Source organism: Aromatoleum sp., from assembly GCF_032027225.1.
GTDB lineage: Bacteria > Pseudomonadota > Gammaproteobacteria > Burkholderiales > Rhodocyclaceae > Aromatoleum.
Genome location: NZ_JAVSMM010000007.1, coordinates 1 through 56035, shown reverse-complemented (window position 1 = coordinate 56035; position 56035 = coordinate 1). Strand labels below are relative to the sequence as shown.

At 63.5% G+C, this 56035-nt stretch carries 59 protein-coding genes and 4 pseudogenes; 45 read left to right on the top strand and 18 right to left on the bottom strand.

What is annotated here, in order from left to right; genetic code table 11:
- Positions 1 to 43: 43 nt before the first annotated feature.
- From ROZ37_RS09830 to merT, 8 genes are all read right to left on the bottom strand, one after another.
- Positions 44 to 3226 carry a CusA/CzcA family heavy metal efflux RND transporter gene (locus tag ROZ37_RS09830; RefSeq protein ID WP_312659154.1) on the bottom strand — a complete coding sequence of 1061 codons (3183 nt, stop codon included), beginning with the start codon at positions 3224 to 3226 and terminating at the stop codon, positions 44 to 46.
- A 10-nt stretch (positions 3227 to 3236) separates the two neighbouring features.
- Positions 3237 to 3578 (bottom strand): P-II family nitrogen regulator, encoded by a 342-nt coding sequence (locus ROZ37_RS09825; protein WP_312659153.1) that lies wholly within the window; start codon positions 3576 to 3578, stop codon positions 3237 to 3239.
- 15 nt (positions 3579 to 3593) lie between these two features.
- Positions 3594 to 5159 (bottom strand): efflux RND transporter periplasmic adaptor subunit, encoded by a 1566-nt coding sequence (locus tag ROZ37_RS09820; protein WP_312659152.1) that lies wholly within the window; start codon positions 5157 to 5159, stop codon positions 3594 to 3596.
- A 17-nt stretch (positions 5160 to 5176) separates the two neighbouring features.
- Positions 5177 to 6529, bottom strand: coding sequence for a TolC family protein (locus ROZ37_RS09815; RefSeq protein ID WP_312659151.1), 1353 nt, complete (start codon positions 6527 to 6529; stop codon positions 5177 to 5179).
- 137 nt (positions 6530 to 6666) lie between these two features.
- Complete coding sequence (locus tag ROZ37_RS09810; RefSeq protein WP_312659150.1) at positions 6667 to 7029, bottom strand: hypothetical protein; 363 nt, start codon at positions 7027 to 7029, stop codon at positions 6667 to 6669.
- 218 nt (positions 7030 to 7247) lie between these two features.
- Complete coding sequence (locus tag ROZ37_RS09805; RefSeq protein WP_312659149.1) at positions 7248 to 7472, bottom strand: GDCCVxC domain-containing (seleno)protein; 225 nt, start codon at positions 7470 to 7472, stop codon at positions 7248 to 7250.
- Positions 7469 to 7744 (bottom strand): mercury resistance system periplasmic binding protein MerP, encoded by a 276-nt coding sequence (gene merP, locus ROZ37_RS09800; RefSeq protein ID WP_409449951.1) that lies wholly within the window; start codon positions 7742 to 7744, stop codon positions 7469 to 7471. Before merP ends, ROZ37_RS09805 begins: the two co-directional genes overlap by 4 nt.
- A 26-nt stretch (positions 7745 to 7770) precedes the next feature.
- Entirely contained in the window at positions 7771 to 8154 is a 384-nt protein-coding gene (gene merT / locus ROZ37_RS09795; protein ID WP_312659147.1) for a mercuric ion transporter MerT, read from the bottom strand.
- Between the two features lie 42 nt (positions 8155 to 8196).
- On the opposite strand from merT, the gene merR reads away from it, so the two are divergent.
- Entirely contained in the window at positions 8197 to 8607 is a 411-nt protein-coding gene (merR, locus tag ROZ37_RS09790) for an Hg(II)-responsive transcriptional regulator (RefSeq protein WP_312659145.1), read from the top strand.
- 59 nt (positions 8608 to 8666) lie between these two features.
- Here merR and ROZ37_RS09785 read toward each other — a convergent pair.
- Positions 8667 to 8930: pseudogene (locus tag ROZ37_RS09785) on the bottom strand (cation-transporting P-type ATPase); the annotation flags it as partial.
- A 122-nt stretch (positions 8931 to 9052) separates the two neighbouring features.
- On the opposite strand from ROZ37_RS09785, the gene ROZ37_RS09780 reads away from it, so the two are divergent.
- The 4 genes from ROZ37_RS09780 to ROZ37_RS09765 all read left to right on the top strand — a co-directional run bounded on the left by ROZ37_RS09780 (position 9053) and on the right by ROZ37_RS09765 (position 12107).
- Positions 9053 to 9193 (top strand): hypothetical protein, encoded by a 141-nt coding sequence (locus ROZ37_RS09780; RefSeq protein ID WP_312659143.1) that lies wholly within the window; start codon positions 9053 to 9055, stop codon positions 9191 to 9193.
- A gap of 606 nt (positions 9194 to 9799) precedes the next feature.
- Positions 9800 to 10195 (top strand): CopK family periplasmic copper-binding protein, encoded by a 396-nt coding sequence (locus ROZ37_RS09775; protein ID WP_312659142.1) that lies wholly within the window; start codon positions 9800 to 9802, stop codon positions 10193 to 10195.
- A gap of 791 nt (positions 10196 to 10986) precedes the next feature.
- Positions 10987 to 11322 (top strand): four-helix bundle copper-binding protein, encoded by a 336-nt coding sequence (locus ROZ37_RS09770; RefSeq protein ID WP_312659141.1) that lies wholly within the window; start codon positions 10987 to 10989, stop codon positions 11320 to 11322.
- A 194-nt stretch (positions 11323 to 11516) separates the two neighbouring features.
- A complete protein-coding gene (locus tag ROZ37_RS09765; RefSeq protein ID WP_312659140.1) occupies positions 11517 to 12107 on the top strand; it encodes a DUF305 domain-containing protein in 591 nt (196 codons plus the stop codon).
- 175 nt (positions 12108 to 12282) lie between these two features.
- Here ROZ37_RS09765 and ROZ37_RS09760 read toward each other — a convergent pair whose 3' ends face one another.
- The 4 genes from ROZ37_RS09760 to ROZ37_RS09745 form a co-directional block, all read right to left on the bottom strand.
- Positions 12283 to 13536: a hypothetical protein gene (locus tag ROZ37_RS09760; RefSeq protein WP_312659139.1), complete on the bottom strand. Its 1254-nt coding sequence runs from the start codon at positions 13534 to 13536 to the stop codon at positions 12283 to 12285.
- Positions 13537 to 13701: 165 nt separating this feature from the next.
- A complete protein-coding gene (locus ROZ37_RS09755; protein WP_312659137.1) occupies positions 13702 to 14166 on the bottom strand; it encodes a DUF411 domain-containing protein in 465 nt (154 codons plus the stop codon).
- A gap of 31 nt (positions 14167 to 14197) precedes the next feature.
- Positions 14198 to 15613, bottom strand: a complete 1416-nt coding sequence (locus ROZ37_RS09750; protein WP_312659136.1) for a heavy metal sensor histidine kinase — start codon at positions 15611 to 15613, stop codon at positions 14198 to 14200.
- On the bottom strand, positions 15610 to 16290 hold the full coding sequence (locus ROZ37_RS09745) for a heavy metal response regulator transcription factor (RefSeq protein ID WP_312659135.1): 681 nt from the start codon (positions 16288 to 16290) through the stop codon (positions 15610 to 15612). Before ROZ37_RS09745 ends, ROZ37_RS09750 begins: the two co-directional genes overlap by 4 nt.
- Positions 16291 to 16463: 173 nt before the next feature.
- Between ROZ37_RS09745 and ROZ37_RS09740 the strand changes: the two genes are divergently transcribed.
- The 17 genes from ROZ37_RS09740 (at position 16464) to ROZ37_RS09660 (ending at position 35638) form a co-directional block, all read left to right on the top strand.
- Complete coding sequence (locus ROZ37_RS09740) at positions 16464 to 16886, top strand: hypothetical protein (RefSeq protein ID WP_312659134.1); 423 nt, start codon at positions 16464 to 16466, stop codon at positions 16884 to 16886.
- 90 nt (positions 16887 to 16976) lie between these two features.
- Positions 16977 to 17312 carry a hypothetical protein gene (locus ROZ37_RS09735; RefSeq protein WP_312659133.1) on the top strand — a complete coding sequence of 112 codons (336 nt, stop codon included), beginning with the start codon at positions 16977 to 16979 and terminating at the stop codon, positions 17310 to 17312.
- On the top strand, positions 17309 to 18721 hold the full coding sequence (locus ROZ37_RS09730; protein WP_312659132.1) for a TolC family protein: 1413 nt from the start codon (positions 17309 to 17311) through the stop codon (positions 18719 to 18721). Before ROZ37_RS09735 ends, ROZ37_RS09730 begins: the two co-directional genes overlap by 4 nt.
- Before the next feature lie 17 nt (positions 18722 to 18738).
- The gene (locus tag ROZ37_RS09725) at positions 18739 to 20139 is read left to right on the top strand and encodes a copper oxidase (RefSeq protein WP_312659131.1); all 1401 of its coding nucleotides are present in this window, start codon (positions 18739 to 18741) and stop codon (positions 20137 to 20139) included.
- Between the two features lie 168 nt (positions 20140 to 20307).
- The gene (locus ROZ37_RS09720; RefSeq protein ID WP_312659130.1) at positions 20308 to 20814 is read left to right on the top strand and encodes a cupredoxin family protein; all 507 of its coding nucleotides are present in this window, start codon (positions 20308 to 20310) and stop codon (positions 20812 to 20814) included.
- A 105-nt stretch (positions 20815 to 20919) separates the two neighbouring features.
- A complete protein-coding gene (locus ROZ37_RS09715; protein ID WP_312659129.1) occupies positions 20920 to 21267 on the top strand; it encodes a copper-binding protein in 348 nt (115 codons plus the stop codon).
- A 101-nt stretch (positions 21268 to 21368) separates the two neighbouring features.
- A complete protein-coding gene (locus ROZ37_RS09710; protein ID WP_312659128.1) occupies positions 21369 to 22682 on the top strand; it encodes a TolC family protein in 1314 nt (437 codons plus the stop codon).
- Positions 22679 to 24262, top strand: coding sequence for an efflux RND transporter periplasmic adaptor subunit (locus ROZ37_RS09705; protein ID WP_312659127.1), 1584 nt, complete (start codon positions 22679 to 22681; stop codon positions 24260 to 24262). The genes ROZ37_RS09710 and ROZ37_RS09705 overlap by 4 nt, the downstream gene beginning before the upstream one ends.
- A gap of 1 nt (position 24263) precedes the next feature.
- Complete coding sequence (locus tag ROZ37_RS09700) at positions 24264 to 27431, top strand: CusA/CzcA family heavy metal efflux RND transporter (protein WP_312659126.1); 3168 nt, start codon at positions 24264 to 24266, stop codon at positions 27429 to 27431.
- 218 nt (positions 27432 to 27649) lie between these two features.
- On the top strand, positions 27650 to 27904 hold the full coding sequence (locus ROZ37_RS09695) for a DUF2933 domain-containing protein (RefSeq protein ID WP_409449949.1): 255 nt from the start codon (positions 27650 to 27652) through the stop codon (positions 27902 to 27904).
- Between the two features lie 575 nt (positions 27905 to 28479).
- Complete coding sequence (locus ROZ37_RS09690) at positions 28480 to 28776, top strand: hypothetical protein (RefSeq protein WP_312659125.1); 297 nt, start codon at positions 28480 to 28482, stop codon at positions 28774 to 28776.
- 233 nt (positions 28777 to 29009) lie between these two features.
- Entirely contained in the window at positions 29010 to 29288 is a 279-nt protein-coding gene (gene copK / locus ROZ37_RS09685) for a periplasmic Cu(I)/Cu(II)-binding protein CopK (protein ID WP_312659124.1), read from the top strand.
- Positions 29289 to 29506: 218 nt separating this feature from the next.
- A complete protein-coding gene (locus tag ROZ37_RS09680; protein WP_312659123.1) occupies positions 29507 to 29881 on the top strand; it encodes a hypothetical protein in 375 nt (124 codons plus the stop codon).
- A gap of 417 nt (positions 29882 to 30298) precedes the next feature.
- Complete coding sequence (locus ROZ37_RS09675; RefSeq protein ID WP_312659122.1) at positions 30299 to 30556, top strand: hypothetical protein; 258 nt, start codon at positions 30299 to 30301, stop codon at positions 30554 to 30556.
- 22 nt (positions 30557 to 30578) lie between these two features.
- A complete protein-coding gene (locus ROZ37_RS09670; protein ID WP_312659121.1) occupies positions 30579 to 31430 on the top strand; it encodes a transposase in 852 nt (283 codons plus the stop codon).
- A 951-nt stretch (positions 31431 to 32381) separates the two neighbouring features.
- On the top strand, positions 32382 to 34757 hold the full coding sequence (locus ROZ37_RS09665) for a heavy metal translocating P-type ATPase (protein WP_409449948.1): 2376 nt from the start codon (positions 32382 to 32384) through the stop codon (positions 34755 to 34757).
- Between the two features lie 110 nt (positions 34758 to 34867).
- Entirely contained in the window at positions 34868 to 35638 is a 771-nt protein-coding gene (locus tag ROZ37_RS09660) for an HD-GYP domain-containing protein (protein ID WP_312659120.1), read from the top strand.
- A 151-nt stretch (positions 35639 to 35789) separates the two neighbouring features.
- On the opposite strand, the gene ROZ37_RS09655 is transcribed toward ROZ37_RS09660, so the two are convergent.
- The 3 genes and pseudogenes from ROZ37_RS09655 to ROZ37_RS09645 form a co-directional block, all read right to left on the bottom strand.
- Complete coding sequence (locus tag ROZ37_RS09655) at positions 35790 to 36227, bottom strand: hypothetical protein (protein ID WP_312659119.1); 438 nt, start codon at positions 36225 to 36227, stop codon at positions 35790 to 35792.
- Between the two features lie 61 nt (positions 36228 to 36288).
- A pseudogene (locus ROZ37_RS09650) lies at positions 36289 to 38409 on the bottom strand (heavy metal translocating P-type ATPase); the annotation flags it as partial.
- A gap of 74 nt (positions 38410 to 38483) precedes the next feature.
- Entirely contained in the window at positions 38484 to 38996 is a 513-nt protein-coding gene (locus ROZ37_RS09645; RefSeq protein WP_312659117.1) for a hypothetical protein, read from the bottom strand.
- A gap of 120 nt (positions 38997 to 39116) precedes the next feature.
- Here ROZ37_RS09645 and cadR point away from each other — a divergent pair, with 120 nt between their 5' ends.
- The 12 genes and pseudogenes from cadR (at position 39117) to ROZ37_RS09580 (ending at position 45792) form a co-directional block, all read left to right on the top strand.
- Entirely contained in the window at positions 39117 to 39587 is a 471-nt protein-coding gene (gene cadR / locus ROZ37_RS09640) for a Cd(II)/Pb(II)-responsive transcriptional regulator (protein WP_312659116.1), read from the top strand.
- Between the two features lie 95 nt (positions 39588 to 39682).
- Positions 39683 to 40620 (top strand): annotated as a pseudogene (locus ROZ37_RS22100) (class I SAM-dependent methyltransferase).
- 470 nt (positions 40621 to 41090) lie between these two features.
- Entirely contained in the window at positions 41091 to 41324 is a 234-nt protein-coding gene (locus tag ROZ37_RS09625; RefSeq protein ID WP_312659114.1) for a hypothetical protein, read from the top strand.
- A 197-nt stretch (positions 41325 to 41521) separates the two neighbouring features.
- On the top strand, positions 41522 to 41779 hold the full coding sequence (locus ROZ37_RS09620; protein ID WP_312659113.1) for a DUF5676 family membrane protein: 258 nt from the start codon (positions 41522 to 41524) through the stop codon (positions 41777 to 41779).
- A 428-nt stretch (positions 41780 to 42207) separates the two neighbouring features.
- The gene (locus ROZ37_RS09615; protein ID WP_312659112.1) at positions 42208 to 42651 is read left to right on the top strand and encodes a cation:proton antiporter; all 444 of its coding nucleotides are present in this window, start codon (positions 42208 to 42210) and stop codon (positions 42649 to 42651) included.
- A gap of 18 nt (positions 42652 to 42669) precedes the next feature.
- On the top strand, positions 42670 to 42801 hold the full coding sequence (locus ROZ37_RS09610) for a hypothetical protein (protein ID WP_312659111.1): 132 nt from the start codon (positions 42670 to 42672) through the stop codon (positions 42799 to 42801).
- Between the two features lie 84 nt (positions 42802 to 42885).
- Positions 42886 to 43179 (top strand): cation:proton antiporter, encoded by a 294-nt coding sequence (locus tag ROZ37_RS09605; protein ID WP_312659109.1) that lies wholly within the window; start codon positions 42886 to 42888, stop codon positions 43177 to 43179.
- Between the two features lie 481 nt (positions 43180 to 43660).
- Positions 43661 to 44149: a YHS domain-containing protein gene (locus ROZ37_RS09600; RefSeq protein ID WP_312659108.1), complete on the top strand. Its 489-nt coding sequence runs from the start codon at positions 43661 to 43663 to the stop codon at positions 44147 to 44149.
- 184 nt (positions 44150 to 44333) lie between these two features.
- Positions 44334 to 44477: a hypothetical protein gene (locus ROZ37_RS09595; protein ID WP_312659107.1), complete on the top strand. Its 144-nt coding sequence runs from the start codon at positions 44334 to 44336 to the stop codon at positions 44475 to 44477.
- A gap of 97 nt (positions 44478 to 44574) precedes the next feature.
- Positions 44575 to 44964: a CzcE family metal-binding protein gene (locus ROZ37_RS09590; RefSeq protein ID WP_312659106.1), complete on the top strand. Its 390-nt coding sequence runs from the start codon at positions 44575 to 44577 to the stop codon at positions 44962 to 44964.
- Positions 44965 to 45084: 120 nt separating this feature from the next.
- A complete protein-coding gene (gene copK / locus ROZ37_RS09585) occupies positions 45085 to 45366 on the top strand; it encodes a periplasmic Cu(I)/Cu(II)-binding protein CopK (RefSeq protein WP_312659104.1) in 282 nt (93 codons plus the stop codon).
- A gap of 234 nt (positions 45367 to 45600) precedes the next feature.
- The gene (locus ROZ37_RS09580; RefSeq protein WP_312659306.1) at positions 45601 to 45792 is read left to right on the top strand and encodes a hypothetical protein; all 192 of its coding nucleotides are present in this window, start codon (positions 45601 to 45603) and stop codon (positions 45790 to 45792) included.
- Here ROZ37_RS09580 and ROZ37_RS22095 read toward each other — a convergent pair.
- Positions 45719 to 45907, bottom strand: coding sequence for a hypothetical protein (locus tag ROZ37_RS22095; protein WP_409449947.1), 189 nt, complete (start codon positions 45905 to 45907; stop codon positions 45719 to 45721). The genes ROZ37_RS09580 and ROZ37_RS22095 overlap by 74 nt on opposite strands.
- A pseudogene (locus ROZ37_RS09575) lies at positions 45855 to 46193 on the bottom strand (IS4 family transposase); the annotation flags it as partial. The pseudogene ROZ37_RS09575 and the gene ROZ37_RS22095, both read right to left, overlap by 53 nt.
- A 630-nt stretch (positions 46194 to 46823) precedes the next feature.
- Here ROZ37_RS09575 and ROZ37_RS09570 point away from each other — a divergent pair.
- The 11 genes from ROZ37_RS09570 to ROZ37_RS09520 all read left to right on the top strand — a co-directional run.
- The gene (locus ROZ37_RS09570) at positions 46824 to 47735 is read left to right on the top strand and encodes a LysR family transcriptional regulator (RefSeq protein ID WP_312659303.1); all 912 of its coding nucleotides are present in this window, start codon (positions 46824 to 46826) and stop codon (positions 47733 to 47735) included.
- A 532-nt stretch (positions 47736 to 48267) separates the two neighbouring features.
- Positions 48268 to 49029: an ATP-binding protein gene (locus ROZ37_RS09565; RefSeq protein WP_312659302.1), complete on the top strand. Its 762-nt coding sequence runs from the start codon at positions 48268 to 48270 to the stop codon at positions 49027 to 49029.
- 118 nt (positions 49030 to 49147) lie between these two features.
- Positions 49148 to 49366 (top strand): AlpA family transcriptional regulator, encoded by a 219-nt coding sequence (locus ROZ37_RS09560; RefSeq protein ID WP_016446183.1) that lies wholly within the window; start codon positions 49148 to 49150, stop codon positions 49364 to 49366.
- A gap of 40 nt (positions 49367 to 49406) precedes the next feature.
- Positions 49407 to 50273 (top strand): ParA family protein, encoded by an 867-nt coding sequence (locus ROZ37_RS09555; protein ID WP_312659102.1) that lies wholly within the window; start codon positions 49407 to 49409, stop codon positions 50271 to 50273.
- Positions 50257 to 50493 (top strand): type II toxin-antitoxin system HicA family toxin, encoded by a 237-nt coding sequence (locus ROZ37_RS09550; protein WP_312659101.1) that lies wholly within the window; start codon positions 50257 to 50259, stop codon positions 50491 to 50493. Before ROZ37_RS09555 ends, ROZ37_RS09550 begins: the two co-directional genes overlap by 17 nt.
- Positions 50486 to 52144, top strand: coding sequence for a ParB family protein (locus ROZ37_RS09545; RefSeq protein ID WP_312659100.1), 1659 nt, complete (start codon positions 50486 to 50488; stop codon positions 52142 to 52144). Before ROZ37_RS09550 ends, ROZ37_RS09545 begins: the two co-directional genes overlap by 8 nt.
- A gap of 17 nt (positions 52145 to 52161) precedes the next feature.
- The gene (locus ROZ37_RS09540) at positions 52162 to 52722 is read left to right on the top strand and encodes a DUF2857 domain-containing protein (protein ID WP_312659099.1); all 561 of its coding nucleotides are present in this window, start codon (positions 52162 to 52164) and stop codon (positions 52720 to 52722) included.
- A 3-nt stretch (positions 52723 to 52725) separates the two neighbouring features.
- Entirely contained in the window at positions 52726 to 53910 is a 1185-nt protein-coding gene (locus tag ROZ37_RS09535) for an STY4528 family pathogenicity island replication protein (protein WP_312659098.1), read from the top strand.
- 238 nt (positions 53911 to 54148) lie between these two features.
- Positions 54149 to 54901, top strand: coding sequence for an OST-HTH/LOTUS domain-containing protein (locus ROZ37_RS09530; RefSeq protein ID WP_312659097.1), 753 nt, complete (start codon positions 54149 to 54151; stop codon positions 54899 to 54901).
- A 188-nt stretch (positions 54902 to 55089) separates the two neighbouring features.
- Entirely contained in the window at positions 55090 to 55878 is a 789-nt protein-coding gene (locus ROZ37_RS09525) for a PFL_4669 family integrating conjugative element protein (protein WP_058147923.1), read from the top strand.
- Positions 55875 to 56035, top strand: a 161-nt coding sequence (locus ROZ37_RS09520; RefSeq protein ID WP_312659301.1) for a DUF3158 family protein, incomplete at its 3' end; no start/stop codon positions are given. The genes ROZ37_RS09525 and ROZ37_RS09520, both read left to right, overlap by 4 nt.

Here is a 56035-nt window from a genome sequence, read left to right as displayed (position 1 = left end):
TGGCAGGCTGCCCCGCACGGTTCGTACCCGGTTTCAGTTTCAATTAGATGCTTGCAGCGGGCGCGGCCGGCGTGACGACCGCGATTCGCGACAATTGCCTTTGCTCATCGCGGGCGTGCGCGAGCCGGTACAGGGCAGGCAGCACCAGCAGCGTCAAAAGGGTGGAGGACAGGATGCCGCCGATCACGACCGTTGCCAGGGGCCGCTGCACTTCGGCGCCGGTCCCGACAGCGATGGCCATCGGCACGAACCCCAGAGACGCCACCAGCGCGGTCATCAGCACCGGGCGCAGTCGCGTCAGCGCGCCCTCGCGGATGGCGTCGTCAAGCGCTAGGCCATCGTCGCGCAGGCTACGGATGTACGAGATCATCACCAGTCCGTTCAGCACCGCGACGCCGGACAATGCGATGAAACCGACGCCGGCCGAGATGGACAGCGGGATATCGCGCAGCCACAGCGCAAGGATGCCGCCCGTGAGCGCGAACGGCACGCCGGTGAACACAAGCAATCCGTCCTTGATGTTGCCGAACATCCCGAAGAGCAGCGTGAAGACCAGTAGCAGCGCGACCGGCACCACGATCTGCAAGCGTTGGGCGGCGCTCTGCAATTGCTCGAAAGTGCCGCCCCAAGTCGTCCAGTAGCCCGGAGGCACCTCTACGGCTTCGGTGATCCGGGCTTCGGCTTCCGCCACGAAGGAGCCAATGTCGCGACCCCGCACGTTTGCCGTCACGACCACACGGCGCTTGCCGTTCTCGCGGCTGATCTGGTTCGGACCGGGCGCCGATCGAATGCTTGCGACGTCTCCCAGGCGCACGAATCCGCGGGCGGCACCGTTGTCCCCGGCCGGTAGCCGGAGCGGTAGGCGCTGCATCGCGTCGAGGTCGCTGCGCAAGGCTTCGGGCAGCCGAACCAGGATATCCAAGCGCCGGTCGCCCTCGAACACCGCACCGGCCTCCTGGCCGCCCAGTGCGGCGGAGACGCTGTCCTGCACATCAGCGACGTTCAGGCCCAGTCGGGCGGTGCGGTCGCGGTCGATGTGCACCGTCAGCATCGGCAAGCCGGTCGTCTGCTCCACTTTCACATCGGCGGCCCCGGGAATGCCTTCCAGCACCTCGGAGATGCGCTCCGCGGTCTCGGTCATGACGTCCATGTCGTCACCGAACACCTTCACCGCGACGTCACTGCGAACCCCCGAGATGAGCTCGTTGAAGCGCATCTGGATCGGTTGCGTGAACTCATAGTTGTTGCCCGGTACCTGCTGGACAGCGGTCTGCATCGCCTCGACGAGTTCGGCCTTGGGTCGCTTCGGGTCCGGCCATTGGTCGCGCGGCTTGAGGATCACGAAGTTGTCGGCCACGTTCGGCGGCATCGGATCGGTGGCGATCTCGGGGGTGCCGATCTTGGCGAACACGGTATCGACCTCGGGGAAGGCTTTCACCGTCTGCTCGAGCTGCATCTGCATGGCGATAGACTGAGTGAGGCTGGTGCCCGGAATCCGCAGCGCGTGCAAGGCAACGTCGCCTTCGTCGAGGCTCGGGATGAATTCGCTGCCCATGCGCGTCGCGAGCAAGCCCGACAGCACCACGCAAACGCACGCGATCGTGAGCACGAGCGGCTTTCTCGCCATCACCCAGTCGAAGCTCGGGGCATAGCCGCACCTGGCCCAGGTCATGAGGCGGTTTTCCTTCTCGCTGATCTTGCCCGAGAGAAACAGCGCCACGGCAGCCGGCACGAAGGTCACCGACAGGATCATTGCGCCCACGAGCGCCGTCACGACGGTGAACGCCATCGGGTGGAACATCTTGCCCTCGACCCCGGTCAGCGCAAAGATCGGCAGATACACCACCATGATGATGAGCTGACCGAAGAGCAGCGCCCGCCGCGACTCTTTGGAGGCCACGAACACCTCATGGAAGCGTTCGTTGCGCGTCAGTGGGCGCCCGGCCGCGGCCTGCGCGTGCGCAAGGCGCCGCACGCAGTTCTCGACGATCACCACCGCGCCGTCGATGATGATGCCGAAGTCGAGCGCGCCCAGGCTCATCAGGTTGGCGCTGACCTTGTTGCTCACCATGCCGGTAAAGGTGAACAGCATCGCCAGCGGAATCACCAGCGCGGTGATGATCGCCGCACGGATGTTTCCGAGAAACAGGAACAGGATCACGATGACGAACAGTGCACCTTCGGTCAGGTTCTTCTTGACCGTCGCAATGGCCTTGTCGACAAGCAAGGTGCGGTCGTAAACGGTCTTGGCGACGACACCCGCGGGCAGCGTCTTGTTGACCGCCTGCAGGCGCTGATCGACCGCGCGCGACACGTCCCGGCTGTTCTCGCCGATCAGCATGAACACCGTGCCCAGTACCACTTCGCGGCCGTTCTCCGTTGCGGCGCCGGTGCGCAACTCCTTGCCCAGGCCCACCTCGGCCACATCGCGAATGCGAATCGGCACGCCGCGGGCGTGTCCGACGATGACGTTGGCGATGTCGTCGATATTCGACACCTGTCCGGGGGCGCGAATCAGGTACTGCTCGCCGCTGCGTTCGATGTAGCCGGCGCCGACGTTCGCGTTGTTGCGCTCCAGCGCGGTCACGACGTCGCTGATGGCAAGGCCAAACGACACCAGACGGTCGGGCAGCGGTGCGACGTGAAACTCCTTGGCATAGCCGCCGATGGTGTTGATCTCGGTCACGCCCGGCACGGTGCGCAGCTGCGGCTTGATGATCCAGTCCTGGATCTCGCGCAGGTCCATCAGCGTGTAGGCCGTGCCATCCGGTTTCCGGGCGCCGTCCTCGGCTTCCACCGTCCACATGTAGATCTCGCCGAGACCGGTGGCTATCGGTCCGAGTGCCGGCGCGAGTCCGGGGGGCAGTTTGCTGCGTGCCTCCTGGATGCGTTCGTTGACAAGCTGGCGCGCGAAGTAGATGTCGGTGCCGTCCTTGAACACGACGGTAACCTGTGACAGCCCGTAGCGCGACAGCGAGCGCGTCTCTTCGAGCAGTGGCAGCCCCGCCATCGCGGTTTCGATCGGGAAGGTGACGCGCTGCTCGGCCTCCAGCGGCGAGTAGCCGGGGGCCTCGGTGTTGATCTGCACCTGGACGTTGGTGATGTCCGGCACGGCGTCGATGGGCAGGCGCTGGTAATTATAGATGCCCATTCCGACCATGCCGAGCACAGCCAGGAGGACGATCCATCGTTGATCGATGGCGAAACGGATGATGCGTTCGAACATGGGATATCCCTCAGAGTGCCGCAGCGTCGCGTTCGCCGGTGCGGATACGCACCGCCGCAGCAAGCTCCGCGATCCCGACGATGCCGTCGCCCGGATGGCCGGTATGGGCCGCCGCGGTCACGGCTTCGACGATGGCCGACGCATCGTCATCGGCGCACAGGACGAGCAGGACCAGCGCGTCGTGTGCATCCGGATTCCATTCGTCGGCAACGAAATGGTGATCCTGGCCGTGGCCGCGCGCGTGCCCCCTCGCCTTGAAAACCGTGAAACCCGGCAGGTGCGGCAGCGCATGGAGTGCCGTTTCCACGGCTTCGAGCCGCTGCGGGCGAATGATTGCGGTGATCTGTTTCATCGTCGTGCCTCCGGATCAGTGATCGTGGCTTGCGCCGGCTTTGCCCAGCTCTGCCTTGATGACGAAGCTGTTCTTCGCGGCATAGCGTTCGCCCGCCCGGAGCCCGCTCAGGACCTCGACATGGCGGCCGTCGCTGCGGCCCAGTTCGAGCGGTCGGGCTTCGAGCGCATCGCCGTAACGGCCGAACACCACTTTCCAGTCGCGCAGGTCCTGGATCGCGTCGGCGGCTACGGCGACCGGCACCGGCGTTTCGTCCGCAAGCACCTCGACGGTGACCGGCAAACCCGGTCGCCACAGCCCCTTGTCGTTGGCTACGACGATGCGTGCCATCGCGCTGCGGGTCTGTTCGCCCATCAGCGCGCTGACATACGCGATACGGCCTTCGGCTGCGGCTTCAAAGGCATTGGCCCGCACGCTCGCTTTCTGCCCCGTCGCGACCACGGCCAGGTCCTGCACCGACACCGGCGCCTCGATCCACACCGACGACAGGTCGGACACGGTGAACAAGCCGGCATCCTCCTTGACCGATTCGCCCACCGAGACCCGCTTGTCGGTGACGACACCGTCGATCGGCGCGCGCAGCTCGTAGCGCGTCAGGCTCCCGTCGCCCCCCGGCGCACTGCCCAGCGTAGCGAGTTTCTGCCGCGCACTCAGCGCATCGATCTCGGCTTCCTGCATCGCGGCGCGCGCCTGCAACATGTCCTGTTCCGGGGAGATCTTCTCTTCCCACAAGGTCTTCTCACGCTCGTACGTGGTGCGTGCAAGGGCCAGGCGGCGCTGTGCCGCGAGGAACTCCGTGCGCTGATCCGCCAGGGCCTGGCTGCTCAGCACGGCCAGCACCTGACCCTTGCGAACGCGGTCGCCGGCGTTGGCGGCAACGGACTCCACCAGCCCTGCCAGTCGGGGCACAACCTGCACGGTGCGGTCGCTGTTGTAGCGGACCTCCCCGAGCAGGCTCACAGTGGTTCCGATCATGGCCGGCCCCGCAGTGGCGAGTTCCACGCCCGCTCCCTGCAACTGCGCATCGGTCATCGCGACGCGAGCTTCCGCCTGTTCGTAGCCGAACTGGTAGGTCTTGCCCTCATGCACCGCCCGTACCTTCACCGCGAAGGAATGCGGCTCGACTACCACGGCGTCGCCCTTGAGGTAGTCCTTTTCCTTTTCGAACTTGAAGACTTGCGCCGGTTGCCCCAGGCGCTCGAGCGTGAGCTCGACCTGGCTCTGGTCGACAGCGAGCGGCTTGCCGTCGAGATAGGTGTACAGGCGGAACTGCGGCTCGACCCCGGTCTCGAAGATCGTCACTTCGACTGCGTAGCGCCCATCGCGCAACAACTTGCCGCCATGCGGACCTTTCGCCGGTTCGGCACGCGCCTCATCGTGCGCCTCGCCGTCTTCGTCGTCGTGCTCGTCGGCATGCTGGCCGCCCTTCTCGTCGTCATGGGCTGCCTCCTGGTGCTCGCCATGCCCGTCGCCGGCCGGGGCGGTTTTCTCGCTGGTCAGGATCGCGGCGCCAAGTAGGAATCCGGCGGCGAGAACGGCGACAATCGCCAACATCTGCTTCTTGGGTTTCGGTTCGTTCATAGATGTCTCCAATGCTTTCAACGGGTAGCGGGCGCGGATGCGAGGGGTTCCGCATCACCGCTTCCCAGGATGCGATCCAGTTCGGCGCGGGCGCGATGCGCCTCGGCCATCGCGCGCAGCGCCTGCACGCGCGCCTCCAGCAGCGTTCGCTGGGCGTCGAGCGCCTCGAGGAAGCTGAACTTGCCGAGTTCGAATCCCTTGACCGCCGCTTCATAGGCGCTTTGTGCGCCGGGGAGAACCTGCGTGGCGAGCGATCCGGCCTGCGTGCGGGCCGACTCCAGCCGCTCGCGCGCCTGCACGGCGTCGGCGGAAACCTGAAGTTGAGCGAATCTCAGCTCCTCGCGGGCCTTGTCCTCGCGCTTCAGCGCCTCCAACAGGTTGCCCTGGTTGCGGTCGAACAGCGGGAGCGGAATCGACACGCCGACGACCGCTTGGTTGCGGCCGAGCGCTTCCTCGCGCTTCGCCCCCAGGCTGACGGTGAGATCCGGGATACGGCGTGCCTTCTCGAGTTCGGTGAGGGCCATGCGGCGCTCGATCTCCAGTCGCGCCCGCCGCAGCGCTGGCGCGTTCTCCACCTGTCGCTGCAGGTCGTCCAGCGTCGGGGCGGTCGGCAACGCGTCGAGACGGCCATCGAGCACCAAAGCGTGAGGCTGGCCTTGCCCGAGCAGCGCAGCCAGTTGTGCCTGCGCACCCCGCCACTCGCTGCGCGCCTGATTTGCTTCCACTTGCACGCCGGCTTCCGCGACCTGCGCCTTGGTTTCCTCGATCGGCGCCACCTTGCCGGCCTTCACGCGCAAAGCCGCCGCGCGCGTCGCGCGCCCGGCCAATTCAAGGGCTTCGTCTGCCACGCGCACGCGTTCCTGCGCGGCGAGCGCATCGAAATAGCCCGTGGTGACGGCCGCACGTAGCGCCAGTCGCCGTGCCGCCAAGTCCTCGGTTGCGATGGCGTAGCCGCGCTCGGCTGCGACCAGGCGTGCCGTCCGCTTGCCGCCCAGTTCGATCGGCTGGTTCAGTTGCAGCGTGGTGGTGCGTGTTGCGCGCTGCGTGTCTTCCTGCAGGTAGGAAAGTTCGGGATTGGGGTATGCGCCCGCCTGTTGGCGAATGCCTTCGTTGGCGCTCACCTCCAGCGCGGCGGCCGCAAGATCCGGGTTATGGCTGAGCGCAAGGTCGATGGCTTGGCGCAGGGAGAGTCGTTGTGCTCCTGCCGCGGCGATCGCGGTCGGCGCCTGGGCAGGCGTTGGCGCAAGCGCAGCCGGTACCGATTCAACGTTCGGGGAGCGGGTCGTGGGGCGGTCCTGCGCCCATGCGGCTACGGGAAGGCACAACGCCACACACAGCGTCACGCCGCCCCTCGGGGGTATTCTTCTCATGTAATCCTCGTCGGAAAAAGGTCCGATACGCTCGGGCGATGGGCGCAGCGAGACGGATCATGGAAAACCGACGAGGGAGAGTGCGCGATCGAGAATCGATCGGTGCGTGGACTACACTGATTACCTTCGCCGGCTTGTCAGGCGAGGGTGACTTGGGGCGGACGAAGCAGGTTGTCGAACGGAGGGTCGGGGACAAACGTCCCGTAGAGGCTTTCACCTGTCCCGGATGCAAAGATCTCGGGCAGGCGCGAGTCATGAACGATGGCGTGAGTGCAGTGGCTGTGTTCGTGGTCGGCACTGCAACTCGCGTCCCATGCCTTGCCTTTCTGCCCCGCATCGGCTTTCACTGTGCTGCCATGATGCTCGCGGTGATGTGCGTGATGGCCGATATGCTGCACGGCGGCCGGCCCCTCCTCGTGCAGGCAATACGCAGCCAGGACAGCGGTTCCCCACTGCAGCGGCAGAAATAACACGAGCAAGGCGATCACGTAATTGCGCACGAGACCGATTGTAGGTTAACGCGAATCTGCCGTCACTTCGCCAGCGCACCCGCGGCGGGACGGACGCACTTTGACCAATGCATCGGAGGGGCGCCACAGCTTGTACCGGTCATGCAAAGTTGAGCACCGCCCGCAGCCCTCGAAACGGCGCCGCGGGTGTGGGGTCTCACCGCATACCACCTGCATCAGGTGCGGCCCGATGTCGAGGCACGCATGAGCTAGTCCCTGTGACAAGCACACCGGCTCCCGTCCGCCTGGACGGGGGGGCACGGCACGGTGCCGTACGAGCAGAACACACAGCAGTCGCCCGGCCGCGGCCTGAACACCACGTGGCACCGCTCGCACTCGTAGAACCACTGGCACGCGTCGGTCGGCATCGTTTCCGTCTTCGCGTGACCGCAGGCCGGGCAGGACAGCGTCGATTCGAGAACAATCGCGCTCATCGCTTGCCGCCAGCCGCGCTGGAAGGGTAGCCCGCATCGTGCGTCGCCCGGGTCAGCGTCTCGACATTCGTCTTGACGTTGTCGAAGGTCACAGTCGCTTCGCGCTTGTCGAAGTTCACCGTCACCGCCTCCACGCCGGCAACCTTGCTCAGCGCATTTTTGACGGTGATCGGGCAGACCGGGCAATCCATCGTCGGCACCGACAGAGTGATTGTCGTGGAAGCGGCCCAAGTCGGCAGCGAAAGCGCGATCAGCGATGTAAGCACCAGCAGAGGTGTTCTCACGTTCGACTCTCCTTTCAATAAAACCATGGTGCGATCGTAGGGAAGACGAGCGCAATCAGCACCAGCACGGCCACGATCACGAAGAGAAGCTTGTGCGCCCTATTGACCGGCGGGGCCCCGCACACGACGCCAGGCGTACACGTCGCGGCTGACTGCCGCCAGATTCGTCGCCACGCAAGCAGCAGCGAGGCGGCAGCCGTCGCGACGAACAGCGGGCGATAGGGCTCGAGGACGGTCAAGCTGCCGATCCATGCGCCGGAAAAACCGAGCGCCAGCAGCACCAGCGGCCCAAGGCAGCAGGCCGACGCGAGGACGGCTGCGACTCCGCCGGTGATCAGGCTGCCGCGGCCATCACGGCGGCTATCGAGGCGATTGTTGATCGAGGTCTTCCAATCCATGGTGTAAGCTTACTTCCGTACTTAAGTACGGAATCAAGCGCGATGAAGAACCCGTCCGACGGTTTGTCGATCGGCGCGTTGGACGCGGCGGCGGGTGTCCACGTCGAGACGATCCGCTTCTACCAGCGCAAGGGCCTGCTGCCTGAGCCCCAGCGGCCGCGCGGCGGCATTCGCCGTTACGGCGACGGCGTTCTTGCCCAGGTGCGCTTCATCAAGTCAGCGCAACGGCTCGGTTTTTCGCTCGAGGAAGTGGGCGAACTGCTGAAGCTCGAGGACGGCGCCCAGTGCGACGAGGCACGCAGCCTCGCCGAGCGCAAGCTCACTGCCGTGAGGGTAAGGCTCGCCGATCTGCGCAACATCGAGTCGGTGCTGAGTGAGCTCGTCGTCCGGTGTGGGTCGTCGCGAGGTGCTGTGACGTGTCCGCTCATCGCTTCGCTGCAATCGAACGCATGATCGAACCTGAAAGACCGGACGCGACCATCATGGTCGCGACTACGTAAGTTGCTCGTCGCTCATATGCCTACCAGCCGCAGCCTATTGATGGCCACGATCAGACTCGCCCCCATGTCGGCGAACACCGCCATTCACAGCGTTGCTTGTCTCGAAGGTGCAGGCGCAAAAAACAGCGCCTTGATGCCGTGGGCGAGCGTGTTGTTCTGCTTTAGTCTGTATGAGGTTCCTCGCAAAAGCGTGATGAAGCGCGGCAGCTTGCGCCGTTTGTCGTCCATAAACGCGATGTCCGCTGTCTCGATCACCGTGTCCGTGCCCACCGCCCCCTCGCGATTCCAACGTACCTGATTGGCCAATCGCAAGCGCCATGGTTGGATTGAAGGCTCAGGGGTGAGCGTCCGCCGGGTGTATCATGAGCCGTGGCGAGGGGGACGGAGGCTACCCTGAGATGAGCATGGGAATGATGGAGGGCATGGGCGGGATGATGCTCGGCATGGGACTGTTGGGTTTGTTGCTAATTCTGGTTGTGGTCGTTGTTGCCGCCGCGGCGATCAAATATCTCTTTTTCAACCGCCACAGCGACAAGTAACCTGCCGTGAGCCCTCACACGGTCTGAGTCAAACTCGGACAGCGGCGGTGTTGACTACGCCGTTGGTGCAAGTGGCACCATCAGCTGGCTCGGATCTCACGGCGCTTTGCACTTCGCAAGTGACCCTGTCCCTGTTTCAGTGCGGGTCTGAAGTGGAAAAACCGGGCGCAACAGCCTAGCAGGCTCTGTCTGTGTACAAGATGACGCGACGATTACAACTGCAACAGTTGTAAATGCAAGCGGAACAACACCGCTCGCCAAAGGCACGTCGTTTCTTCGGCAGCTCCCCCCATCTACCTTGCCAGCTTCCCCTCCACCTTTGCGACATCAGGAGGTGTTCAACGGCGCGCGAAACAGATTATTGAAACATCTTTCTGAGCGAACTCGACCGAGACCGGGAATATTGGCAGGACCAGATCGTCACTTTCATTGAAGGACGTTGAAAAACACCGAGGCGGTGGCGCGATGGATCCGGAAAGATTGCAGAGAAATAACATGCGAATGACTTCAACGTAAGTGCCACGTCACCGCCCGGTCAGCCCCCTCTTCTTATGATGTTTCCAGGGTATCCAACACGGACCCGTAACAATCTAAGAGAGGATCATCATGAAAAAGACAGCGCTTAGTACCGTGATCGCCGGCGTCGTGCTCGGTCTTGCCTCGTTTGGTGCCGCAGCCCACGAAGATTATTCGGAGGCCGGCGTACTGCACTGGCTCGACCATCTTCAGTCAGGGACGCCGATGAATGACAACGCGCCTGCGCCCGGTTTTTCGACTGTGACGGAATCTGCGGCCACCGGTGTGCGTAGCACGACGCTGCAGGGTGGAAGCACGCTCTACGTCTTCAAGGACGGAAAGATGGCCATGGAAAACCGAGTCGGACGGCCCTTCTCAATGGAGGGCGGCCATCCGATGAAGACCGTGGACGGCGAGACGGTGGTGATGAAGGGCAATGAACTTTGGCGGCTCCAAGAGGTTCATGCCATTCACCGCGGCGGTTAGCGCGCCCACACATGCGAGACAACCCCGAGTGTTGAGGACGACTGGGGGCTCAAGAAATGGGGGGCAGCAATGAAAAAATGCCTTGTGCTTTGGACGCCCTTTGCCGCCCCTCAATCGACGTTCAAGCAGTCTTGGCCCGACGAGGACGCCGATTGGCGGGGCCATGTCAGGAAAGCGCATAGCCGCTTCCCGGCGTGCGCTCTGACTAAGCCCCGCCCAACTACTCTTCACCCTTCGTCTGCACCCCTCCCGCCTGTCGGCGCGAATCGAGATCAGCTCGGCCGTAGGTCAACTAAGGCCGCCACTGACTGACCCTTTCGTCGCTATTACATGGCTCGCCCTCGCCTGCTCCTGGACGGAACGCACATCTTCGTCAGCCTCGTGCTGAGCTTCTTGCTCGCCGCACCTGTCGGGGTGCAGCACGCCCGGTCGTGTCCTCTCCCTGTAGCGTCCTCCCCCGAAGAGAAGACGCTCAGCGTCCACGCGTTTTTCGATTCCCGCGGCGCTAGCGGCCCCTCCTCAATCCCACGTGAGCGGGCCCTCCACGATTGTAATCCGCCCCATGGTTTCGTTTTGCTGCCCCCAGCGGAACAGCGGTTGTCGATGGCTGGAACGGAAAAATGGGCCGTTCTCACAGACGACGACTTCCATTCAGTGACCCTCGCTCCACCCCGACCACGCCCTAAGAGTTGAGCGCCGTCGCCGAACAAAGCGAGCACTGTTCGGTTCCATACAACCGATAGTTGCTACCCAGGCCGTCTAGGGCGGCCAATTAACTTCGGAGGTTACTAATGGCTCATCAACAGTTTCGATCCTGCGTTGACGCCTGCAATGCCTGCGCCGACGCCTGCGACCACTGCTCCACCGCTTGCCTTCAGGAGCCTGACGTGAAGTCAATGGCGCGTTGCATCGCGCTCGACATCGACTGCGCGGCGATTTGCCGCCTCGCGGCTGCCTATATGGCGCGAGGTAGCGAGTTCGCGAAGCAAATTTGCACGTTATGTGCGCAAGTGTGCGACGCGTGCGGCGATGAGTGCGCGAAGCATCAGGCGGCACATTGTCAGGAATGCGCACAGGCGTGCCGCCGGTGCGCAGAGGAGTGCCGGCGTATGAGTGGCGCTGCGTGACAGGTGGCGTCGCGGCGGCCGATAAATCCTCGTCGGCCGGCCGCTTCGACTATCCGGCGCTGTCCCCAGACGCCTGATCGAAACGGGGCGCCGTTGTCCGGGCGCCCCCGCTTTCGCGTCCGACGGCTTGCTGTTGCCTTTTTTCGTGTCCGTCTCGGCCCCTGAACGCACATCCTCACAAGGAAGCTCAAGAAATGACAAATCACTCCATCGCATTATCTCTCGGTGCCCGCGCCCGGTCCTGCCTGGCTGCAATCGCGTGCGTTTTTTCGCTATCAGCGGCGGCGGACGCGCCCGCCCCCGAACATGCCGAGGCGGTGTTTGAAACGCGTTTCATGGAAGGGATGATCGACCACCACGCGATGGCGGTGGAGATGTCTGAGGACTGCGTCGCCAAGGCCGTCCACGAGGAGTTGCGGACGCTCTGCCGACAAATCATCACGGCGCAGCAGGCGGAGAACGTCGATATGCAAACCTGGCTGCAAACTTGGTACGACAGTAGCTACCAGCCCGAGATGACGCCCGGAAGCATGCAACGGATGGAAAAGCTCGCCTCACTTGCCGGCGCGGAGTACGAAATCCGCTTTCTCGAACTGATGATTCGGCATCATCGTATGGCCGTAATCGAAGGCGCGCGATGCATGGAGCGCGCCTACCATCCAGAACTTATCGGCCTATGCGAGAACATCGTTGCCTCGCAGGCTGAGGAAATTCGGCTGATGCGAAGCTGGCTTTGCGAATGGTATGGGGAATGCAAGCCCCGCGAGCGGCGGATGAGGGGCTGAACGATTGGCCGTTGTTGCATCGAGCGGGCGGAAGCCGAACAACGACGCGGGGAAGGTCGAACTCCCCGCGCGGCTTCAGACGACGCTTTTCGCAGCTGCCGCGCACGCCCGACTTCCTGGTCGCACCAATCGGCGCCGCCGAGGCGATCAGGTCGGGCTTTGAGACATTTCGGCGTCAAGCGCCGCAGCGACAGGCGAGCCGGCTGAGAATCCGACGATCTTCTCCGAGCTTGCACATGGACTCAAAGTGAAAGTCGAGATCCTCAAACAGGATGTAACTCAAGGAAAATTCGCCTGGCCTCTGGAACATCGGCCGCTTCAACTGATCAGTGATTTCCTTCTCACGTGATGCGGGAGCGACGAGGTAAAGGTGCTCCTCCCGGCCAGGAAGCGATAGCGCCATGTCGGTAAGGCGGAGGATGCCAGAATAGATGGACGTGCTCTTTTCGACTTCGAAGGCACTGGCGATTCTCGCCTCCCCACTAAAGAGCCACAATACGTCGATGAGTTCGGCCGTTGCATGAACCTCCGAAGACAAGCCCAAGTCCGGCAGACGGTCGAGACAATGATATCCAAGCGGGCTGCCTTGGTAGGCGGCGCTACGATCGTTCCGTGCGACCAAAACGTCATAACCGAGCACGCGACCGAGTTCGCATAACTGATACTGCACTTTGGTATGTAGCCGCTCTTCGGTCAGATCGTGTTGCACCTGTTCGTGACGCTTGCGCCGGATCCGCTCGAGTTTCTCGCGTGCCGAAATTAGGACAGAATCGGCGCCGGTCGCTCCAAGCCTACCGACGCCGATATCAAAAAGCATGCCGCTAAATGCGCCGAGATCCTTCGACAAAATGCCGAGCGCGGCGTTAGCTTCGATGATCGTCTCGCGCATTTCAAGATAGCTCTCCCAGGATCCGAGCTTCTTTTTCGTCTGAAACAATGCGTTAAAGCCGTTCAACATCGCCGTGTTGAACGGCGGAAACAACGTTGGATGAAGGAAATAGAGGATGTTCGCGACCGAGGGGCCGAGCCCCTTGATGCACTTTCCGGAAAGCTTTAGGACCTCCTTTTCAAGGCTCCGCCCATCGGTAGTACGTAGACAAACATGGAGGAATTGTCCGAATGCCTGCTTATTGGATTCGTTCTCGTAAATATCGGGAATACGCAGTTTTGGCTTCCAATAAAATGGATGCGCAGCCCCTTCGAATACCTGCTTTTGCTCTGAAATGCAGGCGAGCACGAATTCCAGCGACGACCCCCTGAAATCATTCGGAAAACGATGCTGCTTTATGTCTTCGATAATCGTGGCCACACCGCGCCGGATGCTGCGGAACGCCTTGATTCGCTCATCGCTGCTGACGAACCAAGTGTTGTACACCGATTCCGGGTCGAGTTTGTATGCTTGTGCCACAGGCAATAGGGTTTGTTGCATATGGGGTATGCGGTCTGCGAAACGTCCCTTCTAACAGTGCGACGTAGGAAGGTCAATGTCCCTACTCGCGTCGACATGCGAAAGACGACGAAGGGCGCGCGGTCGTTACGGCGTGGAGTGATGAATGGCGGCATAACTGGGTGCGCCCAACGCGGAGGAAAAAGCTCAGTGCCTAGCGAAGGTTGTCGTGTTGCCGTGCCCGTCGAAGCTCACAACCTCGTAACGATCGGGTGTAAATGGTCCTTCCATGCCAGGGGAACCCTGCGGCATGCCCGGTGCGGAAATGCCGGCAATCTGGGGCTTTACCGCCAGTAAGCGCTTCACGTCTGTAGCGGGGACGTGGCCTTCTACGACATATCCGCCTACTTTTGCGGTGTGGCACGACGCGAGGGCCGCCGGCACACGGGCCTCCCGTTTGACGCGGTCCATTTGGGCGGTAGGGATCTCCTTCACTTGGAAACCATGAAGGCGCAGATGTTCAGCCCACTTTCCGCAGCACCCGCAATTGGGATCCTTATAGACGGTGACGTCATCGACTCCTGCAAGAGCAGGTTGAAGTCCGGACAAAAGGGTGGTCGCTGCGACGGCGAAGAGCACGCGAGAGTGGCGTAGTAGTGTGGCAGAAAGCATGGATATCTCCTGACAAGAACGGCTTGAGGGTTCAAGCTCGTGCCGACGGGGTCGGTAACCCACGCGGTAAAATGACCTTGAATACTGTCACGCCGCCCGAAGACTCGACATTGACGCACCCCCCATGTGATTCGATGATCGAGCGCGTGATCGATAATCCGAGTCCGGCGCCTTCGCCCCGCCGATGACGATGGGGACTGGCGCGGTGAAAGCGTTCGAAGATGCGCCCGAGTTGCTCCTCCGGGATCGTGTCTCCCTCATTTCGCACTGAGAGTGTTGCGTCGACGCCCTCGTCGGCAACTGAGATATTGATCGTGCTCCCTGAAAAGGAATGCCGGAGCGCGTTCGATAACAGGTTAGAAATGGCGCGCCGCAACATTAGGCGATCTCCGCTAACCCCAACTTCACCCCGCACGACCATTTTCACCCCGCGCTCTTCGGCGAGCGCCTCATAGAACTCGACAAGCGCACAGGCCTCCTCTCCGAGCGCCACCTGTTCATCCGGATGGGGCAGGCGTCCGCGTTCGGCTTTCGCGAGGAAAAGCATGTCGCTTACCATGCGTGCGATCCGCTCATACTCCTCGAGGTTCGAGGCCAGCACTTCTCGGTACTCGTCGGCGTTGCGGCTCCGGGACAGCGCGACGGCCGTCTGGGTCATCAAATTCGATACCGGGGTACGCAATTCATGCGCGATGTCCGCGGAGAAGTCGGACAACCGCTGAAAGGCCGACTCCAGCCGACCGAGCATCTCGTTGAGCGCATCGACGAGGGCGCGCACTTCCAGTGGGGCGTCTGCCTCACTGAGGCGGGCTTCAAGATGGTTTGCACTGAGTCCTCGTGCCGTCTCCGTGATGCGTCGCAATGGGAGAAGGCCGTGATGGGCGGACCACCATCCAAGCGCTGCCGCGATGACGGCAGCAATTGAAATTCCGAGCCAGAGGCGCGTACTGAGGGATTCGAGGAACTCCACGTGATGGGTAGTATCCAGTCCGACGACTGCAGTGACAGTGGATGGCTCTCCTGGCAGTTCCGCGAGTACAAGCTTTTTCGCACGCCCGACGTAATGACGCCCTGCCTTTTCCCAATGGGACAGGCCTGCCGGCAAGGGATCGCCCGCCAAGATCGGTGCCGTGAATTGTTGGGGATGCGCCGCGAAGATCGCCGCTCCCTCGACGTCTCGCACGAGCACCGCCATACCGTCATGACCGACGAAGGAGTCGTCCAGTCGCTGTGGAACGAGACTCCGCTCAGCCGGTGACTGTGCTTTCGTAAACAGGTTCTCGATCAACGTGAGCTTGCCCACCAGCTCATGATCATCGAGTTCCTCGAAATGCCTCTCCATCGCCCGCTCGAGCACAAGACCCACGACAATGAGCAATCCCGCCGCAGTCAGGGCGAAGAGCAGCGCGAGCCGCCCCGTCAGCGAACGCGGTCCGCGAAGTTTCACTGCGCCTCCGGCACCTCAAGCACGTAGCCCATCCCGCGCACGGTGCGAATCAGCTTGGGCTCAAAGGGCTCATCGACCTTCGCACGCAGCCGGCGGACCGCGACCTCGATCACATTCGTGTCGCTGTCGAAGTTCATGTCCCAAACCTGAGATGCAATCAATGAGCGGGGCAGCACCTCACCTTGTCGGCGCAACAGCAGTTCCAGGAGGGCGAATTCCTTTGCCGTCAGGTCTATTTTCGTGCCTGCCCGCGTTACACGGCGCCGCAAGAGGTCGAGCTCAAGGTCCCCGGCGCTGAAGATTTCCGGCTCCTTTGACTTCCCCCGGCGAAGCAAGGTGCGCACGCGCGCCAGCAGTTCCGAGAAAGCGAATGGCTTGACGAGGTAGTCGTCGGCGCCGAGTTCGAGACCCCGAACCTTGTCTTCGACTTGATCGCGGGCGGTCAGGAACAGCACCGGCATTTCCCGGCCGCTGCGGCGCACCGTACGGAGCACGCCCCACCCATCCAGCGAGGGCAGCATCACGTCGAGCACAATAAGGTCATAGTCGCCATTGAGCGCCATGTGCAGACCGTCCAGCCCATCGCGTGCCAGATCGACCACAAAGCCTGCTTCCACCAGCCCCTGTTGCAGATACGCGCCGGTTTTTGGTTCGTCCTCCACGATCAAGATCTTCATGCTTGCCCTCGTTCTCACTGACGCGCCGGCATTGTGCCTCCGCCAGCGGGGCTCGAATTCCAGATTACCGAGATGTAATTCGGGGGACAGGCTCCCGACACCTTGAACGCTGCAGTATTTCACGGTGAGCCTTTATCACACGGCCCTCATCCCATTTGTTCAGGAGGCAAACGATGAAACCGATTGAGGCAGTTCGCTTCATGCTCGCGCTTACGCTGGCAACGGCACTGTCCGCCGCATCTGCTGCGGATCCGTCTCCGGAAGATCACCAGGCCCATCATCCCGACACGGCACAAGCCGCTCCTGCCTCCGCCGCCCCCGCAGCGAGCATCCCCGCGCTACAGCAACGGATGCGCGCGATACGTGAAGCGAAGGATCCCGCGCGGCGTATGGCGCTCATGGACGAGGAGATGCAAGCCATGGAGTCGATGATGCAGGGTATGCCTGCCGACTGTCCGATGATCGGCGGTGCAATGGGGGGACAGGGGCCGGACATGATGCGCGATCACATGCAGAAGATGGAAAAGCATCTGGAAATGATGCGGCAGATGATGGAAATGCACATGAAGACGCCGCCCTCCGGATCTGGCGGGTAATCGACACAAGGGCTTTGTCTTCCTAGGACGACGGCAGCGCCCGCCCCGACGATAACGAAGAACAGAGAGCGTCCCATGATAAGAGATTACATGTCCGGTTCGCGATGGACTGCCGTGGCGCTCGCCTGTATCACCTCATCGGCGATTGCCGCGAATGATCAAACCTCAGACCCTCGATCCTCAGTCGGGGTCGAAATGTTCTCGAATGTCGTGTCGGCGAGAACCTCTTCCTCTGCAACTCCGCCGCCCGCATTCCGCTCTGCACTCGAAGGCTATCGGCCCTATCGGGCGGACGAACCCTTGCGTGACTGGCGCGAAATCAACGACGAAGTCGGTCGGCTCGGCGGCCATCAGGGCAATCTCGAACACAAGACGCTCTCCGGCGGCTCCGGTCACGATCATGCGAAGCGGGGGCACGCGAAATGAAGGCAGCGCCCTTCGCCCTCGCCTCCGCCATCGTTCTGAGCGGCTGCGCGACGACCACGATCGACGATAATTTCGCCGCTGTCGAACGCTTCAGCCGCGACCAGGCGGGGAGCGAGGCCCGCTGGCTGCGCAGCGAAACCGAACGGGCTGAAATGGAGGCCGAGGTCGACCGTCTGCTGGCCGAGCCACTAGGTCGCGACGACGCGGTTCGGATCGGGCTCGGCTACAGTCCCGCCTTCCAGACGATCCTGGCCGAAGCGGCGGCAACCTCGGCCGACGTATCGCGGTCGGCTCGCCTCCCGAACCCGATATTCAGCTTCGAACGTCTCGTGCGGACCGGCGGCGGCGAACGCACCGAACTCGATATCGGACGCGCGCTCAGCTTTTCGCTGCTCGATGTCCTGCTGCTTCCTGTTCGGCTTGAGCGCGCGCAATTGCGGCAGCAACAAACTCGGCTGCAAGCGTCGATGGCTACCCTGAAAGTGATCACCGATGTCCGCACTGCCTGGATCGAAGCCGTGGCGGCCGCGCAAATTGCGAATTACCACGAAGGCGTAGTCCGTGCCACCAGCACAAGCGCAGAGCTCGGGCGACGTATGCAGGCCGCCGGCAATTTCAGCCGGCTGGAGCGCGCCCGCGAGCAGGCCCTTCACGCAGACGCGGTGAGCACTCAGATTCGTGCACGCCAGAGCGCAGTTCGCGCGCGCGAGGCGCTTGTGCAAATGCTGGGGTTGCCGCCTGAAAAGGCGCTTGCGCTGAGACTCCCCGAGCGGCTACCGGACCTACCGTTGCGTCCTCTCGACGAGGAGACCGTCGGTCACGCGGCGCTCGACGAACGCCTCGACGTCCGCCGCGCGCGAGCCGAGCTCGAGGCCACAGCGAAGGATCTCGGCCTCACGCGCGTGACGAGCGTCGTCAATGGCCTCGAGGTTGCAGCGCTGCGAAACAGCGAGACGGGCGAGCGTGCGCAACGCGGCTTTGAGATCGAGCTGCCGCTGCCCTTGTTCGACTTCGGCGACGCCGGCCGCGCGGGCGACAAATCGCGTTACCTCGCCGCTTTCAACCGCACAGCGCAGATTGCCCGCAACGCCACCTCCCAGGTACGCGCGGTCTACGACAGCTATCGCAATTCGCATGATCTCGCCCGGCACTATCGCGACGAAATCGTGCCGCTTCGAAAGAGCATCGCCGAGGAGGCTGTATTGCAATACAACGGCATGTTTATCAGTGTCTTTGAGCTGCTTGCCGAGACACGCAGCCAGGTCGCCAGCGTCATTCAGGCGATCGAGGCCGAGCGCGAATTCTGGATTGCCGAAACAGCCCTCCACGCGACGCTGCTCGGTACTCCGGTCACGCCGAGCACCTCTCAACCGAGCTCCGCGGCGCCTGCGCCGGCAGCCGAGCACTGAGTTCCACGGAGTACTCAATGTCGAACAGGCGTCAATTTCTAGTCGGGAGCAGCCTGCTTGCCGTGGGGGCAATGAGCAAGGTGGGGCTGGCCGCGCTGCCGGATCCGGCAATGCAGAAGAGCCCGGACACCGCGCCTCCCTTGGCCCCGCCCGAGGGTCGGCCCTACAACCCGGTCGTCACGCTTAACGGGTGGACGGCGCCGTGGCGGATGAACGACGGTGTCAAAGAGTTTCACCTCGTCGCCGAGCCGGTCGAGCGCGAGATCGCGCCCGGGATGGTCGCGCGGCTATGGGGCTACAACGGTCAGTCACCGGGGCCGACGATCGAGGTCGTCGAAGGCGACCGCGTGCGCATCTTCGTGACGAACCGACTGCCTGAACACACGACGATCCACTGGCACGGCCAGAGGCTGCCGAACGGGATGGACGGGGTCGGCGGCCTGACACAGCCGCACATCCCTCCGGGAAAGACCTTCGTCTACGAGTTTGTCGCACGTCGCCCGGGCACCTTCATGTACCACCCTCATGCGGATGAGATGGTGCAGATGGCGATGGGAATGATGGGGTTTTGGGTCACACATCCGCGCGCGAGGCATCCGTTGATCGAAACGGTCGACCGCGACTTCTGCTTTCTGCTCGGTTCATTCGATATCGAGCCCGGCAGCTATACACCGACGACGAACACGATGCTCGAGTTCAACCTCTTCACGTTCAACAGCCGCGTGTTTCCCGGAATCGACTCATTGAACGTGCGCCGGGGCGATCGGGTCCGCATCCGCATCGGCAACCTGACGATGACGAACCATCCCATCCACCTTCACGGTCATGAATTCGAAGTGACGGGCACCGATGGCGGACCGACGCAAAAAGGCTCGCGCTGGCCGGAGGTCACCGTCGATGTTGCGGTCGGTCAGATGCGCCAGATCGAATTTATTGCCGACGCGGAAGGCGACTGGGCGCTGCATTGCCATAAGTCGCACCACACGATGAACGCGATGGGGCACAACGTGCCGACCATGATTGGCGTCGACCACCGCGGCATCGTCGAAGACATCCAGAAACTGGTGCCCGACTACATGGTCATGGGCGAGCGGGGTATGGCCGACATGGCAGAGATGGAGATGCCGCTCCCGGACAACACGCTGCCGATGATGAGCGGCCAAGGGCAGTTCGGGTCCGTCGAAATGGGGGGGATGTTTACCGTGCTGAAGGTCCGGCGCGACCAGAAGCCAGGTGATTACTCGAATCCGGGCTGGTTCGCGCATCCCACCGGCCGCGTTGCGTACGATTGGGCGGGAGCGCTGCGGGACCCACCGCGGATGGATGCGGCACACGGTTCGTCGAAGGCTCGCGACGGCGCCACGGCAGAAGCGACGATGGAAGTCCGCAAACCAGGCCCCCATTCCAGCCATCAGTGACCTTTCGCACTGACCGAGCGGAGCTGACAACAAAGTAATCAGCCCGTCACGCTCCCGTCGGTATCGGCTACCGATACTCTCTGCGCCATTCGTGCGGTACGCACGGGCTGTAACGCCAGACGTCAACAGAAAACTTCTATCCATACAGGGTCCGCAAAAGAGCACCTCATGAAGACACGGCGCAAATTTCTCGCAACAAGCCTTCTCGCGGTCGACTCGCTACTCTCGACCCGCATATCTTTTGCACACGGGAATGCGAAGCACGGGGGCGACAAACAGCCGGTCAATCCGGAACAGCAGGACTGGGGCATCGCTGGCGGCGCCCGAGAGGTCAGCCGTACCATTCCCATTACCATGACCGATGAAATGCGCTTCATACCCGACCGCATCGAAGTTCGGCTAGGTGAGACGATTCGTTTCCTCCATCACAACGTGGGGAAGGTCATGCACGAGATGGTGCTCGGCACGAAGCCGACGCTCGACGAACATGCAGAACTGATGGAGAGGTTTCCCGACATGGAGCACGACGCGCCGTGGATGGCGCACGTTGCCCCGGGGGGCAACGGAGAAATTATCTGGACCTTCAATCGTCCCGGCGATTTCGATTTCGCATGCCTGATCCCTGGTCATTACCAAGCGGGGATGGTCGGCCGAGTCGTGGTCTCCGAGAGTTGAAGCTGGGTCGGCGCGAATCTGACGAAAACGTAATTCTTCAGTCACTTTCCAGTCGGAATTGTCTCTTCATACTCTGTTGCAATTCATTGATACGCAGGATAAGCCATGAAACTGCATTCCATTGCTCTGACCACTCTCGTCGCAACGTTTGCCGTCGCGACCCCGTCCTTCGCGGAAGAGATGCATCATTCCGACCATATGTCTGCCACACCGGCCGCGAACGGCGAGGCCGCGATGTCGGACGGTACCGTCAAGAAGGTCGATAAGGCAGCGGGCAAAATCACGATCAGTCACGGTCCGCTCGCGAATCTCGGCATGCCTGCAATGACGATGGTGTTCCGCGCAGGCGATCCGGCGATGCTCGACGAGGTCAAGGCAGGCGACAAGATCCGCTTCATGGCCGAGAAGGTCGAGGGCGCCTTCACCGTTAAGAAGCTCGAAGCGGCGAACTGATCCACCTAGTCGTCGGCAGCCGTGTGCGGGGCGGGGGCACTATTTCCCGACGAACCTCTTCTTTGCCTCGCCCCCAATACCCACATTCCGGACGTCCTCCGATGAAACCGCACATTGCCGGCCTGCGTTCCTTGCGCCGTGCCGCCGGCATCGTCGTGCTCAGCGCAAGTCTTGCCGCGACGAGCCTTAGCCATGCGCAAGACGCGCTCCCGACGCCGATCCCGCCGCTCGGCGCCGATGTCTCGGCGCTGCTCGAACATGCCCGCTCGCACAACCCCGCCTTCGCCGTGGACCGCGCCGAAGCTGCGGCCGCGCATGAGCGGATCGAACCAGCCGGGGCGCTGCCGGACCCGAGCTTCCAACTCGAGCTGATGGACTTCACAAACGCGATGCGCGGCGGCTCGACGACTCTCGTTCCCGGGCAGGTTGGGGAGACGCGCTATCGCATCATCCAACCGATTCCTGGCTGGGGAAAACGCGGATTGTCCGAGCAGGCGGCGGTGGCCCGCGCCGTTGAGGCCGACGCCAACCGTGACGCGGCGTGGGTCACCATGGCTGCAGAAATCAAGGCGGCGTGGCTGCGCTATTACGCTGCGGACCGCGAGGCGGCGCTCAATCGCGACGCCCTGACGTTGCTGCAAAGCCTCGAGGAGATCACGCTGTCGCGCTACCGCCTTGGTCTGCTGCCACAGCAGGCGGTACTGCGGGCGCAGCGGGAGATCACGACGCAGCGGCTCGCCTTGGTCGAAGTCGAGCAGCGCCGGAGTGGCCTCGCCGCAGCGCTGAACGCGCTGCTCGGGCGTGGCCCGCTCGAGCAGCTCGCTGCACCGAACGACCCCGTGCCGCTGCCTCAGGGCCTGGCGATCGCAAGCCTCGTCGAGCGCGCCCGCTCGTTCAGTCCGACGATTGCGTCCGCCGGGCATGGCATCGAAGCGGCAAAGCTCGAACGTGACCGCACCTGGCGCGACCGCTATCCCGATTTCAGTGTCGGGGTGACGAACAACCGGCCGCGCGACGGCGAACCGTCGTCGTGGGACGTGATGTTCGAGGTGATGATTCCGCTGCAGCAAGGTGCCCGCCGGGCGCGCGAGCGCGAGGCGGCATTGATGGTCAGCGCTGCCGACCACCGCCGGGCCTCAGCGGAAAGCACGGTCCTTGGCGAACTTGGCCGAGCATGGTCGGAGTTCGAGAGCGGCCGCCGATCGCTCGAATTGTTGCGCGGCACGCTGATGCCGCAGGCCGAGGCCACGCGGGACGCGACACGCGCAGCGTTTTCCACCGGACGTGTCGACTTCGACACCGTCATCGAGGCCGAGCGCCAGCTCGTCGACACCCGCCTGACGCTGTTGAAGACGGAAGTCGCGGCGCAAACGGCGCTGGCTGAAATCGAAAAACTTGCAGGAGAAGTCCAGTGAAATCGGGCGCACAATTTTCGCTGGCGGCCGTTGCCGTCGCCGCCGCGCTCGCGGGGGGTTACTGGGCCGGCAGTCGCAGCTCAGGCCACGACAGCGCGCCGGTGACGACCGCATCCAGCCCCGCGACAGGCACAACAAGCGGCGGGGACGCCAGCGGCGAACGCAAGGTCCTCTACTACCGCAACCCGATGGGCCTGCCCGACACTTCGCCAGTGCCGAAGAAGGACTCGATGGGCATGGACTACATTCCGGTTTATGCCGACGACAAACCCGACGACAGCGGCGCGGTCGTCGTGAGCCCTGCGCGAGTGCAGACGCTCGGCGTGAAAACGGCCGTCGCCGAGATGCGTGTCGTGGACTCGGCGGTGCGGGCTGCGGGCCGTATCGAGTTGAACGAGCGTGCGGTTGTCGACGTCGCGCCGCGCTTCGAGGGATGGATTGAGCGCCTGCACGTCAATGCGGTCGGCGATCCGGTGCGCCGCGGCCAGCCATTGTTCACGATCTACAGTCCTGAGCTGCAATCCGCCGGCGAGGAGTTGCGCATCGCCGAGCGCTTGCAGCGCGACAGCGCTACCACCGACCCGGTCGCCGCGGAAGCGGCGCGGCGCCTTGCGGACGCAACGCGCGGCCGCCTGCAAAATTGGCAGATTGCCGCGCCCCACAGTGGCGAAGTAGCACAGCGGCAGACCTTCCATTCGCCCACGAACGGCGTCGTGCTCGAGAAGAATGCGGTGCAGGGCACACGCTTCCTGCCGGGCGAGGCCGTCTATCGCATCGCCGACCTGTCGAAGGTCTGGGTCATCGCGGATGTCTTCGAGCGCGACATTGGTCGGGTCCGCGTCGGTCAAGCGGCGACCGTGACGCTCGAAGCCTTTCCCGATCGCCGTTTCGAGGCGAAGGTTGCCTATGTCTATCCCACGTTGAACGTCGAGACACGCAGCACGCAGGTGCGGCTCGAACTCGACAACCGCGAAGGCCTGCTGCGCCCGGGCATGTTCGCGCACGTCGACGTCGCCTCCGGTGCAGCATCTCCACGCGTCACCGTGCCGACGTCAGCCGTCATCGACGACGGTGCGCGCCAGGTCGTTCTGCTCGCGCTCGACGAAGGACGCTTCAAGCCGCAGCCCGTGCGGGTCGGACAACGAGGCGCCGAATACGTGGAGGTCATAGAAGGCGTTTCTGCAGGCGATCGCGTGGTCGTGTCGGCAAACTTCCTGATCGATTCCGAGAGCCAGTTGAAAGCGGCGCTGTCCAACCTTACCGATGCCGGCGCGGCCGGGGATTCGACCGCGCCTGCGGGTTATCAGGGCGAAGGAACGTTCGATGCAGTTGATGAGGCTGCGAAGACCGTGACGTTGACGCACGGTGACATCCCCGCACTGCAATGGCCTTCGATGACGATGGACTTTGGCATCGCGTCACTCGACCTCGTCGCTAACCTCACGCCAGGCACGCCAATTCGATTCGAGTTCGAGCAACGTGAGCCGGGCGAATTCGTCGTCACGCGTATCGAGAAGGCTCCAAAGGGCGCGGCCGTGAAATCGACAGCGGAACCGGCCACTGCGCACGGAGGCCACTGACATGCTCGACCGGCTGATCGACTGGTCCGCGAAGAACGTCTTCATCGTTCTGCTCGCGACGTTGTTCCTCGTCGGCGGCGGGCTCTACGCGGTGAAGAACACCCCGCTCGACGCGCTGCCCGACCTCTCCGACGTGCAGGTGATCGTCTTCACCGACTTCCCGGGCCAGGCACCGCAGGTCGTCGAAGATCAGGTCACCTATCCGCTGACAACTTCGATGCTCGCAGTGCCGCGCGCGAAAGTCGTGCGCGGCTTCTCGATGTTCGGTGCGTCCTACGTCTATGTGATCTTCGAAGACGGCACCGACATCTACTGGGCTCGCTCGCGCGTGCTTGAGTATTTGAGCACCGCTGCGAGCCGGTTGCCAGCCGGCGTCGCCCCGCAGATCGGCCCGGACGCGACCGGCGTCGGGTGGGTCTATCAGTACGCGGTGACCGGCAAGAACCTGTCGCTCGCCGAGACGCGCAGCCTCCAGGACTGGTACATCCGCTACCAGCTGACGAAAGCCGGCGGCGTCTCCGAAGTCGCGAGCGTCGGCGGCTTCGTGCGCGAGTACCAAGTCACCGTCGATCCGCACCGACTCGCGACCTTCGGCCTCGCGCTCGACGACGTCAGCCGCGTGATCCGCGAGTCGAACCGCGACGTCGGCGGCCGCGTCGTCGAGATGGCCGAGAAGGAGTACATGGTGCGCGGCCGCGGATACCTGCGCGGCACCGAAGACATCGCGAACCTCGTGCTGAAGAGCGAGGCCGGGACGCCCGTGCGGGTCGCTGACGTCGGCCGCGTCGAGCTCGTGCCGGCCGAGCGGCGCGGGATCGCCGAGCTCAACGGCGAAGGCGAAGTCGCCTCCGGTATCGTCATGGCGCGCTTCGGTCAGAACGCGCTCGACGTCATCGCAAACGTCAAGGCGAAGATCGCCGAGATCGCGCCGGGGCTCCCCGAAGGCGCCGAAATCGTCCCCGTCTACGACCGCTCGAGCCTGATCGAGCGCGCGATCGCGAACCTCAAATGGACGCTCCTCGAAGAGAGCCTGATCGTCGCCGCGGTGTGCGTGATCTTCCTGCTGCACGTGAGGAGCGCGCTCGTCGCGATCATCACGCTGCCGCTCGGGATCCTGTTCGCGTTCATCGCGATGCGTTTCCTCGATCTCGGCTCGAACATCATGAGCCTTGGCGGCATCGCGATCGCGATCGGCGCGATGGTCGACGCGGCGATCGTGATGATTGAGAACGCGCACAAGCGCATCGAGCATCTCCCCGAAGGTGCGACGCAGGCCGAGCGCTCGGCGGCGATCATCCACGCGTGCAAGGAAGTCGGACCGGCGCTGTTCTTCTCGCTCTTGATCATCACCGTGTCGTTCCTGCCGGTGTTCACGCTCGAAGGCCAGGAAGGCCGGATGTTCTCGCCGCTCGCGTTCACGAAGACTTTCGCGATGGCGGGCGCGGCGCTGCTGTCGGTGACGCTCGTGCCGGTGCTGATGCTGTTTTTCGTGCGCGGGCGCATCCTGCCCGAAGCGAGGAACCCGGTGAACCGCTTCCTGATCTGGGTCTACCGGCCGATCATCCGGGGCGTGATGCGCCACAAGGGGCTGACGCTCGTCGCCGCGGTCGTCGCGATGGCGGTGACGATTTTTCCCGCGCGCCAGCTTGGTTCCGAGTTCATGCCGACGCTCAACGAAGGCACCCTCTTCTACATGCCGGCCACGCTTCCGGGCATTTCGGTGACCGAAACGGGACGGCTGCTCGCGACGACGAACCGGATCATCAAGACCTTCCCTGAAGTCGAATCCGTCTATGGCAAGGCAGGACGCGCCTTGTCGGCGACCGACCCGGCGCCGCTCGAGATGTTCGAAACCGTGATCAACCTGAAGCCGCAGGCCGAATGGCGCCCGGGCATGACGACGGACAAACTGATCGCCGAGATGGACGCGGCGCTGAAATTTCCCGGCGTCGCGAACTCGTGGACGATGCCGATCAAGGCACGGACCGACATGCTGTCGACGGGCATTCGTACACCGATCGGGGTTAAGGTCTTTGGCAAGGATTTGGATGTCATCGAAAAGGTGTCTAAGCAGATCGAAGCTGCGGTTCGCACCGTGCCTGGTACCAGCAGTGCATACGCTGAGCGCGTCAGCGGCGGCTACTACATCGATATCGTGCCCCGCCGCGACCAGCTCGCGCGCTATGGCCTCACCGTCAACGCGCTACAGGAAGTCGTCGCGACCGCGCTCGGCGGCGACACGGTGACGACCGCGGTCGAAGGGCTGGAACGCTACAACGTCACCGTGCGCTACCCGCGCGGCCTGCGCGACGACCCGCAACGCATCGCGGCCGAAGTCTATGTGCCGACCACGAGCGGCCCGATCCCGCTCGGCCAGCTCGCCGACGTGCGGCTCACCCGTGGCTCGCCCGGCATCCGCACCGAGAACGCACTGCTCGCGGCCTATGTGTACGTCGACACACGCGAGGCCGACCTCGGCGCGTTCGTGAAACGTGCGCAGCAGGTGGTCGCCGAGCAGGTCGAGTTTCCGCCGAGCTACTACGCGACGTGGAGCGGCCAGTTCGAGTACATGGAGCGTGCGAAAGAAAAGATGAAGGTCGTGCTGCCGCTGACACTCGGTCTGATCTTCGTGCTGTTGTACCTCAACTTCCGGCGCATCACCGAGACGCTGATCGTAATGCTGTCGGTTCCGTTCGCGCTCGTCGGCGGTGTGTGGCTGATGTGGTGGCTCGGCTACCAGATGAGCGTCGCGGTCGCGGTCGGCTTCATCGCGCTCGCCGGTGTCGCCGCCGAGACCGGCGTCGTGATGCTGATCTACCTCGACCATGCATGGCAAGCGATCCGCGCGAAGCGGTTCGCGGAAGGTCGTGAACCGACGGTCACCGACCTGTACGAGGCGATCATGGAAGGCGCGGTCGAGCGCGTACGGCCGAAGATGATGACCGTCGTCGCGATCATGGCGGGTCTGCTGCCGATCATGTGGAGCACCGGCACCGGTTCCGAAGTCATGAGCCGGATCGCAGCGCCGATGGTCGGCGGCATGATCTCCTCGACCATTCTGACGCTCGGCGTGATCCCGGCGATCTACGCATTGCTGAAGCAGTGGGAGCTACGCCGGACGCAGGCGCACGGCTCCGTCGCGCCTGTCGTCCCGGTGACGGAAATGTAACGACCCGGTCAGCACTGTGTCAGATCGGGCCACGTATGCTGAAGCCATGGCTCGGATGTGAAGGAACAGATCGTGTGGATGCGGCTGAAGCAATTCTGGGAGTCCTTCCGGGAATGGTGCAGGGAAAATGAGAAGGCGCACGCCCAAGCGCATGTTTCCGCGTGCTGCTCGGCCCCGCCGCCGGGCGCGGGGAGTCATCCTGGTTACAGGAGGCACCCGTGAACTCGACACATTCACCCCAGGATCACGCGCCCGATTCGCCTTGGTATCGGTCTAAAGGCACGATCGCTGGCGTGATGCTCGCGATTATTGCGCTGTTTTTTCTGATTCGCGAACACTGGACCCACCTTGCCGGAATGTGGGTCTATCTGCTCCTGCTGCTATGCCCGCTCATGCACCTGTTCGGGCATGGCGGACACGGTGGACATGGCGTGCACCGCGAAGGCAACTCGGCAAACGGAAAGAGAAACTGAACACTTCTCCGCTTCCTTCACCGGGTAGCCACGCCAACTGAATCGTTCCACCATCTCTGAGCACGAAAGCCAGGCGAAAGCTGTCACGAGCATTGCGTACTTGTAATTTCTGAGTCACGGCGGCGACAGCAAAGGGAATGTAAGCTGTTTCTCGTATGCCACTGGACTGAAGCACCCCTTCGTCATACCAAACTTTCTAAGAGGGTTGCGGTGACGGTCAAGATGCTCTTATTCGCTAGCCTCCTCGCTGTAGCCGCGATGGCTACAAGTGCGGCGCAATCGTCAACTGACGTTCCGCCTGACACCACCCTGAACAGGTCGGAGGACGAAACCAAGCCGGAAAACGCGACGAAGCCCGGAGCGCGGCGCGATCACGCCGCAGAGCGTTTGGACGTGCCCCCCACTCCCGCGAAGCCGCCTTCCAGACAAGGTTTCGGGCCGGAAGAGTCCCGTAAGCGTCGGTGACATGAAATAGACGATCCGCTCCCTTTGCCCATTTTCAACGAACGAGCGGGCGTGTAGAGGAACGGGCTGTGTGCCAAGTCTTCCGGATTGAACTCACGCAGGAGCAGTACATGAACGGCAGTGCAGACATTAATTTCACTCAACAACACTTCAAGGCACAAATGGACGTGACGCGCTCTTGCTGCGATCTGGGCTTGAAATGCTGCAAGGGGCTCGCCGACTTTAACGCGGAAGCGACGAGCCGAATGATCGCTACCGCGGAAGCAGGCCGCGAGCTCTTCCTGGATAACGGATTTCCAAAATTCCTAGCCGAAAGCAGCCGCGTCGGGTTATCCCTCTGGACCTCCTTGTGGTCCGGGGGAATCGAATTTCAGAAGAACTTTCTCGCGGCGTTGAACGCGAAGTAGGAGATCGCGGTACTTTCCCCGAGAGAGTCGTGCGTCGACATGCGTAAGCCTCGCGGGCGTCGCGGCGCGGCCACGACGTTTGCGCTGAAGAAGATTCGCGCTATCAAGGAGGTGTTTAACCAGTCACTGAGAGGATTCTCACTAGCCGAGAAATGTCCAGGAGGCACTCCAAGCCATTGAACCCATTGAACCTCCCGGGCTGACAAGTGAATCACAATACAAAGGAGCAAATCATGCTGAAACAACTGATCATCGGCGCTGCTGCTGCCATCATCGCCACGGGAGCTCTCGCCGTCGATAAAGAGAAGGTCGAGAAATCCTACGAATTGAAGGACGGCTCCACGCTCTATATTTTCAAGGACGGCAAGATGGGCATGGAGGACAAGGGAGGGCGCGCCCAGAGCATGAAGGACGGCCAGGTGATGGAAACCAAAGATGGCGAAAAGATCATGATGAAGGGCAATGAGATTTGGCGTGTCGAAAAACGTCACGAAATTCATCGCGGGGGCTAAGTACCCTCACTCGCGCGCTTGCCCTCTTTTTCTTGGCTTCAAGTAGAGAGGCGGCGAGGGCTGCGCGCGTTACCTAACGGCCCACTTCGTTTCGACAATTTGACAATTGCCCTGAAAAGCGATCATCGCGAGACGATCCATGCGTGAACGTGGGGGGGGGAATGTTCGCGAGAGTATACGTTTCATTAGCGCTAGCTGCCGCATACGGAGAACGTGAAATGAAATCCACTCGTACATCGGTGCCTGTTGCAGTTGCTCTTGGACTTAGCCTGATCCTGGCTGCGTGTACCACCGCCGGCCCACAGCCGGCATCCGCCGAGTTGCTCCAGAAGATTGAAAATGCTCGCACCCCTGCGGATCACAAGGAACTTGTGGCTTATTACGAAGCCGCCGCTTCTGAGGCAAAGGCGAACGCCGACAGGCATCGTAAGATGGCCCGCTCCTACTCAGTTTGGGAGCCGAGCGGAAGAGGCGGTGGCGCGAGCATGAACAGACACTGCAATTCGATAGCCGACAAATATGATGCGACTGCGCAGGAGTATTCGACGATGGCTACGCTTCACCGGCAATTAAGTCAGCAGGCAGCCCCCTGAAGGACTGACACATCCGGTATTTGCGCGACGTCGGACGCGATGTTCGATTTCCTGGCAGTGGTCGGGCTTCTCGCACAGAAGGGCCACTGCGGGACCGCTCTACCCTCAATATCGAGCAAGTGCTTCCCGGGCTCGATGATGGGCACGACCGCACGAACTGAATTGGCAGTCGAGGGCCACCAGGCTACGGACAATGCCATTAAGTTAGCAAAAACTTCTTTATAAACCAGCATGTTACTGTAAAATACACAGATCGCAATGTTAGCCTGTAAATGACCATGACGTTGCAAGTCCCGTGCCATATTTTCCGCCCTGAGTGCGCACCTGAACTCCGACGCGTTTGCTGCGCAGGCCCGCACGAAATCCACGGCCTTCATCCGTGAGCGCCAACTTCCGCTGCCGCGCGTCGTCGCCTTCTTGCTCAACGCTCCGCGCGCCGGACTGCAGCCGGAACTGGACGCGTTCTTCGATCACGCGCTGGCGTCTGGCTTGGTGCGCCCGCCCTCCAAAAGCGCGCTGTGTCAGGCACGCAGGCAGATTCGACCGGAGGCGCTGAGGGACTTGATCGGCGTGAGTGCCACGTATTTCGTCGAGCACAGTGAAGTGCCCTTGTGGAACGGCTATCGCGTCCTGGCGCTGGATACGACCGTGCTGCGTACCCCCAAACGTCCCTGAATGCGCCGAGCACTTCGGAGGCATGAACACCTCGTGCGGCAAGTTCCGCCCCCTGGCGCGCGCCTCTGCCCTGCTCGATGTTGCCCGCGATTGTTTCGTGGATGCCTGGCTGGGCGGCTTTGATGAGGATGATCGATCCCTGGCAAGCCATCACTTTCCAGTGCTGGGGGCAAAGGATTTGCTGGTGATGGATCGGGGATATCCCTCCCGCGAACTGCTCGGTACCTTGTGCACGCAGGGCGTGGCTTTTTGCGTGCGCATGGGTAGCAGTTGGAACGAGGCGCGGCGCGTCCTGCGCAGTCATTGCGCCGACCAGGTCTGTGATTTGGGAACCGCCGAAGCCCCCCTCAGACTGCGCTTGTTGCGGCACGTCTTGCCCAATGGCAAGGTGTTGGTGGTTGCCACCAATCTGCACGACGCCACCTTGAATGCGGCGCAGTTCGCGGCCCTGTACCGCAGCCGCTGGCGCATTGAGGAGGTTTTCAAGCTCATCAAGGCGCGCCTGCAGGTCGAGAACTGGAGCGGGGTGCTTCCGCATACGGTCGCTCAGGATTTCTATGCATCGCTGGTGCGCGCCAACTGTGCGGCGGTGCTGGCGCTTGACGCCTACCCGCAGCACGCTGGGCTGGTGCCGCCCGAGCCCAACCAAAAGGGCTGGCGGGTTCAGCTCAACTGCACCCTGGTGCTCAAAAGTTTGCGTCACTTCCTGCCTCGCATCTTGCTCGCCATGGATATCGACACGCACATTTCCCGACTCATCGAACGACTGCGCGCACCCAGTTCTTTCGAGCGAACCCGGCCAGACCGAAATGCCAAGAGAGCCGAGGGGGGGGTGCGCATCGCTGGCTTCCATTTCGCGTACAAGACCGCTTAACTTAATGGCATTGAGGCTACGGAAACACGCGCCTTTCCAACAGCACTCTACGTACCGGCGAGCACGCGACTCATCAGAACACACGACGTGGCTGTGATCTCCCCGCCTAACTTCTCGCGCAGCGTTGGAGGGGTGTGACCAGAACGGGTCGAAAGCGTGAAATAACGCATCGCTATTCGTCGTGGACGAGGATCACCTTGATTCTGGGATCAATCTCGCCGACATCGTGCCATTTGCCTTCAGTGTCATGCCTCGGCGATTCATTGAAAGTCCCGTGATCGCACGCGATAACCCAACGCGCTTTAAGTATTTTCGCGCAGAAGCGATATCCTATAACGCCAGCAGGCAATCCCACTGCTTGTGCAAGTAGGCGACAGGAGCAATGACGTCCGTGATCTGATGCAGACTTCGGTTTCATTAGATCTCCTGACTTGAGAAGTCACAGGTTGACGCGAATGACTGCAGATGAGGATTGCTGTCGCAAACGTTGAGACATTCAAGTTTAGGCGCCAGCGCCTAACAGGAGAGTGATGCAGAGATTAGGTTTGTGTCATCGTTATGCAAGGTAGGACAAACGGTCATTGTGCGTCTAATCGAATAGCTAAGATCCCGTCGAAGCAGAAATTGTCCGGGCAGCAGAGCCGTCAATCGCGATAAACGGGCGAGGTGATCGCCGCGGCACAAGCAATAGGTATCGGAATTCACAAGCGAAAATTTCCAGCAGCCTACGACTACGGACAGCACGGCTCATTACAGAGTTGTAATGCTCTTGCCACCTTCCAGACAGTAGGTTTTTCGTAGAATTTAGCCGATGGGCCGGGGCATTGATGACCGTGAGCGTGGCCGATTGCCTTTTAGGCTCCTTCTGGCTTGGGGGTCTGCCGCTTCTGACGAGGGCCGAGGGTTCCTTCGCTTGGGTAGATCCATCTAGTTTACTGATGGAGAAACGACATGCGACAGGAACATCAACACCGAGAAGCCGAGGTCGCTCATGAACACTCACATACGCACTCGCACGCTCTCGCTGACGCTAGAACGACCAACGCGGGGTTAAGGGACCCGGTATGCGGCATGGCGGTCGAGGTGAACTCGCCGCATACGTCAAGCTACGGGGGACAAATCTACCGGTTCTGCAGTGCGAAATGCCGCGATAAATTCGCCGCTGCCCCTGCCAACTACCTGCAGCGGCCCGCCCAAATCGCTCCCATAAGTTCAGGTGCTGCTTTAGGGACCGAGTACACCTGCCCCATGCACCCCGAGGTCCGTCAAATCGGACCGGGCACGTGCCCGAAGTGCGGAATGGCGCTCGAGCCGGTGCTCCCCGGTGGCGAAGAGGAAGACAACCCGGAACTCCGCGACTTTCGCCGCCGATTCTGGTGGACGCTGCCGCTAACGGTGCTCGTCACCGCGATAGCAATGTCCGGGGATGCATTCGATTCGCTGCTCGGCGCAGCGCGCCCGTGGGTCGAACTCGTGCTCGCAACGCCCGTGGTGCTGTGGGCGGGCTGGCCATTCTTTGTCCGCGGAGTGCAGTCACTAGCAAATCGCAGTCCGAACATGTGGACGCTAATCGCCACCGGCACTGGCGCTGCGTACGTTTATAGCGTCATCGCGACCGTCATGCCGGAGGTTTTTCCGACGTCGTTCCGAATGGGCGAGCACGTGGCGGTCTATTTTGAAGCGGCCGCGGTAATCATTTCGCTGACCCTGCTCGGCCAGGTTCTTGAACTGAAAGCGCGCTCGGAGACGGGCGCGGCGATCCGCGCACTGCTCGGCCTCGCGCCGAAGACCGCGCGCCGCATCCGTGACGACGGAGCCGACGAGGACATTCCGCTAACGCACGTCCACCCGGGTGACCGCCTGCGGGTGCGGCCGGGCGAGAAGGTCCCGGTCGACGGCGCCGTCGTCGAGGGCGCGAGCTCGGTCGACGAGTCAATGCTAACCGGCGAGCCGATGCCGGTTACCAAGCGTCCCGGAGACAAGGTCATCGGCGCGACGCTGAACACCAGCGGCGCACTCGTGATGGTTGCGGAGAAAATCGGCTCACAGACCGTGCTGTCCCAGATTGTGCAGATGGTCGCCCAGGCACAGCGCTCACGTGCCCCCTTGCAGCGGCTCGCCGACCGCGTTGCGGGCTACTTCGTCCTCGGCGTCATCGCGATCGCGCTCGCCACGCTGCTTGCGTGGGGCTTCGTTGGACCGCAGCCGAGTTGGGCCTACGGTCTGATCAACGCTGTAGCGGTGCTGATCATCGCGTGCCCGTGCGCGCTTGGGCTCGCGACGCCGATGACTGTCATGGTCGCTACCGGCAACGCGGCGACGCGGGGCGTCCTGTTTCGCGATGCCGCGGCCATCGAGTCGATGCGCCAAGTCGACACCCTGATCGTCGACAAGACCGGGACACTGACCGAGGGCAAGCCCGCCTTCCACAGCGTTGCAACCACACCCGACTGGACCGAAGCGGAAGTCCTGCGTATCGCTGCAAGCCTCGACCAGGGCAGTGAACATCCGCTTGCCCATGCGATTGTTGCAGAGGCGAGAAAGCAGGGGCTCGTGCTCAGCAATGCCGATACATTCGAGTCCTCGTCCGGTATTGGGGTGCGCGGAAGCGTCGAGGGACGTTCGATTGCGCTCGGGAACACGACGCTGATGGAAGACGAAGGCGTCGACTGGCGGTCGCTCGAAGTGCGAGCGGAAGCCCTGCGCCAGGAAGGCGCGAGCGTGATGTTCCTCGGAGTCGACAAGAAGATCGCCGGGCTACTGGCGGTTGCCGACCCAATCAAGCCGACGACGCTCGACGCCCTCAACGGCCTACGCACAAGTGGTCTCCGGATCATCATGGCAACCGGTGACGGGCATACGACGGCCCGAGCCGTCGGTCGTCAACTCGGCATCGACGAGGTGCACGGTGAAGTCAAACCGAAGGACAAGGACGACCTCGTTGCAAAGCTGCAAGCCGACGGCCGCGTCGTGGCAATGGCGGGAGACGGAATCAATGACGCGCCGGCGCTTGCCCGCGCCAACGTCGGAATCGCGATGGGCACCGGCACCGACGTCGCGATGAGCAGTGCACACCTGACGCTTGTAAAGGGCGATCTACGCGGCATCGCAACCGCCCGCGCGCTGTCGGTCGCCGCGGTGCGTAACATGCACCAGAACCTGACCTTCGCATTTCTGTACAACGCACTCGGCGTGCCAATCGCCGCGGGGGTGCTCTACCCGGCCTTCGGGCTGCTGCTGTCACCGCTGATTGCGGCCCTGGCAATGAGCCTGAGTTCCGTATCAGTCGTGGGCAACGCGCTGCGACTGCGCAACGCGAGGATTTGACGGCGCTCGGCAACGCTGGATTGGGCGAAAATAGTGTCGCGCCAAGCAGGGGGCGCGGCATGATCCGTCGCACTACCCCCGAGCGCACTGCCGTCAGGGGAGATTGAGCCGTGAATAATTCGTACACTTCCACTATCTCTGCTGCACAGTGCAGTTGCTGCGGTGCGATGATGGTGCCTCGGCAGCAACCGGAAACTGACGATCGTCTCTGCGAGCGTTGCTTTCTCGAACCGCTCGCCGCGGAATGCTCTGCTTGTGCGGGCCTGAGCGCCGGTTTCGCCGAGGCGCTGGCCCGCGCGCTCGATCTGCGCGAACACGAGACCGGCCTCCACTCGCGGCGTGTCGCCTGCCACACGGTGGTCCTCGCAAAACGCTTCATTCCGAACGACGAGCGGCGGCTCGCTCAGATCTATTGGGGGGCGCTGCTACACGACGTCGGGAAAATCGGTGTTCCGGACCGAATCTTGCTGAAGAACGGGCCACTCGATGACGACGAATGGGCCATGATGCGGCGCCATCCCGAGGACGGCCACCACCTCGTAAATTGCCTTCCGGGCATGCAGGAAGCGGCGGAAATGGTGCGCTGCCACGAGGAACGCTTCGACGGCAAAGGTTATCCGCGCGGGCTGCGGGGCGACGCCATTCCGTTGGGGGCGAGGATCTTCGCCGTCATCGATACTCTCGACGCGATGACGTCGGACCGCCCTTATCGGAAGGGCCTGTCGTTTGACGCCGCCAAGGCAGAGATACTTCGAATGTCGGGTAAGCAGTTCGATCCGCTTGCGGTCGACGCGTTCGTCGCGGAGGAAGCAGTTCTGCGACGCATGGTGCAAATGAAATGCGAGCGCGATGTCGGGGAATCATGGCATCGGCACGCATAGCGCGCGCCCCGGGGCGCGTCCTCGTACCACAACGCGTACAACGGAAGCTGGGCGATCTCCTAGGCGAGGTGGAGCACGAGCGACGCCAGCAGCCAGACGCCGAACACGCGCAGTGCTGACCCGCTTGCCGGGGCCCTTACACCGATGCAGCTCATCTCGGAAACGCCCGCAAACACACGAGGACGCGGCAGTTTCGCATCACTTCGTCGTATTCGCGCTCGGGATAGTGGCAGCGGTACATAAAGATGACCGACTCGGAGGGGATGACGCCGGGGCGTACGCGCTCGCTGGAAAAGATGAGGAAGGCGTCCTGGAAGTCGGCGTCGACCAGGCCCAGCGTGCAGGTCCTCGGGCGCGTGCGAACTATGTGCTTCTCGCCTTCGAGGGCGATCGTCTGCAAGGCCTGGACAAGCTCCGCGAGCAAAAAAAACAAAAAATTCCCGTTGCTGGCAAGGCGTCGAGCGCCAAGACCATCAACTGGCCAGTGCTGAACGTGACGCGGCTCTCGTCGACCGGGGGGTAGATGGCGTCGACCGTCGACGAGGCTTCGGGATTGCGTCCTTAGAAACACGTCGAACGGTTGTAGCATCGACGGACTCCATTCCCTGAAGGTCGTAGCATCGTCCGCACCCTCCTTTCACGTTGGGAGACTATCTCCGCAACAGCCGTAGCCCGTTCCCCACGACGATCAGACTCGCTCCCATATCAGCGAAGACCGCCATCCACAGCGTTGCTTGTCCCGACAGTGCAAGCGCAAAAAACAGCGCCTTGATGCCGAGCGCGAGCGTAATGTTCTGCTTCAGCACGCGTGAGGTGCCTCGCGAAAGCGTGATGAAGCGCGGCAGTTTGCGCAGGTCGTCGTCCATGAACGCAACGTCGGCTGTCTCGATCGCCGTGTCCGTGCCGGCCGCGCCCATTGCGAAGCCAATAGACGCCTTCGCGAGCGCGGGTGCGTCATTGATGCCGTCGCCCACCATCCCGACCTGCCCATAACTGGCGAGAAGCTCATCGATCGCAGCGAGTTTGTCCTCGGGCAAGAGGCTGCCCCGGGCGTCGTTGATGCCGACCTGATCGGCGATCGCGCGCGCGGTCGTCGGGTTGTCGCCGGTGAGCATGACCGATGTGACGCCGAGCGCATGGAGATCGCGGACCGCGTCGGCGCTGTGACCGCGCACCGTGTCTGCCACGCCGAACACGCACATCGGTTCGCGCTCGGAGGCGAGCACCACCGCAGTCTTGCCCTCCCGTTCCAAACGCTCGAGCACTTCTTCCACGTGCGGTGCGCAGATACCTAATTCCTCTACGAGCCGATGATTGCCAACGTGGTAGAAGCGACCTTCGACTGAGGCCTTCGCGCCACGGCCCGTGAGGGCCTCGAACGAGGTGACGTCGAGCAAAGGGCGCTGCTTAGGGTTGTGCCAAGCGGCGACGATGGCCGCCGCTACCGGGTGCTCGGAATGGGCGTCAACACTGGCGGCCAGTTGCAGCAGTTCTTCGGTGGGGCGGTCCACGAGGGGGATGACATCCGTGACGAGGGGGCGGCCATGAGTGAGGGTCCCGGTCTTGTCGAGAGCGACTGCCCGGAGCAGACGACCGTTCTCCAGATAGACCCCTCCCTTGACCAAAATGCCGTGACGCGCGGCGGCCGCTAGGCCGCTTACGATGGTGACAGGTGTTGAAATGACCAGCGCGCAGGGGCATGCGATCACCAACATGACCAGCGCCTTGTAGAACCAGTCCTGGAAAGGAGCCCCGAACGCGAGCGGTGGCACCGCCGCGATCAATGCGGCGACAACCACGACAGCTGGCGTATAGACGCGCGAGAAACGGTCGATGAAACGCTGTGTGGGGGCACGTTGCCCCTGCGCCTCCTGCACCGCGCGAACGATGTGCGCGAGCGTCGTGTCGCTCTTGATGGCGGTGACTCGGAACTCGAAGGCGCCGCGCTCGTTTACTGTCCCGGCGAATACCGGGTCGGCGGCGGACTTTTCGACCGGGATGCTCTCGCCCGTGATCGGCGCCTGATTCACCGAGCTCGCTCCCGCGGTGAGGACGCCGTCGAGCGGGATCCGCTCGCCGGGTCGCACGCGCGCGATTTGCCCCACCTGAACGTCGGCCGCAGCCAATTCGCGCCACTCGCCACTGTCGAGCCGCACGGTCGCCGTCTCCGGGCTCATCGCCATCAGACTGCGGACCGCGTTTCTGGCCCGTTCCAGCGACATCGTCTCGATCAGCTCCGCCAGCGCGAAGAGAAAAACGACGACCGCAGCTTCGGGCCACTCCCCGATCGCGATCGCCCCGATCACGGCGATGCTCATCAGGAAGTTGATATTGAGGGTTAAGGTCTTGAGCGCGATCCAACCCTTACGCAGCGTCGGAAGTCCTCCGGTGGCAATGGAGAACAAGGCGAGCGCGATGACCGCCGGTGAAGTTTCCGACGCGACCGTCCAGGCAAGGACCTCGGCGCCGATCGCAGTCACGCCCGACGCCGCCATCAGAACCCAGGTTTTGGACGACACCGTGGGCCCCCGGTCGACTTCGCAGCTCGTGCAGCTCTCGGATCGCGTCGGCTGCGAAGGCTCTGCCCGCATGCCGATTTCAAGCAGCGCATCGAAAATCGGTCGCTCGTCGGGCAACGTGTGGCCGACGGTGAGGCGACGCTCCATCAGATTGAACGTGAGTTGATCGATGCCCGATACGGCGCCGAGGCGCTTGCGGATGAGCGCCTCTTCGGTCGGGCAGTCCATGTTGGTGATGACGAAAACGGATTGCTTCATGGCGTTCATGCCGAGAAATTGGGGGGCGCTTGCGCCTCAGGGAGGCGAAGCGGTCGCCCCCTCGTTGCTCACTTCGATCGCGGCTGCTGCCACATCCATTGCTGATGCTGCATCATGTGATCCATCATCATCTGTTGCATCGGCATGTACTGCTCCATCATGTACTGACGCTGCTTGAGCTGCTCGGGCGTCAACTGCCGATAGTCACCCCACATCGGCCCGCCCATCATGCGACCGCCCATCCTTCCTTGACCCATCATGGGCGTGCCCGCGCAACAGCCCATCGTTCCCGCCCCCCACATTCCATGCATCATCTGCATGTTGTTCTGCATCGTGTTCCAGTGGTCCTGCAGCAGCTTCTGCCGTGCTTGGGGATCCTGCGTCTGGCGAATTTGATCCATCTGCTCCTGCATTTTTTTCATGTTCTCCTGCGCCTGAGCCATTTGCTTTTCGAACTCGGCGGTGTCAGGCGTAGTCTGCTCAGCTTGGCTTGCGGCGCTCGCGGGGTTGTCAGCGGCGAATAAGACCGGCGCTGGCAGTACCAAGGCCGCGGCCAGACCCAATGTGATCAGCGGTTTCATCTCGAGCTCCTTTCGGGGGTTCCCTGCGTCCTGCCCGCTTTGGCAGTGAACACATTGAAAACCTTGTAGTCACTACAGGGTCAACCGGCGGCACCATGCCAAGCCGGGTCAGGAGATGCTATGCGAGTAAGCGAGCTCGGTCGCGCGACGGGGGTAGATGTCGAGACCATCCGCTACTACGAGAAGGAGGGGCTGCTTCCGGCGCCTGCGCGGGCGGCGAACGGCTACCGTCACTATGACGAGGCACACCTCGAACGCCTGACTTTCATTCGCCACTGCCGGGCACTCGATATGTCGCTTGCCGAAATCCGGCACCTCCTGGATTTCGTGGCGCATCCGCAGGCTGACTGCGGTGAGATCAACCGGTTGGTCGACGAACATCTTGAGCGAGTGCGGGCGCGGTTGAAGTCCCTGAACGCCCTGGAGAATCAGTTGGTGGCGTTGCGGGCGAGCTGCGGCACGGGGCACGTGGCCGCGGACTGCGGCATCCTGCACGAACTGGAGGCCGCCGCTCATGGCGAGGCGTGCGTATGCCATCCGGCGGGGAAAGGGCACCCAGCGGTGATTACGCGAAAAGCGAAGGAACGGTGAGCGGAGCGGGCAATCCGTGTTGCAGCGGACGGTAAAGTCTTAACGTACGATTTTTTCCGTTTCGTGAGGCGACCCCTCGCGGCTTCGCCTCGCGGGTGGCGCGGCGCTTCTCCCATCGCCACTCGCGCCACAGCGATTACGCCGCGATTTCGTTCCACTATGACGTGTCCAATGAGTTCTACGGACTGTGGCTGGACCCCGAACGCGTCTATTCGTGCGCCTACTTCGAGCACCCCGATGACACGCTGGACACAGCTCAGCGCAATAAGCTCGAGCACACCTGCCGCAAGCTCCGGCTGCAACCCGGCGAGCGCTTGCTCGACATCGGCTGCGGTTAGGGCGCGCTGGTCTGCTGGGCCGCACGGGAGCACGGCGTCCTTGCGCACGGCATTACGTTGAGCCAACGCCAGCTCGACTACGCGCAACGGCGCATCCGCGCTGAGGGGCTCGAGGCCCGGGTGACGGTCGAGTTGTGCGACTACCGCGACTTGGCCGGCAAGGCGGTGTACGACAAGGTGGCCAGCATCGGGATGTTCGAGCATGTGGGGCTGGCGAACCTGCGGCCTACTATGCGACGGTGCGCAGCGTGCTGCGGCCCGGCGGTCTGTTCCTCAACCATGGCATCACTCACGATGAAGAGGGCTGGAAGAAGACCGTAGGGACCGAGTTCATCAACCGATACGTGTTCCCTGACGGCGAACTTGACTGCGTGAGCAACATCCAGTTCGGCATGGAACGGGCGGGCTTTAAGATCCACGATGTGGAAGGCCTGCGCCCCTACTACGCGCTCACGTTGCGGCACCGGGTCGCTCGCCTGGAAGCCGCGCGAGACGCCGCAGTGCGGGAAGTCGGCGAGGCTGTCTGGCGCGTCTGGCACCTGTACATGGCGGCCTGCGCGCTCGAGTTCGAAGCCGGCAGCACCGGCGTTTACCAAATTCTGACGTCCAGCCGTCAGCAGGGCTCATGGCCAGTGCCCCTCACGCGCACCGATCTGTACCACGGCGACCGGGCCAACATCAATGCTCCCCGCTGACGTTGTGCTTCTCCACCGCTGCGAGCTTTACGGCGGTCAGCCCGCCGCTCGGCAGCCGGCAACCGGGCGGGCACCATGACCGCGCGGATCGGTCTGCGTGCCGCCGGAGCATGCGCGCTCGGCGGCTTACGCCGTTGTAATGCCAGCGTCACAGCCCCGTCGGATGCGCAGGCGCAAGATCGTTTCCATACAGTCGAACTGGTTCCTGCTGGGCCGGAGGGTAGTCCAGTGAACTCGTCGGTGAGGGATCCGGTGTGCGGGAGGGAAGTACGCTCGCGCGAGATTTCCGCGGTGTTCCTGGAACCGAATACGGCTTCTGCTCGGTCGAGTGCCGCGACCGGTTTCTGGCCTTCCCCCATCGGTACGCCGGCCTGCGCGGGCAGCGGCCGCCCCGCCAGAGGGGACTGCAAGTCCTGCGGCACCGGCGCCTGTCCTTGGCTGCCTCGTTGTCCCCCGAGCAGGGCGCTCGCGTGACCGAGGCGCTTGAGGCGCTGCCCGGCATCCGGGCGGTGAAGGTCAGCGGCAGCTGGATCGAGTTCGTCTGCGACCTGCTGCAGGTGGAGGCCCGGCAAATCGAGGTCCGCCTGGCGGCGGTCGGCGCACAACTCGGAGAGGGCTGGGAGGAACGGTTGCGGCAGGGCTTGGAGACCTGCGAGGCCCCCAATCGGGATCTCCACCCGTCGATTCAGCATCGCTGTCAGTGAATGCCGCGCGTGGCGGATGAGGAGGCTCAAATGGAATGGCTATCCGAGAACTGGTTTTTCGTGTTGATCCTCGCCGTTTTCGTCGGCATGCACATGTTCGGACATGGCGGCTGCGGCGGCTGGCACGGGGGCATGGCAAGGATGACGACAAGAGCGGGCCGCGGCAGACCGGCGGGCACCGGCACTAGGGGGCAATCATGTTGAACCTGAAGGTAGTGCCATGGGCATTGGGGATCTCAAGCGCGTTTAGCTTCGTGTTTTGCGTCGCCTACGGGCTCGCCACCCCGGAGAGTTTGCACATGCATGCGTTCCTCGAGCAGGTATTGCCCGGTTTCAAGTGGCTGAGCTGGTCCGTGTTCGCGATCGGGCTGGTGGAGAGCTTTCTCTACGGCGTCTACGCGGGCCTCGTCTACGTCCCGGTCTACAACTTCCTCCAGCGGCGCTGGGGTGCGTGAGGCCGGACGCATGGGGACCCGCGACGCCGCAGTTGGTGAGCGCAGGCGCCCGGCGGTGCGCGGGCGCCTGCTGGCGTCCATGCGTGGCGAGATCGTCCGGTTGGACGCGTCGCGCCGCGGCACGGTGCCGACCGGCTTCTACGTGGTACTGCGCCCTCTGGGCGCGGACCGCCGCGGATGCAAGGGGCGGTCCGCGTGGTATGGACCCTTCGCGAGCCGGCGCGTCGCTGAAACGCTGCGTGTCAGCGCTTTCTTCCTGGGAGCACGGCAGGCCGTTCAGGGAGCGCCCGTCACACAAGACGACATGACGACGCCCAACCAAGGGGCACCCCGCGATTGACGCCGGCTCTCGCCCTCGCGCCGGTGCGCATATGCGGGCTGTGGGCGGGATCGCACTAACGGTGACCGCATCCAGGCGCGGGTGAGCGGTGGAACTGCACGAATTCTTCCTCGCGCTTGCCATGGTGTTGCTCGGTGCCCGACTACTGGCAGAAACCGCGAGCCGGCTAGGTATTCCCGCAGTCATCGGCGAATTGACGGCCGGATTGATCCTGGGGCCTTCGCTGCTAGGCTGGGTCTCTCCGAGCACTCCCCTGGAGATCCTGGCTGAAATCGGCATCATCCTGCTGCTGTTCGAGGTGGGCATGAATACCGACGTGTACCGGCTCGCCCGTGCCGGCGCGAAGCCGGTGCTCGTCTCCCTCACGGGATTTGCACTCCCTTTTGCACTCGGAGCGGGCGTCAGCCGGTACGGCTTTGAACTGCCTCTCATGGCTAGTCTGTTCATCGGCGACACCCTCACCGCGACGAGCATCGGCATCACAGTGCGGGTGCTGACGGACCTGCGGCGTGGCTCTTCGGACGAGGCGTAGATCATCATCGGTGCGGCGGTGCTGGACGACATCCTGGGCGTGCTCGCGTTGGCATTCCTGTATCAGTTCGCGGTCATCGGGGAGATTACGCCGACTTCCGTCGGCCAGGTCAGCCCGTACATTTTCCTGTTTGTCGTGCTCGCCCCGTGACAGCCAAGCTGGTCGCCTGCGTAATCGATCGCTACGACCGCAGGAGCGCGTCGCCCAGCTTGCTCGTGACCATGGTGGTAACTGGTGATCGCGATCGCCGGCAAGAGTCTTGCCGGCTACTGCATCCGGGAGAGCCGGCTGCGCCAGGCCGTGATCGGGCTCGCCATGGTGCCACGCGGGGAGGTCGGCCTCATCTTCACGCAAGTGGGCCTGGCCAATGGCCTCCTCAACACCGAAGCGTATGCGGCCCTGCTGATCGTGATCGCACTTACCACGGCGCTCCCGCCCTTCGCGCTGAAGGCGATCTACGCACGTTGGCACCCCGAGGCCGCGCCGGACGATGACGGTAGCGGGCACGTCCTGCGGGAGAGGCCATGATGCGTCCGGTTGCGGCGGATGCCTGACACCTTGAGGAGAGAACTGAAATGAAGGACACACCGACCCCCACGAGCACTGTGAGGAAGGCACACCGGCGAATTGCAACCGTGTCGACGGACCGGCCAGGCGCCGCATTGCCCGTCCTGGCAGAACTCGACGCGGAATCGGCCGCCTCCTGCGACGGGGCGTCTTTCTGGGCGGCGCCATGGCACTGCCAGGCGGACTTCTGGCAACGCAGCGCGCTCTTTCTTGACCTCCTGCGACAGCGCGCCGGCGACAACAATCCCTGGCTTGCGGGCGAGCAGGCGGCGACTCGAATGATTTCCGACGCCTGGACGCGTATCGCCGATGGCGCGATGAGACGCAGGAGGCCATGTTTGCCGCGCTGCTCGCCTGAGGAACGCGCAATGCACGACCGCGGCTCGAGATCACCAGAGGCTATCGTCGGCGGTGCCGACAACCGTGTGTTTGGGAGACTACAGTGAAAGACAAGGAACCGATCAAGGACGTGGTGTGCGGAATGTGGGTGGATCCAAGCAGCCTCGGCACCGAGTATTTGGGTAGGCACTTCGCTTTCTGTACGGCGCAGTGCCGCGAGCGCTTCCTTGCCAACCCGCACCTGTATGTCGGCCTGCCCGGCCGCCCGGCTCCGAAACAGAGCGGACAGACGGTGCTCAAGCGCCGGCGCTTTGCGCTCGACACGGCCCTCGACGCGTACCAGGCCGATTCCGCGCGGGCACGAGTGGGCGCTTTAATGGGGATCGAGGCGGTGGAGGTGCGCGGTGCGGAGATCGTCGTGACGTATGATCTGTTGCAGGCGACCGCGACCCAAATCGAGACCGCCTTCGCGGATACCGGTGCGCGGCTCGGCAGTGGGTGGGCCGAGCGCCTGCGTCGCGGCTTCGTTCACTACACGGAAGAGTGTGAGATTGGCCACCTGCAGGTCGGTCCGCCTTCTGACTGCCATTGACAGCACATCCGGCAGCGTCGCGCGTCGCGGTGATCGTGGCGAAAGACCATATTGGAACGTGGGTGCCCGGGGGGAGCGCAGTGCGTGGGACACACCGTCGTTTCGGTTCGCCCTGCCGACAGGCGCGACACTCTCGCCGGCCTTGACGGTGGTGTGGTCGGGAACGACGTGCATGGAGTTGTCCATGGTCACTTCGATGGTGCGCGTGACCTCAACCCGATCGCCTGCCATGCCGACCACGCCCACCGATGCCGCATCAGGCAGTTTCCAGCATGTCCTGGCCGATCATTTCTGTCCTGAAAATGACAGAAACCTGATGCCGAAGTAATTTCCGGGACATCTTGCAGTCAGTGGCTCCCCTTTAGCATGTGCTCATGGTCGCTCGAAGGCGAGCGCCTGATTCTGATACTGCAAGGGGAAACACCATGAAGAGCACATTGACCCGCACGGTTGTTGCAACAGCGCTGATTACGGCGGCATCCGGCGCATTCGCGCATGAGGACTATTCCGAAAGCGGCGCAACGCACTGGCTCGAGCATGTCCAGGCCTCTTCCAGCCAACCGAGCGAGCGGCAACTCTCGCGTTATGGCTATGCATCGTCAACCACCCCAGTGCGGGGAGTCATCGTCGACAAGGACACCCCTCATATCAATGTCGTACGACTCGAGACCGTTGCGATTCGGGTGGCCGACAAGACCGTTAATTGGACCTTCGACACCTTGGGAACCGCAAGTTTTCCGCTGTCGAAAATCATCCCTGGCGTCGAGGGGGTGACCGTATATGTCACCGAGAGCCCTATGTATCGGGGCGGATGATCTTCGCCGCCCTACGGGCGATTACCGCGGAATAAGTGCGGCATGTCGGGAAAGGATGGCCGCCCGGCGCCGCCAACCGCTCGATTCATGCTGCTGCAACTCAACCACAAGGAGTCAATCATGCTCACGAAAATCGCCGCTGCTGCTGCGTCCGTCTTGATCGCCACCTCGGCCTTAGCCGTGGATCAGGGCAATGTCGACAAGTCGTACGAATTGAAAGACGGTTCGACCGTGTACATTTTCAAGGACGGCAAGATGGCCATGGAAAACAAGCTTGGCCAGGTTGTCTCGATGAAGGATGGCCACGCGATGGAAACGAAGGACGGCAAGAAAATCATGATGAAGGGCAACGAGATCTGGCGCCTCGAACAAGCGCTGCATCGCGACCATCGCGGCAATTGAAGCCGCCGCGCGGTCGCGAAGCGGCCGCAGACGAACGGCCCGCTTGCCGACCGGCATTGCGGGCCGTTATTTCATTTGGGTGCCGCAATGCACCTATTCGTCGACATCCACGCGGCGCGATGGACAAGAATGTCGGGCAATCGACCCGAGCGACCGAACAATGATTGTCGCTTGAGTGCAAACCTGACCTCGGCACTCCCGGCAGAGAGGTTGTTCAACGACGGGAGAAAATTCATGAAAGTATCGACCATGCGGCTGCGGACCATGTATGCAGCGGTTCTTGCGGCCACGCTCCCGCTCTCCGCGGCGGCGGCCGGCCAGGTGGACGCGCTGCAGAGGCCACTGGGGTCGTCTAAGAAAACGGAAAAAAACCGTACGCTAAGCCGGTTGCAACGCATAGGATTCCACACAGCTCATATCGCATGACCAGCCCGCATATGCTCGACGCCCTCGATGAAGCCTCTGACACGCTGGAGACCCCGCCACAGGTCTTCACGCCGGGTTCGCCGTCGCGCTTGCGGCCGAGAAATCCGCCAAGCATGGCGATTTGCTGGATCACCTCGCGGATCGTGGGGGGCAACCGGGATGGGTTTCTTCGCCAGAATGTAGGCGCCTTTCCATTCGTCGGCGGTATGCAGTGCGGTGGCTTCGAGGTCGGGGTGAGCGCGTCCCAGACGAACCAGGTGTGCCAAGCGCCAAGCCACCACCATGTAGACGGCCAAGGCGCGCTCGATCTTGGCAACACTCGCCAGTTGCAGGGCTTCGACCCGGCAGCCGTTCTTGAGCACCTTGACGAAGGTTTCGATCTCCCAGCGGCAGCGATACAAGTCGATGAGTTCGGTGGCTGCCGCCAGGGTGTCGGCCGCGCAATTGGTGAGCAGCTGCCGTTCGATCAGATTGGCGTCGGCGACGACGCGCCGGCGTCAGGGCGCGCATGCCGACGCAGTTTCATGGGAGTGTCTTTCGACTCACCCCGGTCGCCGCCCGGATCGGTCACGAAGCCCAGTTCCAACGCCCCGGACTTCTGCGCAGCCGCCATCGCCTGGGCGACGCGCTGGTGGGCCCACCCGGCGGTCGCCGCGGATGAAGTCCTCGGGCTGGGGCTAGCGCGACGCGGAGGCCTGCAGCCGCTGCGCGATCTGCTCGTCGCTCATGCGTTCGTCGTTCCAGAACACGCTGCCGTGGGGGGGACAGGTTCGCCACCTCGAGCTTGATCGGCTTGACTCCATTTAGACTCAGATGTTAATGAGATTTATTATTGATTGTCGGTGGTTTTGCCTGATAAGGCAACACCGATGGAATAACCCGGCCTTGTTTGGACACTCGGCGCCTTGTGCCGGCGGCAGAAGGCCGGATGGCGGCGACTGGTAAGCCTCTTTGACCGGTATCGTCACCGGGAAGCACTCATGCGGTTCCCTACGGTCAGAGGAATGGACTCCATCTTCTGGGGGAAATACATGAACTTACGCCATCTTCGCTGTTTCATCGCGGTGGCCGAGGAGTTGCACTTTGGCCGGGCGGCGCGGCGGCTGCATGTGGAGCAGTCGCCCCTGTCGCGCACGATTCGCCAACTGGAGGCGGACCTGGGCGTGACGCTGCTGGAGCGCACACCGCGCGGCGTGCGCCTGACCCCGGCCGGGCAGGTGTTCCTGGAGGAGGCCCGGCGCGTGCTGCTGACCCTTGAGCAAGCCCAGACCAAGGCGCGGGCGGTGGCGGCGGGACACCGGGGCACCTTGCGCATCGCCTTGGCCGGCGGCGTCGGGCGGACCCGGCTGTCGGCACTGCTCGCGCTGTGCCGGGAGGAGGCGCCGGAAGTGGGCATCCGGCTGTTCGAGGCGCCGCTGTCGCAAGTGGTGGGCGGGCTGGGCAACGACCTGTACGACGCGGCCTTTGCGATGGCCGGCGAGATGGAGGCCGGGCTGGTCGCCAGGCCGGTGTGGCAAGATCCGCTGCTGGTGGCCGTACCCGCGCGGCACCCCTTGCTGGCGCACAAGCGGGTACCGCTGGAAGAGGTCGTGGGCTACCCGCTGGTGCTGTGTCACCCGCAGGTTGGTCAGGAGTGCAGCCGGCAATGCGAGCGCCTGCTGCGCCTAGTGGAGACACCGCCGGTCGTGGCCGAGTACGTGACGACCCACTCGCTGATGCTGGCCCTGGTAGCGGCCGGCTACGGCGTGGGATTTTCCACCGCGGCGCACGTGGTGGCATGCCGGCAGGCGGACGTGATCGTCCGGCCGCTGGATGAAGACTCGGCGGCGCTGACGACCTACCTGCTACATCCCGAGGGCGCGATGTCGGAGCCACTGCGCCACTTCATTGACCGTGCGGAGCGTGTCGGCCATATGCCATTGGATACGCAATGGCTCGCATAAGGACTGCTTCAGGCGGGTTGGCCGATTCCATTTTGGTCAAAGCGCCAGACCTCTTTTGCTACAGCGGGAATCCATTGCCGCGGTGCCCTGGCGCGCTGCAGTCAGGCCTTGACTGTGCTTGCGATTGGCATTCTTCGATGAAAATCGCATGACCAGCGTGGCGCGTCACAGCGAAGACGCGCGGCGCAACAGTGCTTGCCGTATGCGTATCGGTTTTGGTGTATTGAGTTGATCGCGCTTTACTGGACCCATTTCCTTGCAAAGACTTTGGCCTAGTTCTCCGGGGCAAGCATGGCGCCCGCGAATGACGTTGGTGACGGCATGTTTCGCGACTTACGAATTGTGAGTAATGGGACCATGCCCGACAAGGCGCACATCTCGCAACGGTAAAGGCGGCATCACCGATGCCACGGTCTTCGCCGCCTCGCCACCTGCTCGTTTCGCCCGGAGGCTCCTGGACATCCGCGCACGCCGCCTGTACGACGGGTGCGCGTGTGTGGACTCGGTGCGATGACGAATGGAGGCGCGCGATATGCCGAAGTCGAGCAGTCTGGCCGATGGCGCCAAGACCTACTACCGCCCGCTCGAGGCGGCAATCCGCTGGAGCGGATTGCTGCGCTTCGAGCGGCGCATCCTGGCGACATTGGGACAGCGGCCGCTGCCGGAGCCAACGGAGTTTCCGCGCTGGCCGACGCTGCGGTTGAACGCCGAAAGAATCTTCGATGCGCTGGCTCACGGCGAGATGCCGTATGGCAAGGAGGGCTTGGTGCGGGACACGCAGGGCCTGGCGATGGACGACCCGTCGCTGACGGTGCGGCACGTCGATCTGAAAGCCTGGATGGCGCACTACTACCCCGGCGAGAAACCGGCGTTTCTGTTCGATGAGATCGAGCGTGCGCTTCACCCGGCGATCAGCCTGGACACAGTGGGCGCATTGCTGGTCGAGCGGGAAGCGATCAAGGCGCGGCTGGCGGAACACTTGGGCGTGCACGAGACGCTGCGCGCCGAGCATGAGGCGCTGCTGAAAACGCACACCGCCTGCGCGGCCGACACGGAGCGTGCGAACACGCTGGGGCCGCGCAGCGAATCGACCTACCTGAACATCGTTGGCGGGCTACTGACGCTGCTGCTGGGCAAGTCGCCCAGCGGCATGCCGTATTCCAGCTTCCTGACGCAGGAGGCCATCATCAGCGCGATGGTGGCGCACCACGGCAACATGATGGGCATCACCGAGCGCACCCTGCAGGCCAAGTTCGCACTGGCTCGGCGCAATTTGCAGAGCACGACTCCCTGAGCGAAGCCAGACCGTATCTGCGGTCGCAGAAACCGCATTTGCGGTGTCTTTCTTCAACGCGGCGTTGTTAATTCGAGTCACGCCAATCAGCGCCACTGAGCGTTAAGGAGTGACCCTCATGTCTTCGCAGACCACCGCCACGGCGGCACCGACCGAGCACCGCATCCTGCGCCGCGCCGAGGTCGAAGCCAAGACCGGCTTCAAGCGCGCGCACATCTACAGCCTGATGAAGGAAGGCAAGTTCCCCAAGGCGCTGCGCCTGGGCGTGCGCGCGGTGGGCTGGGACTCGGTGGAGATCGAACAGTGGATTGCCGATCGCCTCAAAGAACGCGCCTGACGCTTCTTCTCGATTCATGCCATTCGACGAGGAGAAGCTCATGCAGGTGGTGTCCATCATTTCGACCAAGGGCGGCGTGGGCAAGACCACGACGGCGGCCAACCTGGGCGGCTTCATCGCCGATGCCGGGCTTCGCGTGCTGCTGCTGGACCTGGACGTGCAGCCCACGCTGTCGAGCTACTTCACGCTGGACGTTCGCGCGCCCGGCGGCATCTACGAGATGCTGGCCTTCAACGAGCGGCGCATCGAGCAACTGGTGTCGCGCACCGCGATCGCGGACCTGGACCTGGTGCTCTCCAACGACGACCGCGGCGAACTGAACACGCTGCTGCTGCACGCACCGGATGGGCGCCTGCGACTGCGCCATTTGCTTCCCGTCTTCCGCACGCACTATGACTTGCTGCTGATCGACACCCAGGGCGCGCGAAGCGTGCTGCTGGAGATGGCGGTGCTGGCGTCCGACCTGGCGCTGTCGCCGGTGACGCCGGAAATCCTCGCGGCGCGCGAGCTGCGGCGCGGCACGCTGCAACTGATCGAGGACATCGCGCCGTATCGGCACCTGGGCATCGAACCGCCGCCGCTGCGCCTGCTCATCAACCGTGTGCATCCGGTGTCGTCGAACGCGCGGCTGGTCCAGCAGGCGCTGCGACAGGTGTTCCAGGAACAGGCCGGCGTGCAGGTGCTGGACACCGACGTCCCGGCCATCGAAGCCTATCCGCGCGCTGCGACACGAGGATTGCCGGTGCATCGGGTGGAGTACCGGCGGCCGGCTGGGCGCGCGGCGCCCGCGGCGCTGGACACCATGCGCACGCTGGCCGGTGAGCTGTTCCCCGCGTGGCGGGAGCGCTTTGCGCTGGTCACCGGCCGGGCCGATGCGGGAGGGGCCGGCCATGGCGAGCGCGCATGAACTGGCGCGCGGCCGTGAACGGCTGCGCGCGCTGATCGAGTTCGCGCTGGGCGAAGGCTGGTGCGTGGTGCGCACGTCCGGTGGGCACCTGAAGTTCATGAAACGAGGCTGCGCGTCGATCTACACCAGCGCGACTGCGAGCGACCACCGTGCCGACCGCAATGCCCGCGCGCAGCTTCGCCGCGCCGACCGGCAGGCGCAGGAGAACGGCCGTGGCTGAGCTGACGCCGCAGGACATGGCTGCCAAGCTGCTGGCCACCGGCTTCGAGCGCAGCGGCCCCTCGGCCGCGACCTTGAGTGACCCCATCGCCGACACGCCGATGGTGGTGACGCTGGACCAGTTGCGGCCCTACGACCACGACCCGCGCGTGACGCGCAACCCGGCCTATGCGGAGATCAAGGCGTCCATCCGCGAACGCGGGCTGGACGCGCCCCCCGCGATCACGCGCAGGCCGGGCGAGGCGCACTACATCATTCGCAACGGCGGTAACACGCGGCTGGCGATCCTACGCGAGTTGTGGAGCGAGACCAAGGAGGAACGCTTCTTCCGCATTGCGTGCCTGTTCCGCCCGTGGCCGGCGCGCGGCGAAATCGTGGCGCTGACCGGGCATCTGGCCGAGAACGAGCTGCGCGGCGGGCTGACATTCATCGAGCGGGCCTTGGGCATCGAGAAGGCGCGCGAGTTCTACGAGCAGGAAAGTGGCCAGGCGCTGTCGCAGAGCGAACTCGCGCGGCGTCTGACGGCCGACGGCTATCCGGTGCCGCAGTCACACATCAGCCGCATGAACGATGCGGTGCGCTATCTGCTGCCGGCGATCCCGACGTTGTTGTACGGCGGATTGGGCCGGCATCAGGTGGACCGGCTCGCAGTGCTGCGCAAGGCGTGCGAGCGCACCTGGGAGCGGCGTGCGCTGGGCCGCACCGTGGCCGTGGACTTCGCCACCTTGTTTCAGGACGTGCTGACGCAGTTCGACACACAGCCGGACGACTTCTCGCCGCAGCGGGTGCAGGACGAGCTGGTGGGCCAGATGGCCGAGCTGCTGGAGGCGGACTACGACACCCTGGCGCTGGAGATCAACGACAGCGAAAGCCGCCAGCGCGCGCTGACCAGCGAACCGGCGGCGCCGACGCCACCGGCAGCGCCTGTCGTGCCTGCTGCTCCTCCCTCGCCGGTCTCCGCGCCTCAGCAGCCACCCGCCTCGTCTGTGCCGCGCGACACCACGCCGGTCGCGCCTCCAGCGCCAGCAGCGACACCGCCTGCATCGCCCGAAGCACCGGAGGAACAGCACGGGCAACGCGACGAGCGCCTGCAAGGGCACATCGTGACGCCGGCGCCGACCACCGAGCGTCTGCAGTCCATCCAGCGGATGGTCGCGGACCAGCTCGGCGACAAGCTGCCCGACTTCGAGGCCGACGCGCTGCGCGCGATCCCCGTGCAGGCTGGCGGGCTCTATCCCATCTCGGACGTCTGGTACATCGAGCCGGGGCTGGACGCGCCGGATCGCCTGCGCGTGCACATCGCGCAGTTCGCTCGCGAGATCGCCGGGGACGCGGCGGTGGCCGACCACATCGAGGCCATCGACGGCGGCATCGGCTTCGTCTGCGTGGCGCCGCCCGTGGGCCAGGCGAAAGCGCTGCCGGCGTTCGCGCGGGCGGTGCTGACCCTGCTGCATGCGCTGAGTGCGGCTCCGCCCTCCGCGAACGGATTGGACCGCGCGCGGCTGGCCGACGAGCTGGCGGCGCTGCTGCATGGCCACGGCGGCTCGGCCACACGCCTGAGCGATGCTGCGCTGGTAAAGCTGTTCCGTCTGCTGCGCCTGGCGCGCCGGCTGCTGGACCTGGAAGCCGGCGTAACGGGCCAGGATTCCTGAGCGCAGGAGGCCCCCGCATGTCGGCACCGCACCCGCTCAACCAAGCCGTGATCGCCCAGGCCCTGCATGACCTGCGCAACGGCCAGTTGCGCCGCTGCAAGGCCATGGGCTTCGGCGAGGAGGAGCTGGATGCGCTGAAGCACCCCGAACTCGTGAGCATGCTGGTGAATGCCACGGTGTCGTGGTGTTCGGTGTCGGTGAACCGGGAGGTGTTGAAGCGGCTGCTGAGCCAGGTGCACGACGTGGAGCGGGAGATCGCCACGGTCGACCGCATGCTGCGCCTGGGGGCGAGCACGGAGATGGTCAGCAAGTTCTACGGCCTCACGCATCAGGAAGTGGCGCTGCGCCGCGACATCCTCGGGCTGCCCAAGCGCAAGGGCCGGCATCCGGTGCTCGACGAGGCGCAGGACGTGGCCTTGTGGGAGCGCTGGAAGGCCGGCGTCGCCGAGCGCCATGTCGCCCTGACCGACGACATGGCGATGCTGGCGCTGACCATGGACCTGGCCGAGGCGCTGAGCCTGCCGATGTCGGTGATCTGGTCGGCGATACGGAACTGGGTCGACCAGGGGCTGGTGTAGGCCATGACCACGGGCGGCGCACCGCGGCGCGAAGGCCCCGTTGCGCTGTCCGCGCTCTTCGACGAGGCACTGCAGCACCTGCAGCCGGCGCAGGGAACGGCGCCGGCCGCCGACGGTTTCCTCTACAGCGGCAACCGCCATGAGAGCGTGCCGCGCAGGCTGTTCCTCGACCGGCGCCTGACGCCGCTGGAGCGCAACGCCTGGCAGGTGTTCCGCCTGCAGCTCAACGACGACGGCGTGACCGCCTTTCCCACCTACGACCAGCTCCGCCCCTATCTGGCGTCCATGCCCTGTGCGGCGCAAGCCTCGCACGAGACCGTGGCGCGCGCCTTGACGCTGCTGCGGCTGACACGCTGGCTCAGCCTGGTGCGGCGGCGGCGCGATCCCAGGACCGGCCGTATCCAAGGCAACCTCTACGTGCTGCACGACGAACCGCTGTCGCCCTTCGAGGCGATGCAGCTCGACCCGGACTACCTGGGCTTGGTGAGTCAGGCGCTCACGCACGCAGCGAAGACGGTGCAGGTCGTGGGCATGAACACGCTGCGGGAGATCGCCGAAGACCCGCTGCTCAGCGGGCGCACGCTGCCGACCCGCCTGCAAGTGCTGGCGCAGCGCATGGCGCGGCATGGCTGGACGACGCCAGGTTATCCACAGGAGGGTGCGGACCACGAATCCGAAGAAGGCCAGGAAGCCCTTCTTCGGAATGCTGCGCCCCCGTCTTCGGAATCCGAAGCAGGGCCGAAACCCGCGCCGGACAGCTCTCTTCGGATTCCGAAGGAGGACCGTACAGTACGTAATGATCGTATAAATGAAGTACGTACAGTACCGCGCGCGAGGGCCTTGCAGAACCTGCGGCTGCCCGAGCGTTTCCTGCGCTTGAAGGACGAGCAGCAGGCCGGCGCACTGGTGGCGCTGCAGCAGGTGGACGAGGCGCAGCGGCAGGCGGTGCTCGACGAGTGGGCGGCACGCTGCCGCAACAGCGCGGTACGCAACCCGGCCGGCTACCTGTTCGGCATCATCCAGAAGGCGATCCGCGGGGAGTTCAAGGCCTGGGCCGGAGAAAGTGCATCGGCGCCACCAGCGTTCCCGCCATCTGCGCCATCGTCACCACCGGCATCCCGTGCGGCTGACCCCGAGGTGGCACGTGCCTACCTGGCACAGCTCCGAGAAGCCTTGCGTGAGCGCTGATGTTGACTATCCCCAGGGGATAGCTGGAACAGACACCTTTCCGCCGCGCTCGATTGTCGCCCGCCGAACGACAGGCGAAACTGTCGCCTGTGAATCAGATGAGGACAGCCACGCACGGGCCCGGCCAACGATGGATATGACGACTTCCCCCGTCGCAAACGCACCGCAACCACTACAGCGAGACGTTCAGCGCTTGCTGGGCCGATGCCTGTTGCGCCTTCAACAATACGAGCGCCTCATGAAAGCCATCGTGGCCCACCACGAGATTTCAGGCCCGGCGCATTCGCTGGAGGCCATTCGCGCAGCGCGGATTGAAGATGCCGCGACCAAGCCCCTGGGCACGTTGGTCGGACAACTGTTTGGTTCGTATGTCGTCACCGATGGAAATGGCGGGGAGGAACGCGACGACGATCTTCCCGGCGACGTGATCTCCTTTCGCACGCGCGTGCAACTGAGCCTGTCTGCGCAGGACTACGCCAAGACCCAGGCCGACCTCAAAGACCTGGTATCGCTGCGCAACACACTGGTGCACCACTTCATCGACCAGCACGATCTATGGAGCGTGGACGGGTGCCGCGCTGCACAGGACGAACTCGGTTCCGCCTACACGCGCATCGATCAACACTTCGAGCAGCTGCGCGGCTGGGCCGAGCACATGGATCAGGCGCGGCGCCTGGCAGCGGAATTCGTCCAGTCGGACGTGTTCCACGACCTGGTGGTCAATGGCATCGCGCCGGACGGCACGGTGGACTGGCCGGCCGCCGGCATCGTTCGTGCGCTACGCGAGGCCGCCACGCAGTTGGCCGTCGAGGGCTGGACACCCATCGCCGCCGCTGGCCGCTGGATCGCGGACCGGCATCCCGAGCAGCTTCCAGCCAAGTACGGCTGCAGCAGTTGGCGGCAGGTGGTGCACGAGTGCCGCCTGTTCGAGCTTCGCTACCGTGAGGTGGAGGGGCAACGGGCCGCCTGGTACAGACCTCGCGAGGCATAGCCCCGCAACGCGGTCTCACCTCCGCGCGTGCCGCAAACAACTCCGCCGAGCTATCCCCAGGGGATAGCCGGCACACACAGCCTTCCGTGCGGAACAAACCGGGCGCGCATGGGCTGCGGTTTGTTGACTGACAGCCTTCCGGCCGATGCCGATGCTGGCGACTCGCCCCTTCACCGCGAGTCGCTCTCATGGCCAACGAACGCACAGAACCTCTGCAACTGAATCTCGGATCGCTGCGCAGCGCGATGTCGCTGATGCTGCACACGCACCACGCTTCGCGCATCTGGCACGGCCGCGCGCCGACGGAAGGACGCGCCGGCATCATCGGACTCAACGGCTTCATCAGTGCGATGAACAAGATGAAGCGCGGCGCCGAGCAGGACGACCCGTACTCGGACTGGTGGATGTTGCGGATCGAGGACAAGCTCGCCGACACCAAGACCCGCCTGCAGACCCTGCGCGAACAGGTGGATCAGGCCCTGGCCGACGTGCCACCGGCGCTGTCGCTGGGCGAGAACATGAATGTGCAACCGGTGAAGCTGCCGCTGTTCGTGAATGCACAGCTCGGCTTCATGGCGGTGTACCTGCTGGCCGACTACGACGACCTGGCGCGCAAACTCATCCTGGCGCACCACACGGCGCTGATCGACCGCAGCACTTTGGAGCGCTGGCTCAATGATGGCGCGCACGCGCTGCGCAGCCTGTTCTCGCTGGCCCAGCAGTACCGCTACTCGGGCACGACGCGCGACGACTTCGCGGCGAAGAACGCCGCGGCGCGAGCGGCGTTGGAGAAGTTCGGCGAGCTGCCGCAGGACGTGCTGGAAGGCATGCGCCGCTCGCGCTTCGCGCCACCGCTCGCGCGGCGGACGACCAAGCCCGGCACGCCGCCTGCTGCGCCCGCCATCGAGCCCGATGCGCCGGCTCACACGGATGGCGCAGCCAACCCAGCGACGGGTAATGAGGGTGCTGACGCATGACGGCATCGCCCTCCATCAGCCACTCCACGCGCTTCGTGGCGCTGGAACAGGCGGACTTCCAGCGGCTGGAACACGCAGGCTACCTAAAAGGCCTTTTACAGCCTTTTAAGGGTAAGGGGAGTCTGGAGACCTGGGCCAGCCAGTGCGCAGCGCTGCG

Coding starts and splice junctions, on each gene's coding strand:
- ROZ37_RS09830 (WP_312659154.1), bottom strand. CDS start 3,226: ATGTTCGAACGCATCATCCGTTTCGCCATCGATCAACGATGGATCGTC.
- ROZ37_RS09825 (WP_312659153.1), bottom strand. CDS start 3,578: ATGAAACAGATCACCGCAATCATTCGCCCGCAGCGGCTCGAAGCCGTG.
- ROZ37_RS09820 (WP_312659152.1), bottom strand. CDS start 5,159: ATGAACGAACCGAAACCCAAGAAGCAGATGTTGGCGATTGTCGCCGTT.
- ROZ37_RS09815 (WP_312659151.1), bottom strand. CDS start 6,529: ATGAGAAGAATACCCCCGAGGGGCGGCGTGACGCTGTGTGTGGCGTTG.
- ROZ37_RS09805 (WP_312659149.1), bottom strand. CDS start 7,472: ATGAGCGCGATTGTTCTCGAATCGACGCTGTCCTGCCCGGCCTGCGGT.
- merT (WP_312659147.1), bottom strand. CDS start 8,154: ATGGATTGGAAGACCTCGATCAACAATCGCCTCGATAGCCGCCGTGAT.
- merR (WP_312659145.1), top strand. CDS start 8,197: ATGAAGAACCCGTCCGACGGTTTGTCGATCGGCGCGTTGGACGCGGCG.
- ROZ37_RS09780 (WP_312659143.1), top strand. CDS start 9,053: ATGAGCATGGGAATGATGGAGGGCATGGGCGGGATGATGCTCGGCATG.
- ROZ37_RS09775 (WP_312659142.1), top strand. CDS start 9,800: ATGAAAAAGACAGCGCTTAGTACCGTGATCGCCGGCGTCGTGCTCGGT.
- ROZ37_RS09770 (WP_312659141.1), top strand. CDS start 10,987: ATGGCTCATCAACAGTTTCGATCCTGCGTTGACGCCTGCAATGCCTGC.
- ROZ37_RS09765 (WP_312659140.1), top strand. CDS start 11,517: ATGACAAATCACTCCATCGCATTATCTCTCGGTGCCCGCGCCCGGTCC.
- ROZ37_RS09760 (WP_312659139.1), bottom strand. CDS start 13,536: ATGCAACAAACCCTATTGCCTGTGGCACAAGCATACAAACTCGACCCG.
- ROZ37_RS09755 (WP_312659137.1), bottom strand. CDS start 14,166: ATGCTTTCTGCCACACTACTACGCCACTCTCGCGTGCTCTTCGCCGTC.
- ROZ37_RS09745 (WP_312659135.1), bottom strand. CDS start 16,290: ATGAAGATCTTGATCGTGGAGGACGAACCAAAAACCGGCGCGTATCTG.
- ROZ37_RS09740 (WP_312659134.1), top strand. CDS start 16,464: ATGAAACCGATTGAGGCAGTTCGCTTCATGCTCGCGCTTACGCTGGCA.
- ROZ37_RS09735 (WP_312659133.1), top strand. CDS start 16,977: ATGTCCGGTTCGCGATGGACTGCCGTGGCGCTCGCCTGTATCACCTCA.
- ROZ37_RS09730 (WP_312659132.1), top strand. CDS start 17,309: ATGAAGGCAGCGCCCTTCGCCCTCGCCTCCGCCATCGTTCTGAGCGGC.
- ROZ37_RS09725 (WP_312659131.1), top strand. CDS start 18,739: ATGTCGAACAGGCGTCAATTTCTAGTCGGGAGCAGCCTGCTTGCCGTG.
- ROZ37_RS09720 (WP_312659130.1), top strand. CDS start 20,308: ATGAAGACACGGCGCAAATTTCTCGCAACAAGCCTTCTCGCGGTCGAC.
- ROZ37_RS09715 (WP_312659129.1), top strand. CDS start 20,920: ATGAAACTGCATTCCATTGCTCTGACCACTCTCGTCGCAACGTTTGCC.
- ROZ37_RS09710 (WP_312659128.1), top strand. CDS start 21,369: ATGAAACCGCACATTGCCGGCCTGCGTTCCTTGCGCCGTGCCGCCGGC.
- ROZ37_RS09700 (WP_312659126.1), top strand. CDS start 24,264: ATGCTCGACCGGCTGATCGACTGGTCCGCGAAGAACGTCTTCATCGTT.
- ROZ37_RS09690 (WP_312659125.1), top strand. CDS start 28,480: ATGAACGGCAGTGCAGACATTAATTTCACTCAACAACACTTCAAGGCA.
- copK (WP_312659124.1), top strand. CDS start 29,010: ATGCTGAAACAACTGATCATCGGCGCTGCTGCTGCCATCATCGCCACG.
- ROZ37_RS09680 (WP_312659123.1), top strand. CDS start 29,507: ATGAAATCCACTCGTACATCGGTGCCTGTTGCAGTTGCTCTTGGACTT.
- ROZ37_RS09670 (WP_312659121.1), top strand. CDS start 30,579: ATGAACACCTCGTGCGGCAAGTTCCGCCCCCTGGCGCGCGCCTCTGCC.
- ROZ37_RS09665 (WP_409449948.1), top strand. CDS start 32,382: ATGCGACAGGAACATCAACACCGAGAAGCCGAGGTCGCTCATGAACAC.
- ROZ37_RS09655 (WP_312659119.1), bottom strand. CDS start 36,227: ATGCTACAACCGTTCGACGTGTTTCTAAGGACGCAATCCCGAAGCCTC.
- ROZ37_RS09645 (WP_312659117.1), bottom strand. CDS start 38,996: ATGAAACCGCTGATCACATTGGGTCTGGCCGCGGCCTTGGTACTGCCA.
- cadR (WP_312659116.1), top strand. CDS start 39,117: ATGCGAGTAAGCGAGCTCGGTCGCGCGACGGGGGTAGATGTCGAGACC.
- ROZ37_RS09620 (WP_312659113.1), top strand. CDS start 41,522: ATGTTGAACCTGAAGGTAGTGCCATGGGCATTGGGGATCTCAAGCGCG.
- ROZ37_RS09595 (WP_312659107.1), top strand. CDS start 44,334: ATGGTCACTTCGATGGTGCGCGTGACCTCAACCCGATCGCCTGCCATG.
- ROZ37_RS09590 (WP_312659106.1), top strand. CDS start 44,575: ATGAAGAGCACATTGACCCGCACGGTTGTTGCAACAGCGCTGATTACG.
- copK (WP_312659104.1), top strand. CDS start 45,085: ATGCTCACGAAAATCGCCGCTGCTGCTGCGTCCGTCTTGATCGCCACC.
- ROZ37_RS09580 (WP_312659306.1), top strand. CDS start 45,601: ATGAAAGTATCGACCATGCGGCTGCGGACCATGTATGCAGCGGTTCTT.
- ROZ37_RS22095 (WP_409449947.1), bottom strand. CDS start 45,907: ATGCTTGGCGGATTTCTCGGCCGCAAGCGCGACGGCGAACCCGGCGTG.
- ROZ37_RS09570 (WP_312659303.1), top strand. CDS start 46,824: ATGAACTTACGCCATCTTCGCTGTTTCATCGCGGTGGCCGAGGAGTTG.
- ROZ37_RS09565 (WP_312659302.1), top strand. CDS start 48,268: ATGCCGAAGTCGAGCAGTCTGGCCGATGGCGCCAAGACCTACTACCGC.
- ROZ37_RS09560 (WP_016446183.1), top strand. CDS start 49,148: ATGTCTTCGCAGACCACCGCCACGGCGGCACCGACCGAGCACCGCATC.
- ROZ37_RS09555 (WP_312659102.1), top strand. CDS start 49,407: ATGCAGGTGGTGTCCATCATTTCGACCAAGGGCGGCGTGGGCAAGACC.
- ROZ37_RS09550 (WP_312659101.1), top strand. CDS start 50,257: ATGGCGAGCGCGCATGAACTGGCGCGCGGCCGTGAACGGCTGCGCGCG.
- ROZ37_RS09540 (WP_312659099.1), top strand. CDS start 52,162: ATGTCGGCACCGCACCCGCTCAACCAAGCCGTGATCGCCCAGGCCCTG.
- ROZ37_RS09535 (WP_312659098.1), top strand. CDS start 52,726: ATGACCACGGGCGGCGCACCGCGGCGCGAAGGCCCCGTTGCGCTGTCC.
- ROZ37_RS09530 (WP_312659097.1), top strand. CDS start 54,149: ATGAAAGCCATCGTGGCCCACCACGAGATTTCAGGCCCGGCGCATTCG.
- ROZ37_RS09525 (WP_058147923.1), top strand. CDS start 55,090: ATGGCCAACGAACGCACAGAACCTCTGCAACTGAATCTCGGATCGCTG.